Annotated in this window: 57 protein-coding genes and 1 riboswitch (1 of these 58 running past the window's edge); of the genes, 24 read left to right on the plus strand and 33 right to left on the minus strand. The window is 38.5% G+C overall.

The annotated features are described in order from the left end of the window. Window positions 1–325: 325 nt before the first annotated feature. The 4 genes from ACHWSC_RS01975 to ACHWSC_RS01990 all read right to left on the minus strand — a co-directional run bounded on the left by ACHWSC_RS01975 (window position 326) and on the right by ACHWSC_RS01990 (window position 2059). Window positions 326–823, minus strand: a complete 498-nt coding sequence (locus ACHWSC_RS01975) for a hypothetical protein (protein WP_394675615.1) — start codon at window positions 821–823, stop codon at window positions 326–328. A gap of 67 nt (window positions 824–890) precedes the next feature. Continuing rightward, complete coding sequence (locus ACHWSC_RS01980) at window positions 891–1262, minus strand: hypothetical protein (protein ID WP_394675616.1); 372 nt, start codon at window positions 1260–1262, stop codon at window positions 891–893. 257 nt (window positions 1263–1519) lie between these two features. After that, window positions 1520–1882, minus strand: coding sequence for a hypothetical protein (locus ACHWSC_RS01985; RefSeq protein ID WP_394675617.1), 363 nt, complete (start codon window positions 1880–1882; stop codon window positions 1520–1522). A 15-nt stretch (window positions 1883–1897) separates the two neighbouring features. After that, window positions 1898–2059 carry a hypothetical protein gene (locus ACHWSC_RS01990; RefSeq protein ID WP_394675618.1) on the minus strand — a complete coding sequence of 54 codons (162 nt, stop codon included), beginning with the start codon at window positions 2057–2059 and terminating at the stop codon, window positions 1898–1900. Between the two features lie 753 nt (window positions 2060–2812). Between ACHWSC_RS01990 and ACHWSC_RS01995 the strand changes: the two genes are divergently transcribed. Beyond that, entirely contained in the window at window positions 2813–3271 is a 459-nt protein-coding gene (locus ACHWSC_RS01995) for an energy transducer TonB (RefSeq protein ID WP_394675619.1), read from the plus strand. Between the two features lie 390 nt (window positions 3272–3661). Here ACHWSC_RS01995 and ACHWSC_RS02000 read toward each other — a convergent pair whose 3' ends face one another. Continuing rightward, window positions 3662–4666 (minus strand): alpha/beta hydrolase, encoded by a 1005-nt coding sequence (locus ACHWSC_RS02000; RefSeq protein ID WP_394675620.1) that lies wholly within the window; start codon window positions 4664–4666, stop codon window positions 3662–3664. Window positions 4667–5059: 393 nt separating this feature from the next. Between ACHWSC_RS02000 and ACHWSC_RS02005 the strand changes: the two genes are divergently transcribed. The 3 genes from ACHWSC_RS02005 (at window position 5060) to ACHWSC_RS02015 (ending at window position 9891) form a co-directional block, all read left to right on the plus strand. Then, window positions 5060–5404 (plus strand): TfoX/Sxy family protein, encoded by a 345-nt coding sequence (locus ACHWSC_RS02005; protein ID WP_394675621.1) that lies wholly within the window; start codon window positions 5060–5062, stop codon window positions 5402–5404. Window positions 5405–5803: 399 nt separating this feature from the next. Further along, window positions 5804–6745 carry a hypothetical protein gene (locus ACHWSC_RS02010; protein ID WP_394675622.1) on the plus strand — a complete coding sequence of 314 codons (942 nt, stop codon included), beginning with the start codon at window positions 5804–5806 and terminating at the stop codon, window positions 6743–6745. A gap of 284 nt (window positions 6746–7029) precedes the next feature. Beyond that, entirely contained in the window at window positions 7030–9891 is a 2862-nt protein-coding gene (locus ACHWSC_RS02015; RefSeq protein WP_394675623.1) for a response regulator, read from the plus strand. Window positions 9892–9905: 14 nt separating this feature from the next. Here ACHWSC_RS02015 and ACHWSC_RS02020 read toward each other — a convergent pair whose 3' ends face one another. From ACHWSC_RS02020 to ACHWSC_RS02035, 4 genes are all read right to left on the minus strand, one after another. Further along, on the minus strand, window positions 9906–10214 hold the full coding sequence (locus tag ACHWSC_RS02020) for a hypothetical protein (protein WP_394675624.1): 309 nt from the start codon (window positions 10212–10214) through the stop codon (window positions 9906–9908). A gap of 195 nt (window positions 10215–10409) precedes the next feature. Beyond that, the gene (locus ACHWSC_RS02025; RefSeq protein WP_394675625.1) at window positions 10410–11075 is read right to left on the minus strand and encodes a DUF4844 domain-containing protein; all 666 of its coding nucleotides are present in this window, start codon (window positions 11073–11075) and stop codon (window positions 10410–10412) included. Between the two features lie 353 nt (window positions 11076–11428). After that, entirely contained in the window at window positions 11429–12250 is an 822-nt protein-coding gene (locus ACHWSC_RS02030) for a helix-turn-helix domain-containing protein (protein WP_394675626.1), read from the minus strand. 419 nt (window positions 12251–12669) lie between these two features. Beyond that, entirely contained in the window at window positions 12670–13569 is a 900-nt protein-coding gene (locus ACHWSC_RS02035) for a helix-turn-helix domain-containing protein (RefSeq protein ID WP_394675627.1), read from the minus strand. A gap of 157 nt (window positions 13570–13726) precedes the next feature. Here ACHWSC_RS02035 and ACHWSC_RS02040 point away from each other — a divergent pair, with 157 nt between their 5' ends. From ACHWSC_RS02040 to ACHWSC_RS02075, 8 genes are all read left to right on the plus strand, one after another. After that, complete coding sequence (locus ACHWSC_RS02040) at window positions 13727–14581, plus strand: aldo/keto reductase (RefSeq protein ID WP_394675628.1); 855 nt, start codon at window positions 13727–13729, stop codon at window positions 14579–14581. Window positions 14582–14601: 20 nt separating this feature from the next. After that, the gene (locus ACHWSC_RS02045) at window positions 14602–15585 is read left to right on the plus strand and encodes an aldo/keto reductase (RefSeq protein ID WP_394675629.1); all 984 of its coding nucleotides are present in this window, start codon (window positions 14602–14604) and stop codon (window positions 15583–15585) included. Window positions 15586–15595: 10 nt separating this feature from the next. Next, a complete protein-coding gene (locus ACHWSC_RS02050; protein WP_394675630.1) occupies window positions 15596–16684 on the plus strand; it encodes an alpha/beta fold hydrolase in 1089 nt (362 codons plus the stop codon). An 81-nt stretch (window positions 16685–16765) separates the two neighbouring features. Then, window positions 16766–17413 (plus strand): flavodoxin, encoded by a 648-nt coding sequence (locus ACHWSC_RS02055; protein WP_394675631.1) that lies wholly within the window; start codon window positions 16766–16768, stop codon window positions 17411–17413. A 30-nt stretch (window positions 17414–17443) separates the two neighbouring features. Next, entirely contained in the window at window positions 17444–18493 is a 1050-nt protein-coding gene (locus ACHWSC_RS02060) for an alpha/beta hydrolase (RefSeq protein ID WP_394675632.1), read from the plus strand. Window positions 18494–18513: 20 nt separating this feature from the next. After that, complete coding sequence (locus ACHWSC_RS02065; RefSeq protein WP_394675633.1) at window positions 18514–18960, plus strand: nuclear transport factor 2 family protein; 447 nt, start codon at window positions 18514–18516, stop codon at window positions 18958–18960. Window positions 18961–19059: 99 nt separating this feature from the next. Continuing rightward, complete coding sequence (locus ACHWSC_RS02070) at window positions 19060–19788, plus strand: carboxymuconolactone decarboxylase family protein (RefSeq protein WP_394675634.1); 729 nt, start codon at window positions 19060–19062, stop codon at window positions 19786–19788. A 108-nt stretch (window positions 19789–19896) separates the two neighbouring features. Beyond that, a complete protein-coding gene (locus tag ACHWSC_RS02075) occupies window positions 19897–20379 on the plus strand; it encodes a cupin domain-containing protein (RefSeq protein ID WP_394675635.1) in 483 nt (160 codons plus the stop codon). Between the two features lie 40 nt (window positions 20380–20419). Here the strand turns inward: ACHWSC_RS02075 and ACHWSC_RS02080 are convergent, their stop codons facing one another. Both ACHWSC_RS02080 and ACHWSC_RS02085 read right to left on the minus strand, forming a co-directional pair. Then, window positions 20420–21190: an alpha/beta fold hydrolase gene (locus ACHWSC_RS02080; protein ID WP_394675636.1), complete on the minus strand. Its 771-nt coding sequence runs from the start codon at window positions 21188–21190 to the stop codon at window positions 20420–20422. Between the two features lie 11 nt (window positions 21191–21201). After that, a complete protein-coding gene (locus ACHWSC_RS02085; protein ID WP_394675637.1) occupies window positions 21202–22080 on the minus strand; it encodes an EamA family transporter in 879 nt (292 codons plus the stop codon). A 152-nt stretch (window positions 22081–22232) separates the two neighbouring features. On the opposite strand from ACHWSC_RS02085, the gene ACHWSC_RS02090 reads away from it, so the two are divergent. Next, the gene (locus tag ACHWSC_RS02090) at window positions 22233–22694 is read left to right on the plus strand and encodes an Lrp/AsnC family transcriptional regulator (RefSeq protein ID WP_394675638.1); all 462 of its coding nucleotides are present in this window, start codon (window positions 22233–22235) and stop codon (window positions 22692–22694) included. Between the two features lie 200 nt (window positions 22695–22894). Here the strand turns inward: ACHWSC_RS02090 and ACHWSC_RS02095 are convergent, their stop codons facing one another. The 3 genes from ACHWSC_RS02095 to ACHWSC_RS02105 all read right to left on the minus strand — a co-directional run bounded on the left by ACHWSC_RS02095 (window position 22895) and on the right by ACHWSC_RS02105 (window position 25041). Beyond that, window positions 22895–23845, minus strand: a complete 951-nt coding sequence (locus tag ACHWSC_RS02095) for a hypothetical protein (RefSeq protein ID WP_394675639.1) — start codon at window positions 23843–23845, stop codon at window positions 22895–22897. A gap of 24 nt (window positions 23846–23869) precedes the next feature. Beyond that, window positions 23870–24028, minus strand: coding sequence for a hypothetical protein (locus ACHWSC_RS02100; protein WP_394675640.1), 159 nt, complete (start codon window positions 24026–24028; stop codon window positions 23870–23872). 440 nt (window positions 24029–24468) lie between these two features. After that, entirely contained in the window at window positions 24469–25041 is a 573-nt protein-coding gene (locus ACHWSC_RS02105) for an SMI1/KNR4 family protein (RefSeq protein WP_394675641.1), read from the minus strand. Between the two features lie 454 nt (window positions 25042–25495). Here ACHWSC_RS02105 and ACHWSC_RS02110 point away from each other — a divergent pair, with 454 nt between their 5' ends. Then, window positions 25496–25915 (plus strand): hypothetical protein, encoded by a 420-nt coding sequence (locus ACHWSC_RS02110; RefSeq protein ID WP_201667948.1) that lies wholly within the window; start codon window positions 25496–25498, stop codon window positions 25913–25915. Between the two features lie 269 nt (window positions 25916–26184). On the opposite strand, the gene ACHWSC_RS02115 is transcribed toward ACHWSC_RS02110, so the two are convergent. From ACHWSC_RS02115 to ACHWSC_RS02150, 8 genes are all read right to left on the minus strand, one after another. Beyond that, window positions 26185–26796, minus strand: coding sequence for a hypothetical protein (locus tag ACHWSC_RS02115; RefSeq protein WP_394675642.1), 612 nt, complete (start codon window positions 26794–26796; stop codon window positions 26185–26187). Window positions 26797–26927: 131 nt separating this feature from the next. Beyond that, on the minus strand, window positions 26928–28043 hold the full coding sequence (locus ACHWSC_RS02120; protein ID WP_394675643.1) for a redoxin domain-containing protein: 1116 nt from the start codon (window positions 28041–28043) through the stop codon (window positions 26928–26930). A gap of 1142 nt (window positions 28044–29185) precedes the next feature. After that, on the minus strand, window positions 29186–30025 hold the full coding sequence (locus ACHWSC_RS02125) for a helix-turn-helix domain-containing protein (RefSeq protein ID WP_120332825.1): 840 nt from the start codon (window positions 30023–30025) through the stop codon (window positions 29186–29188). A gap of 81 nt (window positions 30026–30106) precedes the next feature. Beyond that, complete coding sequence (locus tag ACHWSC_RS02130; protein ID WP_394675644.1) at window positions 30107–30808, minus strand: peroxiredoxin-like family protein; 702 nt, start codon at window positions 30806–30808, stop codon at window positions 30107–30109. 164 nt (window positions 30809–30972) lie between these two features. Beyond that, the gene (locus ACHWSC_RS02135) at window positions 30973–32271 is read right to left on the minus strand and encodes a spondin domain-containing protein (protein WP_394675645.1); all 1299 of its coding nucleotides are present in this window, start codon (window positions 32269–32271) and stop codon (window positions 30973–30975) included. Between the two features lie 102 nt (window positions 32272–32373). Beyond that, on the minus strand, window positions 32374–32937 hold the full coding sequence (locus ACHWSC_RS02140; RefSeq protein WP_394675646.1) for a dihydrofolate reductase family protein: 564 nt from the start codon (window positions 32935–32937) through the stop codon (window positions 32374–32376). A gap of 273 nt (window positions 32938–33210) precedes the next feature. Continuing rightward, window positions 33211–33423, minus strand: coding sequence for a PepSY-like domain-containing protein (locus ACHWSC_RS02145; RefSeq protein ID WP_075993143.1), 213 nt, complete (start codon window positions 33421–33423; stop codon window positions 33211–33213). 74 nt (window positions 33424–33497) lie between these two features. Continuing rightward, window positions 33498–34079 carry a hypothetical protein gene (locus ACHWSC_RS02150; protein ID WP_394675647.1) on the minus strand — a complete coding sequence of 194 codons (582 nt, stop codon included), beginning with the start codon at window positions 34077–34079 and terminating at the stop codon, window positions 33498–33500. A gap of 347 nt (window positions 34080–34426) precedes the next feature. Here ACHWSC_RS02150 and ACHWSC_RS02155 point away from each other — a divergent pair, with 347 nt between their 5' ends. Further along, window positions 34427–35536: a serine hydrolase domain-containing protein gene (locus ACHWSC_RS02155; RefSeq protein WP_394675648.1), complete on the plus strand. Its 1110-nt coding sequence runs from the start codon at window positions 34427–34429 to the stop codon at window positions 35534–35536. Window positions 35537–35604: 68 nt separating this feature from the next. Here ACHWSC_RS02155 and ACHWSC_RS02160 read toward each other — a convergent pair whose 3' ends face one another. From ACHWSC_RS02160 to ACHWSC_RS02185, 6 genes are all read right to left on the minus strand, one after another. Continuing rightward, window positions 35605–36375 (minus strand): hypothetical protein, encoded by a 771-nt coding sequence (locus tag ACHWSC_RS02160; RefSeq protein ID WP_394675649.1) that lies wholly within the window; start codon window positions 36373–36375, stop codon window positions 35605–35607. 80 nt (window positions 36376–36455) lie between these two features. Beyond that, window positions 36456–36923, minus strand: a complete 468-nt coding sequence (locus tag ACHWSC_RS02165) for an SRPBCC family protein (protein WP_120332818.1) — start codon at window positions 36921–36923, stop codon at window positions 36456–36458. 180 nt (window positions 36924–37103) lie between these two features. After that, complete coding sequence (locus ACHWSC_RS02170; protein ID WP_394675650.1) at window positions 37104–37742, minus strand: hypothetical protein; 639 nt, start codon at window positions 37740–37742, stop codon at window positions 37104–37106. A 252-nt stretch (window positions 37743–37994) separates the two neighbouring features. Next, window positions 37995–38423: a hypothetical protein gene (locus ACHWSC_RS02175; RefSeq protein ID WP_394675651.1), complete on the minus strand. Its 429-nt coding sequence runs from the start codon at window positions 38421–38423 to the stop codon at window positions 37995–37997. An 84-nt stretch (window positions 38424–38507) separates the two neighbouring features. Next, window positions 38508–39116: a GrpB family protein gene (locus ACHWSC_RS02180; protein ID WP_394675652.1), complete on the minus strand. Its 609-nt coding sequence runs from the start codon at window positions 39114–39116 to the stop codon at window positions 38508–38510. Between the two features lie 138 nt (window positions 39117–39254). Continuing rightward, entirely contained in the window at window positions 39255–40145 is an 891-nt protein-coding gene (locus ACHWSC_RS02185; RefSeq protein ID WP_120332814.1) for a DMT family transporter, read from the minus strand. 111 nt (window positions 40146–40256) lie between these two features. On the opposite strand from ACHWSC_RS02185, the gene ACHWSC_RS02190 reads away from it, so the two are divergent. Next, a complete protein-coding gene (locus ACHWSC_RS02190) occupies window positions 40257–41672 on the plus strand; it encodes a PLP-dependent aminotransferase family protein (protein WP_394675653.1) in 1416 nt (471 codons plus the stop codon). A 63-nt stretch (window positions 41673–41735) separates the two neighbouring features. Here ACHWSC_RS02190 and ACHWSC_RS02195 read toward each other — a convergent pair whose 3' ends face one another. After that, complete coding sequence (locus ACHWSC_RS02195) at window positions 41736–44372, minus strand: family 78 glycoside hydrolase catalytic domain (RefSeq protein WP_394675654.1); 2637 nt, start codon at window positions 44370–44372, stop codon at window positions 41736–41738. Between the two features lie 160 nt (window positions 44373–44532). Continuing rightward, window positions 44533–44628: riboswitch (TPP riboswitch) on the plus strand. Window positions 44629–44687: 59 nt separating this feature from the next. Here ACHWSC_RS02195 and thiS point away from each other — a divergent pair. From thiS to ACHWSC_RS02235, 8 genes are all read left to right on the plus strand, one after another. Then, entirely contained in the window at window positions 44688–44894 is a 207-nt protein-coding gene (gene thiS / locus ACHWSC_RS02200; RefSeq protein WP_394675655.1) for a sulfur carrier protein ThiS, read from the plus strand. Between the two features lie 46 nt (window positions 44895–44940). Continuing rightward, the gene (gene thiC / locus ACHWSC_RS02205; RefSeq protein ID WP_394675656.1) at window positions 44941–46755 is read left to right on the plus strand and encodes a phosphomethylpyrimidine synthase ThiC; all 1815 of its coding nucleotides are present in this window, start codon (window positions 44941–44943) and stop codon (window positions 46753–46755) included. Further along, a complete protein-coding gene (locus ACHWSC_RS02210; RefSeq protein WP_394675657.1) occupies window positions 46752–47369 on the plus strand; it encodes a thiamine phosphate synthase in 618 nt (205 codons plus the stop codon). Before thiC ends, ACHWSC_RS02210 begins: the two co-directional genes overlap by 4 nt. After that, window positions 47315–47947, plus strand: a complete 633-nt coding sequence (locus tag ACHWSC_RS02215; protein ID WP_394675658.1) for a thiamine phosphate synthase — start codon at window positions 47315–47317, stop codon at window positions 47945–47947. The genes ACHWSC_RS02210 and ACHWSC_RS02215 overlap by 55 nt, the downstream gene beginning before the upstream one ends. Then, the gene (locus ACHWSC_RS02220; RefSeq protein ID WP_394675659.1) at window positions 47944–48714 is read left to right on the plus strand and encodes a thiazole synthase; all 771 of its coding nucleotides are present in this window, start codon (window positions 47944–47946) and stop codon (window positions 48712–48714) included. Before ACHWSC_RS02215 ends, ACHWSC_RS02220 begins: the two co-directional genes overlap by 4 nt. Window positions 48715–48724: 10 nt before the next feature. Next, the gene (gene thiH / locus ACHWSC_RS02225; protein WP_394675660.1) at window positions 48725–49849 is read left to right on the plus strand and encodes a 2-iminoacetate synthase ThiH; all 1125 of its coding nucleotides are present in this window, start codon (window positions 48725–48727) and stop codon (window positions 49847–49849) included. A 4-nt stretch (window positions 49850–49853) separates the two neighbouring features. Further along, entirely contained in the window at window positions 49854–50564 is a 711-nt protein-coding gene (locus ACHWSC_RS02230; protein WP_394675661.1) for a HesA/MoeB/ThiF family protein, read from the plus strand. A 146-nt stretch (window positions 50565–50710) separates the two neighbouring features. After that, the gene (locus ACHWSC_RS02235; protein ID WP_394675662.1) at window positions 50711–51952 is read left to right on the plus strand and encodes a YaiO family outer membrane beta-barrel protein; all 1242 of its coding nucleotides are present in this window, start codon (window positions 50711–50713) and stop codon (window positions 51950–51952) included. On the opposite strand, the gene ACHWSC_RS02240 is transcribed toward ACHWSC_RS02235, so the two are convergent. The 4 genes in view from ACHWSC_RS02240 to ACHWSC_RS02255 are tightly spaced (at most 9 nt apart) and all read right to left on the minus strand, a layout consistent with a single transcriptional unit that may run on beyond the window. Beyond that, window positions 51949–55371, minus strand: a complete 3423-nt coding sequence (locus tag ACHWSC_RS02240; protein ID WP_394675663.1) for a sulfatase-like hydrolase/transferase — start codon at window positions 55369–55371, stop codon at window positions 51949–51951. The genes ACHWSC_RS02235 and ACHWSC_RS02240 overlap by 4 nt on opposite strands. Continuing rightward, complete coding sequence (locus ACHWSC_RS02245; RefSeq protein ID WP_394675664.1) at window positions 55365–56432, minus strand: hypothetical protein; 1068 nt, start codon at window positions 56430–56432, stop codon at window positions 55365–55367. The genes ACHWSC_RS02240 and ACHWSC_RS02245 overlap by 7 nt, the downstream gene beginning before the upstream one ends. Window positions 56433–56441: 9 nt before the next feature. Continuing rightward, window positions 56442–56798, minus strand: coding sequence for a response regulator transcription factor (locus ACHWSC_RS02250; RefSeq protein WP_120332802.1), 357 nt, complete (start codon window positions 56796–56798; stop codon window positions 56442–56444). A gap of 4 nt (window positions 56799–56802) precedes the next feature. Next, window positions 56803–57671, minus strand: the 3' portion of a protein-coding gene (locus ACHWSC_RS02255; RefSeq protein WP_394675665.1) for a response regulator. 3052 nt of this gene lie beyond the right edge of the window; the window shows 869 of its 3921 coding nt (coding positions 3053–3921); its start codon lies beyond the right edge, outside the window; its stop codon occupies window positions 56803–56805.

Consider the following 57671-nt stretch of genomic DNA (forward strand, 5'->3'; position numbering starts at 1 on the left):
GGACGATGCCAATGCATAACTGGGGCTTGACCATATCCCAACTTTATATTAGATTTGGGGATAGACTCAAATTAGAAAGAGGTTTTTAAGATGCTAATCCAATGACACAGTTTGAGTTACACTCCCCTAACTTAATCTAAAATGAAAATCCACATCTTCATTAAGATTTCCACTCTTGAAACAATATAAATAGCAAGAAGTCAAATGGATGACAACGGCCTTATATAGTATCTCCCTTATCCAACTGTCGCCGATCGTCTGATAGTTTGAAAAAACCGTAAACCCTTCATTTTTATAATAAAAACAATCACTGGAAAATAATTATTTAATATATGGTACCCGTTAAACAATAATCTACCACCTCATTTGTCTTTTTGTCAAATCGAACAGCAAAGGTCCAATTCCCCTGATTTTTATTGAATAGGAATAACTGGACATAATAATAACCACGATACTCAATTCCGTTGAACACATAAAGTGTAAATATATCTCTATCAAAATTGCTAAAAATATTTTTTGTAAAAATTGAACACTTCGCTTTAATTTTAATTCTATGTTGTGGCACTAAATCATTATTTTTTTTCAAGCTATCCAATTCTAACTTGTTTGGAATACTATCTTTAATTAACTTGATATCACCCAAGCAATCTGCAATTTCATATACATTACTTGCCTTTGCTAACGTAAATCCTGAAAATCGTATTGGCTTAGTCGTTACCTTCTCTTTTATTAGCCCAATATTATCGCAGAAATAGTGAATTGCCTTTGTCTCTAACGCCTTTCCCGCTTGATATTGCGCGTGACTATCTCTTAAAGATAACATAAGTATTAGCGATAATATCAAACATTTAAAATTCCTGCGACTCATTTTTTTACTCTTTTAATTTCTCCTATTTGAAAATTTTCACAAAACTCAATTTATCGGTTTTTGAAGTAGATCCTCTATATCTGTCAGCGATATTTGGATCAGCTTTCAAAGCTAATAATGTTTTTGCACTCAGAAAGTCACTATGATTAATCGCAAGCATTAATAAAGTTTGGCCAAATTTCGACTCTTGGTAATTGACCGGCGGCTTATCTTCGTTAACTAATTTTTTTATTAAATTAACATTCCCATCTTCTACTGCCTTTGCCAAATCCCAAACTGGGGCCCCTTGAAAAAGTCGATAATCATTTCCGACAAGTTTCTCTTTGTCCACCTCATGATCCCTATTATAACAGCCAGAAAGCGTAAAAATTAATAATATTACAAATATTCTCATAAACTAAAATCTAAATCCGAAATTGAGGAAGAGTAATGGCATTTCTCAATCCGCTATTTATCTGTTGATCAATCGGAGGAGTTTTAGTTGCAAAACATCATGTTTAGCGTCTTTAAAATCGTTCATCTCCGCTCCGGCTGTAGCATAACGTATTCTATTTTCCCATCCACGGTTCTCTCGTATACATTAGATTTTCAGCTTGAGTCTTAACTTTATCTCGAAGCTGTCAGATCTAATCTCAACTTTTACAGTTAAGATCATGGAAATATTTGCTCTATCTTATTTAGTTGGTTTAAAACTGTTATATCACATGGTATTATTCCTATTAAATCTTCCCCAAAATAAAGCCCATAAGGATCAAATATCACAATTAGGTTGAGCAGTTTCAAATCATTTTCTATTAAATACAGCTCAATATTATCTTCTCTTACATCATAATTTTGTTCAGACAGAATTGAGTTTAATTTCCCTTGATAAATAGCATTTTTTACTATTTCATACCCATTGGATATATACTTAAAACCACCTAAATAAAAAGCCCGCTCAACCTTAATAAGAAAAGATTTTCTTCTATTTATCGCTTTTAATTTCTCATAAAAGGGATTTTTTTGCCTAAACATAATCAAATATTACAACTATTTCTTTATAAACTCTTGAATTGCATCATAAGGCTTATATGCAACTGTAAGAGTGTTTGTTCTTGCTTCAATTTTGGTTTGTGTTCTTCCTTTCGAATCTCCAACATCCAATTTAGAAACATTATTTTTATACTCCTCTCTAACAATTTCTGATTTCACTAGGGTTGCTAATACAGGTGTCTAAAAACTGGCCAATGCCTTCCTCTAATTATCTATTCGATAAATAATTGGGGCCTTATCAAACCCCTCATTAAAAATATGTAATCTGCCACAGTTTGGACACTTCACAACTATTTTCATTTCCATGTATAATTGTTCAATATCTACTTTTCCCACATAATTATCCATTTCTATATCTGAAATAATTAAATATTGATTAGGACTCGGTATTTCACTCAAGCTAATTATACATTCACAAACACATTTTATCTTCGGCATAACGACAACCATTTAGGCATTATATTATTCATAGCTAATAAACTACGTTATTAAGAAATTTGAAATATTTAGGATCACGATAATCTAACCAACCGTATTCAATATTCTTTCCATTAGACAATTCAATATAGTAATATTGCTCATATCGCCCAGCGCAAATTTAAAAACTGTATTAAAAAATTTTAAACGCGTTTTTCTGCCAATATGTATCAGTTTCATTTTATTAGAATATAAAGGAAAGTAACTTAAATATACCTCATTTTATCGCATAATATATTTTCCTGTATAGGACTCATATCGGCCTGAAAGGTCTAAATCAAAATATTTCTGTCCGTAAATCATGCATGAAAAGCAAGACAGACTAATAATCAGTATCATCAAAAAAATAGTATTTATTGATTTTTTCATAAGGAACTGTTGCATCAAGATACAAATTAGTTATGTAAATTAGCTACTTAGTTATATAGAAACACAATGGAAATTTCCTGGGTTCGTAAGCTATTATTTATGTGTATTGTATCGATAAGCATGTTAGCGCAGGCTGTCGGTCAGTCCCTTGTTTCGGATGACTCTGTTGCGGATATTCCTCCTCACATGAATGAAGTATTTCCCGAGCCGCCATATGGTACGAACGGTTTTAAAGATTGGATTATTAAGAATTATCAGATACCAACCGCAGCTAAGAAAGCAAAAGTAAACGGCAAACTGATTATCAATTTTACGATTGAGAAAGATGGAAGGCTCAGTAATTTTCAAATAACCAAGAACATTGGTTATCATACTGGTGAAGCTTTAATTAAATTGATTAGAAAATCTAGTCCATGGAAACCGGGATATCAAAATGGATATGCTGTAAAATGCGGCTATACATATCCCCTATCATTTAGTGATGGTGACTTGAAATTAAAAAGTGACACAAAAAGACAAAGATGAAAATCCATATTGATGAACCATATAAAGGATTTAATAATAATCTTTCTATTGATAGATGAATCTACTTCCTAAATCGTAACATCTTGTGCTCTCCAGCCGGATTTTGTAAATTCAGAGCATAAGCCACAGCATGAAACAAATCATTGTGTTCTTTTACATATTAGCATTTAATAGCCTTCTAGGTCAAAGCATCCGAAAGGATACCGATCTAGACTTTTCTTTGGCAAGCGATACCGGTTGGAGGTGGTTTAATGGCCATAGATAGCAACGATCGAACGGAGTAACCTGAGAAAAGATAAAAACTCCTATCTCGGCATAACAGCTAAAAAACCAAAATCCTACACAACCCAATATATATGCATATTTCTTCGTATCCAATTAGCTGATGTTTTACTTTAAATTCTCTCTTGCAAATGCTGCGATCTCCAAAACAGCCTCTCTGGTTTCTTTTAAAACAGCTCCCATATGCATAAAGCCATGAACCATCTCTTTGTAATGAGTAATTTTGACCCGAATTTCAGAAACTTTCATATTCTGTGCCAGTTGTTTTCCTTCGTCCCGCAAAGGATCGTGTTCAGCCAATAATATGAACGTTGGAGGTGTATCTTTAAATTCTTTAATCAATAAAGGGATTGCCATTGGTTTCTGTTGATCCCTTGGATCGTTTAGATACCAATTCCAGGCTTTTATTCCTTCATCTTTATTAATAATCGGACCATCTTCATAGTCTTTCCATGATTGTGTATTTAATTGATTATCAACTGCCGGATAAATTAATACCTGAAATCTCAATTGCTGACCAAGCCGTGTCGAAATTCCAACCGCTAAGGCTGCTCCAGCACTGTCGCCAATAATTCCGACCTTATTTTTATCAATGTTTAAAGCATCCGAATTATTGAGTATCCATTCAGTGGCCCACTGAGCATCATCGAAACCAGCTGGGAAAGGATGCTCTGGAGCCAGTCGATAATCAACAAAAACAATAACAGAGCCTGTAACATTGGCCAATTGACGAACAATAGTATCGTGCGTCTCAAAACTTCCTGAAATAAACCAACCGCCATGAAGATAAATGATAGCCGGTGATTTCTCTTTTACAATTCCATTGGGTCGGTATATTCTCACAGGAATTTCGTGATTCTTATTACGAATATTAAATTCTTCTATAATTTTCACCGCTTCTTTCTTCCCACCGAGCTGAATGGCCATTGTCTCATATCCTTTGCGGCTTATGTCTAATGAATTTAAACCGTCAAACACATGAAGCTTGTTCAGGTTTTCAATTATTTTAGTTATTTCAGGAGTCAATTTAATTGTATTCATTTCTTTATTATGATTTATGTTTCCATAGAAAATCAATCCCGGTATCACGCGTATTCCGAGAATCTTTTCCATATGCTATCAAAATTATATAGAAGTCATAAATTTACCACAGTACACAGCTGAATGTATGTTACTAACAAATTTGTAAGTAATGGGAAAAAGAAAGGAAAATTTTACAAACAGTATTAATGAGAAATACATAACTGAATGTGATCTATAAGAATCCGAAGTACAACCATTGATCCATAATTGTCTTGAGTTCTTCCGGCTGTTTATTAAATAATGGAATCGAAATCATTATAATCCTATGGTTAAGTGTTTCTAGACGGCCAACTGGAAAATCTATCGGAGCAACAATCCTCGTCGACAAACTTATCTTAGTATAGTTGTTTAAATTAAAAAAAGAGGAAATCTGGTGACAATCGTGGTTTTTAAGTAATTTTAGATAATAGACAAACTGAAGTGATGGCTTATAACAATGAACTTGCCGACCGCGTCCGTGAAAGACTTGCAATGGAAGAAGATATTGAAGTTGCAGAAAAGAAAATGTTTAGTGGCTTATCTTTTCTTGTGAATGGGAAAATGTGTATCAATATCAGCCATGACAATCTAATGTGTCGCTATAGTGCAGAACTGGAAGATGAGGTCTCGGAAAAAAAAGGCTTCTTGCCGATGATTATGAAAGGAAAGCAACTAAAAGGCTATTGCTATGTAGAGCCTGTTGGTTTTCAAAAATTTGATGATTTTGAATATTGGATAAAAATCTGTCTTGATTATAACCCAACGGCGAAGGCTTCGAATAAGAAATGAAAAATGAACTCAATTTTGATCAGACCGTTATCAAACCAATTGTTCAAACGTTAAAAAATATTATTTCCAAATATCCTGTTGTCGTTTATTAAGAATGGAACAATTAAATCTTCATTGCAAAACAACTAAACAAGAATAAAGACAATTTTAAAAGATCACATCAAGGGGTTATAAATTAGAACTCCTTTATTTTACAACAACATATGAAATTGAATAACATCCTTTTTAACGAATTTTAAACGATAGTCAGCGAATTGTAAACGGTTTACACTGCAAAAATTGATATTTTTACATTTGACAATTACCAATACTTCTTAAGCTATACGGCTAGTATATCGGAAAGCTGTCTAATAGCGTTGGCCGAAATATTAAACCAACGCGCTCCAACAGAATTGACTTATGAAAAAATATATGTTATCAATTATTGTTTTACTGACTTTAGCCTCTTGCAAAGGACAAGAAAGTAAGACAGAAATTTTGGATAAACTAAAGTATAATGCGGACAAGAGCAACTATGGTATCCAACCGACGTTTTATTATCCTACTGAAATCTCAATAAATGATTATCCTGTAGTCAAAGGGCTTGAATTCTTTGGAAACACAATTCCAAACTTTATTGACATTGCGATCAACAAAAATGGTGAACAAGAGTTAAAAATACTAATTGACTTATCCAATTATAAAAAGCAAGGAAATCCGATTTTAAAAATTCTATTAGTTAGGTCAGCCAAAGGAATATCAATCATCTCCAATGAATCTGATTTTCCCGAAGAAAACATTTTAGTAAATTATGAATTATCGAATGATGATATAACTCAAGAAAACATTAAAAGTGGTTACTTCTTGAAAACGCTAAAGTTTAATGCTAAAATCCCTGTCGAACTATCTTCCTTAAATAAATCAGTTCAATTAAAGAACTCAACAGAACTACTTGACAAACTGTATAGCGCTCTTACCAACCTGACGAAAGATTTAAATGATAAAAATAGCAACAACGTTTTGGAAATTATCCAGAACGCAGAATTTGAGGTGGCACAATTACGGGGGATGAAAAAAGAATGGATGTTAAAAGAAAGAGAAGCTCTTCTATCAAATACTTTTACATTGCTACCAAAGGATAGTTGCGACGTCAAAATTTATGGAAACGGAACAATGGCAACTCTTGTGAAAAAGAATTCAGAAATAATCAAGCAATCGGCAATAACTTCAAAATTTACCAAAGGTTTCCCTAGAGGTAAAGTTGTTCAATTTTATAACTTTTATTACAACATACCGAAAGGAAAGGAAGAATTAGAATTAATAAGATTTGACGGTTATGCAATAACAAAATACAAAAAATAATAAACGCTATCTGCAGAAAAGCTGTTGTGCCTGGCTAGCTAAAGTGGAATCGCATGATCTCAATAGTTGAAATCTCCAATATAAGCTATCTAGTAGAAACATGATGAAAGCCATCAAATATTACTGACTGATTAGAGATACAATTCTATTTTTTTAGTATCTTAACAGTAAACTACCGACCAATGCCAAAAAAAATTATAAGAAATCTCCAGATAGGTGTAATGCTGTCTTTGATACTACTGATTTCGGGTTCTATAGCATCTTATGTTAGCATACATAACCAGATGGAGAGCAGGAAAAGCCTCTTAAAAACGAAGGAGTCTATCAGTTTAATAAAAGATATTTTAAACACGCTGTTAAATGCCGAAACTGGCAATCGGGGATATCAGCTTACCGGCCGTGAAAATTTTCTTGAACCTTTCAATAAAAGCAGGAATGAATATCCGCTGCTTGTTGCTAACAAAGATAGGTTTAATCTTAATGATAAACTCCAGATTAATATCCTTCATGAACTGCTGCATACCTCAGACAGGCTGATGAAAGAATATGTCTTGTTGATTGATAATCGTACAAAGGGAATATTAATGACTCCAGAAGAACTTGTTCAAAACAAGATGGCCATGGATAAATGCCGAATGCTCGTTCAGGAGTTTGTGAAACACGAGGAAGTTCAGCTTGCCCTAAAAAATGAAGATCTGAACAACTCCACCAAACGGACCGTTTTATTCATTATCTTTTCAGCGGTTGCGGCCATTGGCGTCACCATTTTCGTCTATATTCAACTAAAATCGGACATTATGCGCCGGGATAAATTGGAAAAAGATCTGTTTTATACGAAGGAAATGCTCGAGGAAACAAGCGCGGTTGCCCAAGTGGGAGGCTGGGAAGTCAATATGAAGAGCGGAAAGCTCACCTGGTCTCAAAGTGTACGAGAAATTCATAAAACTAACATTAATTTCCAACCAACTTTTGAAAATGCCCTTGGATTTTACGAAGGAAAAAACAGAGAGAGAATAGAATATCTATTCAACAGAGCAGTACAACAAGGGATTTCTTTTGATGAGGAGCTACAACTTCTGCGTAATGACGGTGTCACCATTTGGGTAAGAGTAAAAGGTATTCCCGAATTTGAAAATGAAGTTTGCCACAGGGTTTTTGGAATTATTCAGAACATTGATGCCTTCAAAAAAATGTTTCTGGAAGTTGCTCAGAAGGAAGCTATGATGCAGTCCTGTGCTACAGATGTTCCTATTCCTTTGGCAATGCTTGATAAAGCCCTTAACTACGTTGCTGTAAGCAGCAGATGGCGAGATGAATTCAGTATGAATAATGTCGACCTTATCGGCAATAACCTGTTTACAATATCGCCCAATATTCCCGAAGAAAGAAAAAAGATTTACAGGAATGCGCTTTTGGGAGAAACGTATATCGACGGGGATTTTGCACTAAAGGTGGAAGGAAAAGAAGAAATTCAACATTACGATCTTAAAGTCGGACCCTGGTATCTTACAAAAGATGAGGTTGGAGGTATAATTATTTCTATACAGAATATTACAAATGCCGTAAAAATAAACGAGGAACTGAAAAATGCCAAGAAAACTGCAGATATAGCCAGCAGGGCAAAATCTGAATTTCTGGCCAATATGAGTCATGAGATCCGTACTCCTTTGAACGGAGTTATTGGTTTTTCAGACCTCCTCCTCCGGACACCGCTGAATGAAGCACAGACGCAATATCTGCATTACATCAATGAATCAGGGGAAAACCTCCTTAGCATCATCAATGATATACTGGATTTTTCTAAAATAGAATCCGGAAAAATGGAGCTTTTGATTGAAAAAAGTGATGTGTATGATATGTTAAGCCAAGTCATCAATGTTATTCTTTATCAATCTCAGAAAAAAAACATCGAACTTCTTCTCAACGTTGAGCCGGGCCTCCCAAAAATACTTTTCATTGATGAAGTCAGGTTAAAACAGATCTTGATCAATCTGTTAGGAAATGCTGTAAAATTCACAGAAAAGGGCGAGATCGAACTAAAAGTAGAGAAATTGCGCATGGATGATCATACGATTGCCTTGCGCTTCTCAGTAAGAGATACAGGAATCGGCATTCCTATAGAGAAACAGAAATATATTTTTGATGCCTTTACCCAGGAAAACAGTTCAATCAGTAAACGATTTGGCGGCACAGGATTGGGACTAACCATCTCGAACAATATTTTGGGATATATGGGAAGTCATTTGTCGCTGACCAGCGAAGTGGACAGCGGTTCTGTATTTTTCTTCGATCTTGAGGTTCCTTACGAAATGTCTGAATGGAAAGAAGAGGATGAAACGACAATTAAAACGGCCTTAGTGGTGGATGATAATGAAAGCAACAGGATTATTCTTGAACACATGCTTACCTATAAAAATATCAAATCTACGTTAGCTTCTAATGGAATGGAAGCCTTGGATATCATGTTGAAAGGTGAGCGGTTCGATGTCATTCTGATGGATTATCATATGCCTATCATGTCCGGATTGGAAACAATAGAAAAAATAAAAGGCTTATTAAATCAGCGAAAAGAGGTTGCTCCATTTATAGTACTTTCTTCTTCTTCGGAAGAACTGGATATACTTACATCGGTTAGGAAAATAGAAAATACACATTTGCTATTGAAGCCTATAAAATCACATGATCTATACAAAACCCTTAAAAAGGTAGACCGAAGTTCAGTAATAGAAATTATTCAGGATCAGGCTGAGAAAGATTCGCATGCATTTGTGCGAGAATTAGACGTGCTTTTGGTTGACGATAACCCCGTGAATATGGTACTGAACAATAGGATAATGAAGTCTCTTGCTCCCAATATACTTCTGACGGAAGCAGCTAATGGTTTACAGGCTTTGGAAGAAAGCAAGAAAAAGCAGTTTTCTCTTATTATTATGGATGTACAAATGCCGATCATGAGTGGTATTGAGGCAACACAACATATTAGAATGCTGCCAGCATATCAACATATACCTATCATAGGCGTTACAGCTGGAAATGTGTTGGGGGAAAAAGAAAAATGCCTTGAATCCGGAATGAATGACTTTCTTCCCAAACCAATACGCCGGGCAGACCTTCTTGAAGTACTCAAAAAATATATTAGTGTTTAGTAATTATTGTTGTTCTAAGAAAAAAGATGATCTGACACAAACAATGATGTATCGGCAGCTAAGGCATACCCAGCATTAGTGAGATCAAGTTTACCTCCATCTTGAATGTGTGAAAATTCAGAATCAAATAATAAGTCTAACATCTTATAGCATAAATCATCAATATTATTTATTTCAACAGAAAGATCTTCCAAATAATCATCCAATCTATTATCTTTTATAAAATTAAACCATTTAAAATACTTCTTTGCTTCTTTTACAGACCATTCAGAATTCTTAGTTACCCAAAACTGTTTTGGAAGTATGTATAGCGGATAACTCACATATAATTAACAATATTTGAAAACTATAAAACTGGCATCTTTCAATAAGTTTCTAGAAGGCTTCATAGCGGATTTTCCTTTAAAAATGCTAGTCGAGATTCTTCACCGTACTGGGATTCCAGGCATTGAGACCCCATGCGATTTCAAAACGAAGAGAATACTCACACTTATTATTTACAACCGTTCATCGCTCGGTTATTTTTTTCTGAAGAATTTTATTTGTTCAAGTCTTACATTGGCTTGCTCCTCGGAGTATGTTGTTTTTTGCAATTGTTCGATTGCTTTATAATTACCATAACGCTTTTCTTTAATATTTGGTCCTGTCGAAAGCAAATTAAATTCATTACAGTTGTTACATTGAATTATTTGCCAACTATAGTCGGGAATACCTTCTTCTTTTTTTAAAATGAATGTCTCAAGTTTTGAACCACATTGAGTGCAGTCTTGAGATAAAGTTTCAACTATTTTATCTTGTCCTTTGAAAAATGAAGTTAATTTGAATAGCGTATTGAGCACTTTGCCATACAACCACCCATTTAGATTGTCTTTAAAATCAACTGAAACAATTTTTGAAAGTCGGTCAAAATAGTCGCAAATAAATTCACGCTCTTCTGTATCATAATCAGACCGATGGACTTTATCCAGCGATTTTTCTAAAATGCTTTTAAGCTGTCTTGGTTTATAATCAGAATTTATAGCTTCAATCAAATTGTTCGCACAATCGTTGAATAAACTCTGAAGTCTGTTGCAAATTTCCATGTTAGATGGACTTAGTCCCCGTTCTTCCCAAGCAGAATTAGAAAACTTGTCCTGTATTACAAAGGCATTTAATTTATTTAATGTTGTCTGTTTGTTAATCATTAAAATTGTCAGTTTGGTATTCAATCTTTTGGCCTGTTAGGATTACTTTAGGCCAATACTTTTCCATGACACCAAATTACATAAAAAAGTGGAGCGGAAGCGGAAATAGCAAAAAAGATTATTGCCTGGAAGAATGCGACCTGCGGCACAGTTAAAAGAGGTAGTTTGATCACTCAAAAATATCGTGGTTTTGAACTTCTATTAGAGAATTTTAATTTTCCGAATTTCAATATTTTGTTTTAATTTATTGCGTATAGTGATAAAACTATTGTCATTCCAGTTATAACCTAAATAATAAAATATTTCTTCATCCCTATTGTCGATCCCTAAATGGAATAGATTAATTCATCAAACTAGATTTCAGAAGGTGTTATACCATATTGTTTTTTAAATGCAGTTGAAAAATGGGACTGGTTTTTAAAGCCTACTTCAACGTACACATTCTGCACCTTTTTACCTTCTTCTTTTAATTTGACATATGCCGATTCCAACCGCTTTTTTATCAACCATTTTTGAGGACTTAGCGTACTAATTTTTGCAAAGTCACGTTTAAATGTTGCCAGGCTTCGACCGGTATAGGCCGCAATTTGCTCCATTGTAAGATCATCCATATAGTGATCATTCATAAATTCCAACATATCTATCTTCCAAGGATCAGCGAAATCAAATAATATCGGGAAGAAAACATCAGCATTATTGAGAAGAGCATAAATACCTTCGAGCAGTTTCAAATGTGTCACTTCTTCCGTCGGTTTTACATTTTCTTCAAAATATGGAGTAAGCGAATTAAACAAACTCGCAATATCTGGCTTTGGTTCTATCTTAAATACATTTTTATCTGAAAATGCTTCTTGTTTAGGAAGCTTAGATTTATTCAATCGGCTGTAAAACTCCCTTAGAACACTTCGGTTGAATGTTAATGAAATCCCCTTATACAGATCATTCCCCTTGCTATTTTTATACATCAACAAACGATGGTTACGCCGAATAAACGCACATTCTCCAGCTTTTATCTTAATTTTCTTGTTTCGATCTTCAATAATCTGTTCACCTGAATATACATACACCAATACATGTTCAGGCGCAGCATGAATACATTTTTCCCTAAAGTCTGAAAAGCAAGAAAGGAAGATACCCCAGTAACTTATCGTTTTTAATTTATCAGCGTGTTCCATCGAATAATATGCTATTTTTTTCACAAAAGTAGTAAATAAGCAAAGTAAGTTCTTTACGCTGAAGATCAATTAACATTTCTGAAAAGCTCATTTATTGCTATCCTCACGCTTCAGGCTCTATGGTTTAGGCTATAAACAGGACACTATTGAACAAATTTCAATAGTGGATGCCATTGCTCTCTGGGGACCAATAATGGCACATTTTGGATTAGGTTCAAATATCCTTGTCAATTCTGACCGAGCCAGAAAAGAATTGGGATGGCGCCCTAAATATGATAACCTGTTGCAAGAAATAGCTTCTAATTGAACAGACGTTGGCTCCTCCTCACTTTTGGTGGTCAAGACGAAGGATATACCATAGCCTCTGCTATTCTTGTAATTTTTAAATGAGCAGAATATCAAGGCTTCTCATTTTAAAACTAATTCAGATTGACATTCCGGTACTCATTTGGGCTATAACCGACACGGTTTTTAAATAAGCGACTAAAATGCTGCGGATATTTAAAACCAAGTTCAAATGCAATTTCGTTAATGGTCTTATTCGAATCGAATATTTTTTCCTTGGCAATCTCGATTAACTTATTCTGAATATATTCCTGCGCAGTCTTCCCTGTTTCTTTCTTAACGAGGTCACCAAAATAGTTGGCAGAAAGAAATAATTGTTCAGCAAAGTAGGCCACAGTTGGCAGACCGTATTGTTGTGGTTCATCTGACTGAAAATAAGCATTCAAAATCTCTTCGAATTTTTCTATAATACCCTTATTAACATTTTCGCGCGTTATAAATTGTCTGTCATAAAACCGTTGACAATAATCTAGGAAAAGCTCGATGTTGGAGACAATGAGCTTTTTGGTATGCTTGTCGATACTATGAACCAGTTCATGCTTTATTTTGTTGAGGCAATCCATAATGACCCTCCTCTCCTGCTCGGAAAGATGAAGCGCCTCGCTAGCTGAATAGGAAAAGAACGTATAGTTGGCAATCTCCTTTGCCAACGAAGTACCATAAAGCAGCTCTGGATGAAATACCAATGCTGTCCCCTGAGGCTGGTAGAATTCGGTGCCATTCTCCCCAATGACCTGCCCCGGAGCCAAAAATATCAATGTTCCCTCTTCATAATCATAATTCTTAAGTCCATACCGGAGATCTCCACATTTTATTTCTTTAAAAAACACGGTATAGAACTCATACCTGAGCTTTGACAGTTTACGAGGATCAGCTCTGCTCAAATCGACTACACTGATCAAAGGATGCAATGTTTCATTGTTATTGAAATTATTGTATTCGCTAATACTCTTAAAACTGATGATCTCTTCCATTTGCCTTAATGCTATGAAACAAATTTACAAAACTGAAATCCAATAATGTATTGAATCGGTAATATTGGTAGAACTATCCGTAATCCGTCTACCAAAACCTTAGCCTGCAAAACCGAACTTTGTTATCATTGGATTGTATACTACATAAACGATTTTCATGATGTATAAAGTAAAACTAAATAACGGAATTGAAATGCCTATCCTTGGTTTCGGTGTTTTCCAAATAAAAGATGCCTTAGAATGCGAACGCGCTGTTATTGATGCTGTCGAAACTGGATACCGGCTAATTGATACCGCGGCCTCTTATTTGAATGAAGAAGCAGTAGGAAAAGCGATAAAAAATTGCGCTATCCAACGTGAAGAATTATTTATCACGACCAAACTGTGGGTTCAGGATACGGGATATGAGAAAACCAAGACCGCTTTTCACCGCTCATTGGAAAGACTACAATTGGACTATCTCGATCTATATCTGATCCACCAACCTTATGGCGATATCTTTGGATCGTGGAAAGCGATGCAGGAACTTTATGAAGCCGGTAAAATAAGGGCTATCGGGACTGCTAATTTCCAGCCGGACAGGGTGATGGATCTCATTGTCAATAGTGGTTTCACTCCGGCTGTCAACCAGATCGAAACACATCCTTTTCAACAGCAAATTCAAAATCAAGCTTTCCTGAACGAAAATAATATCCAGACCCAATCCTGGGGTCCTTTTGCAGAGGGGAAAAACGATATTTTCCATAATGGGGTCCTTAAGTCAATAGGAGAAAATTACAATAAAACTGTTGCACAAGTCATCCTCCGATGGCTTGTGCAACGGGACATCATTGCTATCCCCAAATCTGTTCGTAAAGAAAGAATAGCCGAAAATTTCCAGCTATTCGATTTCGAACTGACAGAGAAGGAAATGGATGCCATAAGATCCTTAGACACTGGAGAAAGTCTATTTTTTGATCACCGGGACCCTAAGATGGTCAGATCGCTGAGTGAAAGAAAACTTGATATCTAAAACGTTAAATTGATACTAAAATGGAAAAAAGAAAACTGGGAAATAGTGGACTTGAAGTGTCCGCACTTGGATTAGGCTGCATGGGTTTGAGTTTTGGCTATGGCCCGGCGACAGACGAAAAAGAGGCAATTCAATTAATCCGCTCTGCTTTCGAATCTGGAATTACCTTTTTCGATACGGCTGAATGTTATGGCCCTTTTACCAATGAAACCCTACTTGGACAAGCATTGGAGCCATTCAGAGATCATGTGGTGATCGCGACTAAGTTTGGTTTCGAAGATGGCGATTCAAAAAAAGGTTTGGACAGCAGTCCCGCCAGAATCAGAAAAGTTGCTGAAGCTTCCCTCCAACGTCTGCGTACGGACCGAATCGACCTATTCTATCAACACCGCACCGACCCCAATATCCCTATTGAAGAGGTGGCCGGAACCATCCGCGATCTGATTGCTGAAGGTAAAGTAAAACATTGGGGACTCTCTGAAGCGGGAACTGAAACGATCCGTCGGGCACATGCAGAGCAGCGCCTAGCGGCATTGCAGAGCGAATACTCGCTCTTTTTCCGTGAACCTGAAAATGAGATCATCCCTACACTGGAGGAGCTTGGGATCGGTTTTGTGCCCTTTAGCCCCTTGGGAAAAGGCTTCTTAACCGGCGCAATCAACGAAACGACAAAATTTGACCCTACGGATTTCCGTAACATCGTACCACGTTTCTCGGAAGAAAATCGCAAAGCGAATCAGGTTCTTGTAGATCTCCTAAAAACGATAGCAAGTGCCAAAGATGCCACTCCAGCGCAGATTGCATTGGCATGGCTGCTTGCTCAGAAACCATGGATTGCCCCAATCCCGGGAACGACAAAACTACATCGCCTGAAGGAAAATATTGACGCCATTGCTGTTCAGCTAGATACAAAGGAAATACGGGAGATCAACCAGGCTGCTTCAGCGATAACCATCCAAGGCGAACGATATCCTGCTGCTTTACAGAACAGAGTCGGTAAATAAAAAATAAGCTATGCGATTGAACAGAATAATACGAAATATTACAGCCTCTGCTGCCCTATTCATTTTATCGATGACCGTACATGCCCAGAAAAAGCAAAAGCCTTTGCTCATTGATGATCAAGGTAGCTTTGCAGTTGGTGGTACTATCAAGACCGAAGCTGGGCACTTTAACGTAAATGATGCCCTGAATCCTCAAGGACAAACTTTCCATGGTGATCATGCCTACGTTTTCTATCAAAAACCGGTAAAAGCCCACAAGTATCCTTTGGTATTTCTGCATGGTGCAGGCCAATCAAAAAAAACATGGGAAACAACAGCAGATGGTAGAGAAGGCTTTCAGAACATTTTCCTCCGCCGGAAATTCTCAGTGTACCTCATCGACCAACCCCGACGTGGGGAAGCCGGAAAAAGCATGGCAGAAGCAACGATCAAGCCTATGGCAGATGAGCAGTTCTGGTTTACACAATTTCGTATAGGCAATTACCCCAACTATTTCCCGAATGTTCAGTTTCCAAAGGATAGTTTAGCATTAGAACAGTTCTATAGACAGATGACACCCAATACGGGTGCTTTCGATGCAACCGTTATTACCGCAGCGGTATCCAGTCTATTTGATAAGATTAACGCCGGAATCTTGGTCACCCACTCCCAGGGCGGAGGCCCAGGTTGGCTGACCGCGATCAAAAATGATAAAGTCAAAGCGGTCGTCGCATTCGAACCATACAGTGGATTTGTATTTCCAGAGGGTGAACTTCCGGCTCCCATAAAATCCGCGGGGTTATTTGGTGAACTCACAGGGGTTACAATCCCCCTCTCTGATTTTAAAAAGCTGACCCAAATCCCCATTGTCATTTACTATGGGGATAATATTGCCAAAGAGCCGACCAATGTATGGAACAAAGACCACTGGCGTTCGGGGCTGGAAATGGCCAGACTATGGGCCGCGGCAATTAATAAACATGGCGGAAATGCAACGGTAATCCATCTTCCTGAAGTTGGAATCACGGGAAATACTCATTTTCCTTTTTCGGATCTCAACAATTTGCAAGTTGCGGATGAACTATCCAAATGGTTAAAACAAAAAGGACTGGATAAGTAATAATGGTAGTACTATCCGTAATCCGTCTACCTAAAAAGAAAGTTGATTTAGGGAACTTTGTATAAATCAAAAACGATGCAAATGAAAACTAGATATTTATATTGCCTACTACTTTGCCTGTTGTTTGCGGTAACTTCCCGTTCGGGAGCAAATGAAGCCACATTTGAAAACAAAGGTTTCCCGATGGTCCCCTGTGATTCGCTAAATAATCAGGAAGTTTTGGTCGTTTACCTATCGCGGACGAAAAATACCAAAGCTGTAGCAGAGATTATCCATCGGCAGGTAGGCGGTGATCTAGTTGGTCTTGAGCTCGAAAATCCTTATCCCACTCACTATCAAACCACCGTCGACCAGGTTGCCGAAGAAAATAAAACGGGTTATCTGCCGCCACTAAAAACGAAAATAGACAACATAGGAAAATACGACTTCATCTTTGTGGGGTTTCCAACTTGGGGGATGCAGCTCCCTCCCCCTGTTAAGAGTTTTCTAAAACAGTATGATCTAGCAGGAAAGACGATTGTCCCTTTTAATACAAATGCCGGATATGGCGTTGGGAGCAGCTTTGACACGATCAAACAACTTTGTTCCAAAAGCAATATATTGGAAGGGTTTACAACAAAAGCAGGGAAAGAACGGGACGGAATCCTCTTTGTGATATCAGGTGAAAAAGAAAAACAGCTTACCGTTCAACTTGCCCAATGGCTTGAAAAACTTGGATGCACAAAATAATAAGAAGTGGAAAGCATAAAATTACAATCAATGAAACAAATCAAGTATATCATCGTAGCCATGTTTATGGCGACGGGGCTCATTACAGAAGCACAGGACAAATCAAAAAATCCATTTGGCCTTGTGTATGGTGATGCTATAAAGGAAAATGTAAAGGGAAAAGTAAATATACATCCTGTGAGCTATAAATTAAACGGAATAGCTATCGCTGCTAATGTATATACTCCGACGAATTATGACCCTTCAAAAAGATATCCTGCCATTATAGTCGCACATCCCAATGGCGGGGTCAAAGAACAAACTGCCGGTCTTTATGCACAGCGACTTGCAGAAGCGGGTTACATTACAATAGCCGCAGACGCCGCCTATCAGGGAGCCAGCGGTGGCGAACCCCGCCATACCGACAAACCCCAGTTCAGAACAGAGGATATCCATGGCATGGCAGACTATATCGCTGGTTACGCTGGTGTCGACCCGGATCGTGTCGGTGCACTCGGGATCTGCGGCGGCGGTGGTTATACCCTCAAAGCAGCACAGTCTGATAAACGGCTAAAAGCTGTTGCTACACTGAGCATGTTCAACTCTGGTGAAGTGAGACGCAACGGTTTTCAAAATTCCCAACAAAATACAATTGAGCAACGATTGAAACAGGCATCAGATGCCCGGGCACAGTTGGCAGCAGGCGGAGAAATCAAGTATTCCGGCGTAGCTAGTGTAACCGACGAAGAGATCGCCAAAACTACAACAGATCTCTATCGGCAAGGATTTGAATATTATTATCGGACGCACGCCCATCCGAATTCAACGTTTTTATATACAACCAGCAGCTTGATGGATCTGATGACATGGGATGCGACCGATGGTATCGAACTGATCGATCAGCCCTTGTTGATGATCGCTGGAAGCAAGGCAGATACCAAGTATTTGACCGATGAGGCTTTTTCAAAGGCTAAAAACGCAAAAAACAAAGCCCTCTTTTTACTAGAAGGAGCTACACACATTGAAACTTACTGGAAAAAGGAATACGTCACAAAAGCTGTAAATAAATTGGTTGAGTTTTATCACCAGAACCTTCAATAAAAAATACACTATACTTTATTATGATTACGAAAAAATTATTACTCGGCCTCTGTTTGGCCCTCTCCGGAATTCAGATCTCATTTGCACAGTCGCCTGCTGATCAGGAAATCATCAAACTTTCAAAAGATAAATGGCAATGGATGTCCGACAAAAATGTCGGTACATTGGACAGCCTTTTTCATGAAAATTCAATGTTTGTCCACATGGGGGGATCCTGGGGAAAACAAAGGGAACTTGATGTCATAAAAAGTGGCGGAATCTGGTATAAAAAGGCTGATATCCATGAAGTATCAGTCAATATCATTGACAATACAGCTATCCTACTCAATAGAATCGACCTACTTGCTGTCGTTGGTGGTAACGAGGTAACCAATCCCTTTATGGTTACGGAAGTCTACGTAAAACAAAATGGCACTTGGAAACTAGGATCACTATCGTTCACCAAACTACTTACTCCTGGGAACTAATAACGATTCAACCAGTGATATCTTCGTAAAGAATACGATCGCTAGTCTTTCTACTCCAAAAAGAGATGAAATAGAAAGAATCACTAATAGAGAATGATCATGAAGAAACAAAAGTATATTATTGCGTTATTATTCACTTTATTTTGCTTTTATTCCGTGTTATACGCAAGTCAGAATCGCGAAAATCCGCCATTAAATAACAAAAAACGTTGTCTTATTACCATTGCGGCCACCGCGGCCAAAGGTGACCTGTCAACATTAAAAGATGCACTCAACAAAGGACTCGATGCCGGACTGACAAGTAATCAGATTAAGGAAAGCATCATACAGCTCTATGCTTATGCCGGCTTTCCTCGTAGTATACGTGGATTGCAAACCCTGATGGCCGTACTTGAGGAGCGCAAGACAAAGGCCATCAATGATCCAACAGGCCCTGAAGCATCACCTATTCAAAATGACCAGCCAAAATATGATCGTGGCAAAGCGATTTTGGAACAGCTTACAGGAGTAACCGAAAAAGATCCAAAAACTGGTTATGCTGCTTTTGCTCCAACTATTGAACTATTTTTAAAGGAACATCTATTTGCTGATATTTTTGAACGGGATATTCTTACCTACGCTGAAAGAGAACTGGTAACAATCTCTGTACTAGCCAGCATAGGCGGCGTGGAACCGATGCTGAAATCGCATTTGGCAATTTGTTTAAATGTAGGTTTATCGGAAGAACAATTACAGCAGTTTATAATTATTATTAAATCTACTGTGGGCAAAAAAGAGGCTATAGTTGCACAAAAAATATTCGATGAAGTATTAGCGAATAGAAAGTAATCTAACTGCTACTATAAAATTTGCGGTCATTAAAGCGACTATAACAAAAAAATAAACGAGCCTAAAATGGGTTACTTTGGGATAAACTTTATTTAAAAATTTAAAATCATGAATTTAAACAATACAACGATACTATTTCTGACGGGAATCTTGGCAATTTCATGTACTCAACAGATCAAACCACAAAAAACTGAACAGGACAGAACGCATGATCCTATTTTTTCAAAAGGTGAAAGGATTACAAATGACAATTTCACAGGAACAGTGTGGTTAAATAATCTAGTAACCGCAGATCGGATCAATCAGAATGCTGTTGGAAGTGTGACCTTTGAGCCTGGTGCCAGGACCAAGTGGCATTCTCATCCGGCGGGACAGATTATTCTGGCATTGGATGGTGTCGGCTTCTATCAGGAAGAAGGTAAGGAAAAAATAATCGTCCGTAAAGGAGAAGTTGTAAAATGCCCAATAGATGTTCCTCATTGGCATGGCGCGAGCGCTGATTCTGCTTTTGTACAGATTGCCATTACAGGCAGGGAAAAGGGAGAAACAGTATGGCTTAAACCTGTGACAGATCAAGAGTATAACAATTAACCTAAATAACATCTCTTTTCTCGATAGTAATGTTTGGGCTCTAAAATAATGATGTCATCAATTGATGGATAAATTGACCAGTCTTATTTAAGACTAAATCTGGAACGGCTTTATGCGGTGTATGCCCCACTCCACTTAGAATTAGTTCTTCTGCATATCCCGAAACCTGATCTACAGTCTTTCGCAGTTGAGCTAATGTACCATATTCATCCTCTTCGCCCTGAATAAACAAAAGTGGACATTCAATACTTGTTAGAAAATGTTCCATATTCCAGACACGATAAGTTGATGCAGTCCATGTTTCAGTCCAGGCTTTAAATATCGTATCGACCTTTTCGCCATGGTATTTTGCCAACCGTTGTGGTAAATCAGTATGTTGATAGGCTACGATGCTGTCATGGATGCCATTTAATGTTAATTCCTCCACAAAGATATGGGCAGCTTCGGCAATCACGGCTTGAATAACCATAGGATATTTACTGGCCACAAGTAATGCGATGGATCCGCCATCACTATGTCCAAATAAGATAACATCTTTTAGGCCCAATGCACATAGCAAATCAAAACAAATATCAGCTTCGACTTCCAAATAATCTAAGCCTCTCCCGGAAGTAACCATAGCGGTTGATTCGCCATAACCAAGGCGATCGTACACCAAAATATTGCAACCTGTTTGCTCACCCAATTTTTCAGGAAAATCTCGCCATAACCGTATACAACCAAGGCTATCATGGAGAAACACAATGGTGGGACGGCCGGGGTAATATTCGGAATAAAAAAAGGCCATCCCTTTATAACAACTTCTTAACATAGGCTTTGAAATCATTTTTGATACCGTTTGGCTAAATTAAGATATATAATTGCCAATATCATGATTAAGATACCTAATATTTGGGGTAATGTCACTTTCTCACCCAAAATCAAATAGGCACTGAGAACTACTGCTGGCAGCTCCATCGTCAGGAGAATGGCACTTAAGCCTGGTCCGATCTTTGGCATCCCAATAGTAAAACAGAGCGGAGGAATTACTGTACCAAAGAGCGCTAAAAATGTTCCCCATTTCAAAAGACCTAAATCAAAATGTGTACTACCAATGATCGATGGAAAATTAATTCCCAAGATCATTATTGCCGAACCTGTAGTCATTAACGCACTTTTTTCAAGCATCGGAAGTTTATTACCCAGCTTACTTGTAGCTAGAACATATATTGTATAAAGCACAGCTGCAGCTGATGCGAGTGCAATACCTTTTAATGAATAACAAGTATTATTGACATTAAGTAGGTTACTTGCCAAAATAGTTCCCAAGATAATAATAACGGTACAAAGCAGCTCTAATTTTGAAAATTTCTTTTTAAAAAGTATGCATTCGCCAATATTGCTGATCCAAGAAACCTGCATTAAAAGTACAATAGCTAGTGCAATGGGTATAAATTTAACAGAAAGATAGAAACAATAGGCCGAAATCCCCATACTTGCACCCGCCAAAATTAATTTCCACTCAAATAAAATTCGAGGCCGCCGCTTTCTTTTAATACGACCGAACATCGCGCCTGTCCATAGCACAAGAGAACCCATTCCAGCTTGAGCAAATGTAATCTCTCCGGCCGTGTAACCTTGACCATAAGCTATTTTAGCAAAGGAAGTCAATGTACCATAACTGATAGCTCCCAACACCACGATAAGAATATATTTTAGCATACAAATTGTAATTAATACGCATAAATCTATATCCATTAAAAATATAATCGGATATTTATTTTAAAATAAGAATAATGTACGAATATTTAATATATATTCGTATTTTATACATTTAAAATTTATTTTTAAACATTATACCGGAATAAATCCAGATGGAAAAATTAACTAAGCAGGATCTTGAGCTATTACGTATCTTACAGCTTAATGCCAAATTTGAAATAAGCGAATTGGTTGATAAACTGAACATGTCAAGGACAACAGTTTATGAACGTATTCGGAGACTAGAACAGGATGGTTATATCAAAAATTACGTCGCTGTTATTGATGCAAAAAGTGTTGGGCTTAATTTTACTGTGATCGTAGATATTTCTCTTCATACTCAACAGATTGATTATGTAGAGGAATTTCTGACAAAAGTTCGTGAGCTAGACGAAGTTGTTGAGGCTTATGTGACGGGAGGTATTTATGATGTAATCCTGAAGATTGTGGTACAAAACCCTGAAAGGTATAATGATTTTATTATGCACAAGCTTTCTGCAATACCACATATCAGCAAAATTCAAAGTTCTTTTGTCATGCGAACGATCAAAGAATCAAATGTCTTGGCGTTTTAGTAATTCGAATATTGTAGGAAAGACGCTACCCTAGAAAAGTACGGTATTCCTCTACTCTGCTTTTCGCCTACGGAGCCAAATTTGCGAAAGATGTAGTTATACTTAACAAGCATTTCGATTTATAGACAAAATTGGAAGGATCTATATGAATCAAACAAATAAGCCGGCTATGTTATAAAAAGCCGGCTTACGAAAAGGATTTAATGATCCTGTTTACCTCTTTTGGGTGTTTTGGTAATATTGGGGATGAAAACCAAATAGTCGTAACCTTTTATAATTCTTTCCAACTCCAAATCCTCTACCTTAAGCTTCTGTTTAGAGATTGCTTGTTGCAAAGGTCTCAAATTATAAGCATACCAATTGTCATCTTTTACAACGGTTAAAAACGATTTATATTGATCCAAATCAGCCAATGTTTCACCCTCCCCCTTTCCGATGAGCATAATATGTAATGACTTCCGGTAATTTGCCTCTTCAATATTGGCAACCAAGTTACCAACATCGAATACTTCCATTAAACTCTCTCCTTTAGGCATGTGATTAGCGCCATATTTGAAAAGATTCTTCTTGTCTTTCCATTCGGGAAGCTTCTCAAAAACCAGATGTTTGATATATTGAATCCTTAAACGATGAATTCGATTTAAATATAGATCTCTGCTTAATTTTAGCGCTTCAAGCTGTTCTTTCTCAATGGCGGATAAATTGAGAGCGGTCAATGCATTTATTTTTTCTAAGCAATCATCAGAGAACAAATAGAATCTGGTGTTATTTTTTGTGTCAAAAGCAGCAGAATTAGCAATCATCTGTGTATAAATTTCTTTTGCTTTAGCACTTCTGGATTGCTTACTTAATTCCGAAAAAAGCAAGCGATCTGAAAATAAACTAATTTGTTCAGCGCCATAGGTTTTGACATTCTGATCTACTATGTTTTTGAATAAGTCAAACTCAGCCTCACCTTGTAAAAAAGATAAAGCAGACCCCGACTCATTGCGAAATTTGTCCAGTTCAGAAGGAGTTAAGGATTTAATTTTCTTTGATATTGTATTGACTGTATAGGGATCAATTTCCAGAATATAGTTATCGAACTTAATATTATTGACGACCGCGTTTGTGAAATAAGGAATTTCGCTGGTGAAATGCTGCTCGCCCAATAATACGGAGTTGTTTTTGCTGATTTAATCGAGCAAAGTAGTCCATCCTTTGCCGTCAAAAGCGTTCTTATTGTTTTTTTTAAAGGTCGAATAGTTATTTTGAATTAAACTATCCATTAATGAGGTTTGTGCATGACCGAAATTGGCAATAAATAGGGTTAAAATTAGGAGTTTGGTTTTCATTATATATTTTTTTGAAAGATACTCATTTAGCCAGGACAATGCTAGTCATTTTTTATATTCTAAATAGTGTATAAAATCCGACAATAATTAGTGCGTCTTCAATAAAATATAAGCCAGCTTTCCTATAATGAAAACCTAAATTCTTCTGTCCAATAGTAAAATTAGCACATTCAATATCGAATTTCTCTAAGCTTATTTTACTTTTCATTCTTATTAGTTTTTGCATCTCCTTTCGAACAATTTTATGCGAATGTGATCGATCAACGTAAATTATAATGAAAAAAATAGAGAAAGTAAAAGTAACAACATAATTCATTTTTCAAAATAGGATTCCAGTCTTTCACTCAGACTCGAAGGCCTTGACTATATGTGAAATGCCCTCATTCAAATGCATATTTATAAACTAGATTTGTCGATAGCAGATTGTCATGCTCTAAATTTCAACTTGTCGAATTTGCATTTTTATTCATAATCAATTCATCAATTTCCTGCTTCCAAAATTCCGAATTTGCTAGCAAATCAGCGTTTATTTTTGAGAATTTTTGCTTGAGCATTTCAATATCTTCTTCGCGATACAGGTTATGAAATAAAGCTTCCGCACCATATTTTGATCGTATAACGTTTATAAATATTCTGTAAGCAAATATTGAATCCAAAAAATCATTTATGTTTTTGTTAGTTGAGACAATCTTCTCGTCATCAAAATCTAAAAGTACAATTTGGTTATTGTTTATTTTATTAATACAAAAAGGATTCCCTGCTCCGTCTGATCCAAAAACAATATATTCTAAACCATTTTCAAAATTCTCATCGTAATAATCATTTAGTGTTTGAAAACATATAAAACCTTCTTTGCTATTAAAACTAGAAAACGGAGCAAATGACTCTGGAACACCACCGTTTAAAGCTTTTACTATTTTGTCATCGGAGATTAAACTACCAATCAAATCAAGGTCTAATTCGAGCCATTCTTCATATTCATCAGGCTTCCAATTTTCTTTGCTAAATTCCATATATGACCGTTTTAGTACGCATGCCTGTAATTCTCAAACTTTTTAAAACTAAATATAATCTATTCTCAACTCTGTATATGTTTAATTTTCGGCAGTCTTTACATATTTATATATATTTCTAGCTTATAATTTCGGATTTTATACGAAATTCATACAATGAATTAGCGAGCAACACAGCATCCTCTTCTTCCATACTATCCTTATAACTAGATTAATCATGTTGTAATCAAGATACAAAATAGATATAGAAATTATAGCAACAGAGTGATATATTTTGTCTTTCTAAATACTCTTTTGTAAATTCAATAAATAAAAAACCTCATTTCATGTGAACTTAAAAGATAACCTATAAAAAAATCTTATATCGCTATATCAGCAGAGCTGATTTAAAAAAATGAGCCCCTGTGATCTAGGAATAAGATAGATAGCAAACAACTAAATATTGACTATAAGTATGGAACAGATCAAAGTCCTGTGGCTTGGACAAGCTCAACAATTTCCATACAGGATTTATGCAACCACAACGAAAAACAACCTTGAAGCGTTGACAAGTTTTGAAGAACTCAGTTTGATGACCCGTCATCAAGACGGGTACATACGTGAAATAGCTATCGTGAAATTAATGAGACTTTTTCCATTGGAAAGCATTCCGTATCTGGTGCAGTTATTAGGTGAATATGTTGTAGAAATTCATTTCGCCATCATCGCACAGATTACACCGCAACAACGGTTTTGGGTCAATAACTTCTTTACTGAAAACGTAACGTTCGAAAAAACAATTCGAAGTAGAATAGCAAGCTATTGGAACTGTTACTATCGATCTAATTACTTAAAATTGAATGACTATCCTGCTTTTCAGCTTCTATCAGAGTGACGATTTCATAAATTTGACAACTATTAATCAGAAGTTGAACTCACCAATATCTCCCGAACGATTCCTACTGCTCTTTTGTACAAATTCTTACATATTTAGAGAACACTGATATTTGAAGTCATTTATAAAAACGACATAATGCATTATTGGACCTGAGCATCGAATTTGATTTTGACTGGTCGAAATCCTGTATTGGAGAACATGTTGGAAAGTTTCTGGATAGTAACCAGGAAAATTACTCAGGGTCTGAGTTTAGTCTAGATAACACCTTAATTTTCATGTTTACAATATCCAATGTAAAACATTGGATAGGGATATTTCTTTCTGTCAAACTCTTTTCCGATAGGCTTTAGATAGCCTTCCGCCATTAAAATCTCTCTGCCAAGTTGTTCAACTTCTTCCCCTTTATAGTTGAGTGTTAAAACATTACCTTTTCTTTTCCATTTTCCAGTCCACCATTCGTTATATCCAAAAGATCCCGTCCAATGTAGTTCAAATATTTTGTCTTTTCTAAAAAGGATATAAGCTTGATTTTGAGTCCCTTCATAACAGGCTCTAAATTCAACTTCGCTTTCGAGTTTTTCTGAATCAAGTCTGTAAGGGCTGAATAGCGTGTACAAAATTGTGATTGAGCAAATTATTGTTGGTAAGCAAAGTTTTAAAGTCAAGTTTTTTTTGTGACGAATAATTTTTGTAATTCCCTGAATTTCAGAAATAAGTATTGCGATAAAAGTAATTGGAATTAAAGCTGTTAGAATCCAGTAAATAGTACCGGAAAGATACTTATCAATATGATAGTAGAATATTGTCAGAAAAAGATAAACACTACAAATAATTGCCTTTAAAATCAACGACCGCTTTGTCTTTGTAGTTTGTTCCATAGAATTGCTACTTTCTATTATATAATTTACAAAAATCTGCAGCTTCGAAAAAGAAAAAATGAACTTGAGTCAAGGTAATACAGCCCCATCTATCTCATTTTGAGAATAAGAAGGTTTGCTTCTTCCCATAACTAATTGTCAGAAATCAATTTATCTAATGCTATTTTTAATTCACTACCCCGAAGATTTCGTGCTACAATCTTTCCTTCTTTGTCTAAAAGAAAGTTGTCAGGAATTCCTTTTAAACCAAAAATTTGATAAAGCTCAGCACTGAAGCCCCCTTTATCCCAAAGATTAGTCCATGATAACTTTTCATTATTTATCGCCGTAAGCCAGTCCATGCGTGATTTGTCTATCGATACGGCCAGTATCTCAAAGTTTTTTGATTTGTATTCGTTATACAACGATTTCAAATGGGGAAATTCCTTGCGGCATGGCCCACACCAACTTGCCCAAAAATCCACCAGAACATATTTATCTCTGAAATCTTCAAGACTAACGAGATCGCCGTTATCATTTGCAAGCTCAAATATGGGAAGACTTTTACCGATTTCAAGATGAGGCTGAGCTTTTATTTTTTTGTTCAAAAGTATGCCTGTGTAGCTATTCTTTTGCTCCGTTGACAGTGCATTATACAAAGTAGTTACCAAGTCGGGGGCTCTCTTCTGTGACGAAAAAGATTTGCTCAAAAGGTACAGACTATAGAAACTGTTAGGGTTATTTTGGATAAATTTGCTTATTATGCTATCCTCCAATCCGGCTTCTTTTTCTCGGTCTTTATTTGATACAGACATAGCTCTTCGGCTTTCAGTATAGGTAATTGCAATCTTATCCAATGTGGAACCCGTTAATATATATTTGCTATCATCTATTCTCAAATTACTTTTAGGGCCCACAAGCCAACCAGTGAGACCATGAAAGTTTACCCTATCCCCTGGCGAAACCCAAAATGAGTAAACAATTTGATCTTTTACAAGTCGTGGATTGAAATCATTATCAATAATAAAATTAACACGTGTCGGTTCACCAATACTACCATGAAAAGTAAAAGTTCGATCTGCGGATAATTGTAGCGAATCAACAATTTCCTTTTCATTATTTCTATACATGATTCTATATTTCGCATTCGGAACAGTGTCGATCTTTCCTTGAATAATAAAGCTATTATTACTCTGTCCTAACGTGACCAAAGGAACTGATAATACGCATGAAACTATCGCCAATAATGCCGTTGACCGTTTTCCCATAACTATTAATTTAGGTTTATACTAATCAAATTACCACTTATAGATCACAAATACAATTCATCCGCAAAAAAACTAATCCTTTGGTTAGAAATTTACCGTTTCAGTATCAAGAAAAGATGAACAACAAAAAAACACCCTATAAAATACAACTGAAATTGAAATCAGCTTGCGTAATTTGTAAATACAGAGGAATCACATAGTCTCATTGAACGAAATCTATGTTGTCATAAACATGAAGAAAAAGTTGCCCTCTTTGATGATCAAAGGAAGCTTTATTAATTTCCCCCTTTCTTAAAGGGTCATTTACCTAGTTCCATTCAAAACTATAATATGTAAGGTACCAATGTCCGGACACAGATTGAAATCTAAAAAATAAAACAATGTCGTCTAACTTTGACCGATAGGTTATCTCATAATAATTATCGCCTTTTTTCTTGAAAAAGGAATAATCTTCGACATTACTAAGGTTCGCGGAATGAATAACGGTCCAATTCATTTTAGTCCAATAAAATTTTCTGTCCTTAATGAAAAAAGAATTACCAACTGAATCTCTTGCTTCTTCATTAAAAACAAATTCAGTTGACATGCCTCTGAGCGGGAAATCGATTCTACTTATTTGGAATATTGAGTCACAAAAGAAATGGGCCAAAAAGTCATCAAACTTCTCAACATACTCTGCGCTCTTTTTTTCAGTAAATGCGAACTTGTTATCTTTATTAAAATTAGAATTTCTATTTCCTTTTTGGTGACAATTTGTAAAAAATCCAAAAATCAGGGTAGCTAATATTAGATTATTTATTCCTTTTTTCATTCTTTTGCTGTGCTCCGTTTCGGTTTGTTAATTATTTAAATTCTCTTATTTTCGCTTCTATGATAAATAAAATTTCATGATCACTAGCTAAAACAAAACCGTCGTATTACTTTGATTCAATCCTGATACTGGCTATAGAAAGTTTAAACATATGAAGCTTTTGACCAATGAATCGATTCCTATTTTTGAAAATTTTATAGGTCATAAGTTAGCACACAAATTATTGAAAACAAAGAAAATTATAGGGCAGTATTTGCCGTTTTTTTAACATTATTTGTAGTACTTCTTATTCATGGTCAACATGACCGTCTGTATTTAAACGCAATAATGATCAAAGGTTCTTAAACGCAGAAATATTTGTTCCGGAGTACATTTTGAAAAACCGGCTAAAATGAGCAGGACTTTCAAAACCAAGTTCGTAAGCGATCTCTTTCGCTGACTTCTCGGTATAATGGAGATACCTTTTAGCCTCAAGAATTATTCTGTTGCGGATTAGAACGGATGGCGCAGACTGTTTCAACAGCGCAAATACATTGCTTAGCGTTTTTGGTGATTTGTTGAGTGCAGCGGCATAGAACCTGACTTCATGTTCCTCTTTAAAGTTACATTCCAGTAGCAACGCAAATTTTCTCACAATATCCATTCTTTCGTCGGGGAATAGCTGATAACTTTCACTTTGGAGCTTTGCTATCCTTGTGGTATTGATGATCACTCTCTTAAGAAGGGTGCGCAGCATTTCACCCTGGAAATTATCTTTTACCATCATCTCATTTGAAAACACATTCTCCAGATGAGACATTTCTTCCACAGCAGTTTCATTTAATACAATGAACATTGGATGTCGAATACCATAGAACAGAAAACCAACACAACCGACCTCAGCATCGTGATCAACGATACAATAGAACTCCCTATTAAACTGCCAGGCAGTCAGCACATCGGGCTGTTCAAATACAAAATGTTGATTGGAAACCAAAGGAAGTATACACCTTGATGGCATCGTATAGCTGATCTCATCGATCGTCACTTTTTGTTCGCCGCCCTTGTTATAAATAAATGTATTGATTGGCAGGGAATTCGCATTACGAAGTCCCCTGCCTGAAAACTGGTTGTTGTCACTGTGCATCACAAACAGTGCTGCTGTTGCGTTATCGCTATACTCCCTAATCATGTTGTCATTTACTTACGGCATTTCAATACGCTTAAATTTAATCATTTTCTTGTAAGAGCCTAACGCCCACAAGCTAGAAATTTACAGATCTTCTTTAATGCTGCTTGCAGCAGCAAGCAGCAGATTGGAGGATAATCTTTGTTTAAAATCGGGATTGATAAATTCAAAATGAATTGTTCCCTTTTGATCAAGTATAAATACTGATGGAACTGGAAGCAGCAAGTCGGTGTCTTCGCCTCCAGTTGTTTTCGGTAGCATCTCCCAGTAGTCTTTCGGAGCTTTATACGCAATCCCCATTTGTTTCGACAGTGAAAGATCTGCGTCCGATAAAAGTGTATAACTTAATTTTTCTTTCGCTACAGCTTTCATTAATCCCTCGGATTCGTCTGTACTTATGGCAATCAACTGATACCCCATTTCTTCCAAGCCGGGAAAGGCCTCTTGTAAGCCCGAAAGTTGTCTGGTACAATAAGGACACCAGCCACCGCGGTAGAAAACCAAAATGGTCGGCTTTCGTGAAATCGCTCTATTGAGATCAAACCTTTTACCTGAAACGTCTACCAATACTGCCATCGGTATTTTTTCTCCACACAATAACGGACTGATGTCTTCCGGATTTTGCGGAATTCGATAAGGGATTTGCTTCATATCCATTTTATCTATCCTGCTGTCAGCTCTCCGCATGCTGGACCGCGCCTGCGCATTGGCTATGCTTGCGATGCAGGTCGTGAACAACAGCAGCGCAACAAACGCAGCTAATTTTGTTTTTATAGGATTTTTCATTTTATAACACGTTTATTACTTAATAAATATTGAATCGATACTTTTTGCCCGTGGAAACTCAATCGATACTTTAGCCACTGCATGTAATAGGTTGCTGATCGTCCTGTCTCTAATAAGGACAATAATAGCCATAAGATTTTCGTTCGTATAACCGACCTCAAAAATTAGTTGATTGTTACTTTAATAATGCTAGAAATTGATGGCAGTGTGGTGAACCCATTTGGATTAGGCACTTCTCCAATTGGTTTACTTTCGGTCACAGGAGTGCCGCCTAATCCTGCCTGCTCATTGCCAGCTCCGGGAAACTGATTAATCGCTGTCCCATTGTCAAACAATCCGATTGAATAGGATACATCTCCTTTTACTGTTGCATCAATTCCACTATCTTTTGTTGCAAAGAACCAATCGTTGGAAAGGCCATACATGCTTGCAATGGCAATTCGATCTCCACTTGCTATACTTAACTGCTGTGAAACGCTACTTCCTGCCTGCGCTCCGATTTTAGGAAGTAATACTGTTGAACTAGCCGCCGGAAGGATATAAACCGCTTTTACACCGGAGAGTGTTTTAAGATAAGCCGCCAGGCCCGATGCATCACCTTTTTGCGCTAAATCTTTCAGTCCTTTACCACGGTCATTTTCACCGATTTTATATATTGGGTTTTCGATGCCTTTATATAGCACCACCAAAACTGGAGATAATGGTGTAAAAATACCTGTTTGTGTATTAATGTAATTACCCAACACGCTATTGTCTCCCATCTCCGCAATATTTGTCAAGCCATTTACACTTGGTTTTCCTACTTCAAATAATGGATTAGGATTTAACAGGTTCCCTCCCACGCTATATGAAATTGCCCAAACTCCGGGACTGAAGGGGGTCGGATTGGTCGTACCGCCCGAGACATTAGTGATTATAAGTGTAAAATTGGAATTACCTTCATAATGAAGTGTTGCTTTCATTAAAGTAGAAGCTGGAGCATAAGTATTGCCCTGTGCATCGGTTCCGTTTACTTCCGTAATAGCTCTTGGAGCAGTTTCTGTTGTTCCCGGGTGAATTACAGCTGCACCTGGCATCTGATTGATACGAGTACCATTATCCCATAATTTAATCTGTGCCGAAACATCGCCCTCAACCGGAGTTCCATTGTCCTGATACAGCTTTATGCCAGGATTTTCGGGAGCAAAAAACAAGTCATTCGACCAACCATACATCGTTGCAAAGCTCAGCGCTTGTCCTTTGGCTGCAGAAAACTTAATGGAAATTGCTTCGCCAGGCATAACCACTGGCGAAGCACCAGTGTTTTTAAAGCTACCGGACTCGACCAATGGTTTTGAATCCAATACATTTTCTATCGTAATAGTCGTCGCCGACGTTGATGGCATAGCATCATTTTTATTGCAAGCGATAATTAGCAAAGGGATTGCTGCCATAGCCCACAAAATTGAATGTTTATGTTTCATAATGAATTCTTTTTAAATTACATTACAAATGTAAATTTCATGGAAGGAGCTGTAGGTATCTGAATTTCCCGCTGTGTTACCGATATTTCCCGAGGGAATAATTTATGACGAAGTAGATGTTGGACTGTACTGATAGTACAGGAGGACTGAACCACTAGAGAAACACCTTGTTTTTAATAGTTTAAAAACTATTCTATCGCTTATATGTTCAAATAGTGAAAGCCCCTGTCCTACCACAAGGGGATAAATGCACAATTGAAGTTCGTCGATCAAATTGAGATTCATCAGCTGGACAATTAAGCTTCGACTCCCAACCAAAATATCTCTACCGGGTTGCTGTTTCAATTTCAATATTTCATCTTTTAGCATCCCTTCGGCCAATTTTGAACTCGCCCAGTCTACATTTTTTAGGCTGTTTGAAAAAACAACTTTTGGAATTTTATCGATAGCCAATGCAAAGTCATCCATTGATTTTTCACCTGAGGGATTTTTCACAAAAGGCCGCCAGTATTCCATAAGCTGATAGGTAATCCTACCATATAAAATGACATCAGCGCTATTTAATAGATGCGTATAATGAAGATGTATTTCCTCGTCGGGAATTCCTGCTGAATGATCACAAAACCCGTCAAGGGTCATATTGAATGCTGCAATTACTTTTCTCATGTCCTTCCAATAAGCTTCTTTTACACCGTAAATCTAACATTTTACACATTGAATAGGCTTTGCATAAGACAAGAAATAAACCGGGGTAATGATAGAAAAGAAAGCTAACGTTTCAAAGAATAAATAATAGCCCCCGAATAAAATTCTAGGTGGAAGGAATTAAGACAAAAAAGTCAAACCACTAAAGATAATTACCGTTGAAGGGGGGAGCACAAAGCTGAGCTCCTGCCCCTTTTTTAAAATATGAAGTCTATTTCAGATCATCGAAGCAGGCTAGTCACGATCTGTTCTCACAAATTGTCCATTGAAATCGAAAATAAGAGCATCTCCACCCCTGATATCTATTCGATATGAACTGCGTTTTTTTTCGATAAACTCAACCTGATTCCCAGGATGATTTTTTATGATAAAAGTTAAAATACTCCTTCTGACATCCTGGGAAGAAAGTTTTTCACCCTTGCCTGTTACTAAATTCCAATTGACCATATGATTTAAGATTTAAAATGTTATAATAATCTAAACCTATACATCAATTTGGGAAAGAAATGGGAATTATTTATCTATTTTCCCAATCTAAATCCAACCGTTATACCGCCAACAGGTGTAAATTCGCTTTGGCTGTCATAAAAACTCACGCCTGGCCCGATTCCTACATTCATCATGAAACGCTCACCATAAGTGCGCTGTATACCCCACATTGCGCCTAAAGTTAGGGTGAAATCAGCAACATACATATTATCACTTTTCAATATGGACGGACCAGCGGCTCCAAGCACCCCAGCAATATAATTGCCGGAATTGTGTGCTATTTTTTTTCCTTTCTGAAGCCTTTTATTTAAATTATAATAATGCCGCACTTGCATATCGACCGCTGGACGAAATGCATATCCCCACTCAGAATCTTCACGATGATAATCGTTAATCGTTATCGATGTTTTACTGTATAATAAACTTCCTGATAAAGGTCCTGAAAAGCGCAATGTTGTTTTATTTCCGATCCCCATTTCGTAAGACATATTGGTCAGGATATTGTAGGCAAACTGGTGATCCTCAACTTTGGCTTCAACTGCTGTATTCGTTTGTGCAAAAGACATCGAGGCAAAAGCCACCGTCATAAAGAGTGTAAAATAATTTCTTTTCATTAATAATTAATAATTTGACAACGCAAAGATATTAAAATAAATAATGTGTAAAAATCAAACTCCTATTGTCAAATCGAAGGCATTTCGCATCAAAAACAGAACATCAATAAATACAGACTCAGTTTATTAGATAAGCTCGATGTGCTATTTCACATATTTAACCATCAAGATTATTATTTTAATTCTTATTTTCACAAGCGCAACAGGCAACGAAATCCGTTAGCCCTACTGCGGCGTCGATGCATTCGCAGCTGCAGAGGCGATTGCTAGTGAAGTAGCAAAGAAATATACTTAGCAAATGCTCAGAGAGTTTTTGAGTCTGAGGCACAATGTTTAGAAAAGAACATATGAAAAAAATAGTGTTATTAAATACCTTGTTTACTCCGTTGATCGGATTTGCTCAATTACAGACCGTTTTTAAACAAAAAGTAGATTCTATTTATGATAAAAATAAGGATGCTGTGGGGATTATTGTTCATGTAGAAGCACCGAAACATAATATTTCCTGGAGCTATGCAAAAGGTGTAGCAGACACCAGCACGAACCAAGCGCTAGAAGACCAACAGCCTGTTTTGATTGCAAGCAACACGAAACCCTATGTCGCTGCAGCAATCCTAAAATTGGTAGAAAAAGGTGAACTTTCTATTGATCAACCAATTGCAAATTTATTATCAAAAAAAACACGTCATTTATTTGAAAGCGATGGTTATAATCTAGCGGTAATTACGATAAAGAATTTGCTCTCACACACTTCGGGAATTCAAGATTATGTAGATGAAGCTTATTTTGAATTCGTCAATCAGCATCCTAAATATAAGTGGAAAAAAGACGAGCAGATCAAAAGATCCATCGATATCGGAAACCCTCAGCCTGTCGGTGAAAAATTTAGTTACGCTGATATTAATTATTTACTTCTTACCGAAATTATTGAGCAAAAAACACAGCAGCCATTCTATGCAGCCATCCGAAACTTACTTAGATACAAAGAATTAAACCTAACAAAGACATGGTTTATAAACGTAGAACAATATCCTGAAAACACCCTGCCTCTCGCCCATCAGTACGCAAGCAAGTACAACTGGGACTCGTATGCCATTGATCCTTCATGGGATCTGTACGGAGGCGGTGGAATAGCAGCGACAGCCAAAGAGGCAGCCCTATTTTTCCAATATGTATTTGACGGAAAAATCATTCAGGATAAACAACTTCTTGAAGCGATGCATACCTACGTCTTACCACCAGATAAATCTAAATACTGTTTAGGAATTTATCATTTTGACATGGGGTTCAACGCTTACTATCATGGCGGTTGGTGGGGAACAGATGTCATCTATTCACCGGAGTCTGATGCGACTATCACTGTCTTTACGCTGCAAAAAGGATTTCAGCATGTCATCAATCCATTTATCGGAAAAGAATTTCAAAAGCTATTGATTGCTGAATCAGCAATAAAATAGCAGCTGGCTACAATACTATGGAAAGCTTAAACTTTGATTGCTAAACCACTATAATTTACCAGTAAGCACTAGACAGGCAGTCGCTTACGATATTGGATATAGTATACAATTACATTTAGCAAAACAATAAGAGCCGCTATTATAGCCGCTATATATACAGTGCTATTAACTAATTTATTAGCAACTGAAATTGCTATTAAAGCCCATACAGCTACAAGTCCAAATAAGGGCATATGACGTTGCCATATCATCAATAAGTGAATGATTAATGCAATTGCAAACATGATAATAACCCATGTTGTAGCTGATAATCCAAAACCGTTCCAGCCTATCTTCGTGAGATAGGCTGCAATGTCGGCAATCAAAGCCACTGAAATCCAGCCTGCATAAAGTTGAAAAGGGAACTTAAGAAATATATGTTTGCTGCGTGCAGCATGAAACGCAATAGATTGAGTATGGTGAATTATCTTTAATAGCGACACAAAAAGTAAGATCATTAATAAAATAGTCAAAAAGGTATAGTCATACAACCAGGTAATGACCCATAGACTATTTGCTAGACAAGAAATCAAGAACCACCATCCGACTTTTAAAACTACTTTTTCCTTTTCGTTTGTCTGTCTGACAAAAGGACCAAAATAAATTACAAATCCAAACAACCCCAAATAAATGAGGCCCCATATGGTAAAGGCATATCCCGCGGGTGTAAATAGATTTTGATATTTAGCAGAAACCGTTGCCATGGTCTCCCCATTAAAAATTCCCGTATTGGATAGGTAATTAATAATCACCGTGATGACCAAAGCAACTCCATTGGTTATTTGATAGATTTTCTTCATTGTATACAGCATAAAATATGTTTAAAAGCTCATCTGACCTCCTTCTCACCGGTCACGTGAACTGCAATAACCCGTTATCACTAATTCTTAGTTTGATTAAATAATTTTTCTAAAACCTGATAACGGTAATCGAAGATCTCCTCTAACTTGTTTTTAACAAAAATTCCATGCGCAATTGTGCCTAGAATTCCCAAAGGCAATTCATAGTCTACCCTGTCTTTCACGAGCACTCCTTTTTCATTCGGAATAAACTCATGAAAATGATTCCAATAGGCATAAGGTCCCTTTAGTTGAAAATCAGTAAAACTTTTATTCTTTTCCACTTGCGTTATTTTGGTCTTCCACTTCAGCGGAAACCGAAGGATCGGAGATACCAAATAATCAATGATCATTCCCTCAGAAATTTCTTGCCGACGAAAGTCTGAGACGACAACAAACCCCATATCTTTTGGTGTAATTTCTGAAAGATTCATGGGTGAAGAAAAAAAAGACCAAGCGGTATCCAAATCGCAGGCCAATTGTTGTTCTCTATATAATTTGTACCTCATTACCTCATCTTATTTGAACTAACTTTATTGCTTGTCAATATAACAACATTACCACAAATTAGTTTACAACTATACTATAAAAAACATTTAACGAGGCTACATCGTTAGCATAAAGAATAATTATACACCAATACAACTATTTAATTTAAAGCTAGCTTTTAAATATACTTTTATCGATGGTTATTTAGCGGACATATCCTTTTCTAGAGCCTTAACAAGGGCTTTCGTATAACTTTTAGAAAAATCAGCTAAGCTGGAAGGGTTGATTGTTTCAGACTGCACACTCCAAATCAGTTGTTCGGAACTAACGTCATATAGATTGCTTTCCAGATAGTACATTTTATCCGTGGTATAATACCCCGGATCGTATGCAATCGGGTACCAATGGGAGTAATAGCTCCAAAAATTACCATACCATCCAAACCTCGGATAAGGCATATAAGGTCCACTTCCCGGTACATATCGGGTTTCGCTGGTTTTGTCGATCAGGGTAACAGTAAAAATAGCATCCGCATTCAGACTGTGTACTGCTTTCATCACTAAATCTCTATTTTGACTTTCATCTTTGGTGAACGTGCGTTTAAAAACATCAGTACTTTTAATAGCCTTGTAGCCATGCATGGAAGCCGCTTCAGCCAAATTGGATTCAATGACCTCCTGTGCTTTAGCATGGTTTGTCATCGCAATAATGAATATTGTTTGGTATTGTTTTGGAGTCAGATCTCTATTTTTATAGACATCTGTTATCCTTGTGGAGGTACTACAAGCCAACAATAAGAAGCTTGAGACAATTGCGGTTAAAAATGACTTCGATTTCATATGTTTTAAAAATTAGTGTCCTTTTGAAGTGTAGCAGAGAGTCTCTTCGTATTTCCGTGGGATATGTCAGTACATCGATCTATTTTGGGTAGTCTTAGCGTAAAAACTATAGAACCACCTATTAGACAACAAGTTTACACTGACAATTGTTTTGCAGTTATTAATTATAAAAGAAATACTTTAATTCTTAATTGATATTATCAAAAAGGTCATTGAGAAGTAAGGACACCGCTCATCAAGGATTAAATTTCATCATTCAGGCAAAATCTGATTTCTGTGATACTTCAAATGCATCACATAGTCAAGCATTAAAAATTCGAGGCTATGGTCATTACAAGTCCTTTGTGTCAGTTTATTCGCAATTATATGCTGAAACAAAAACAACAATTGCTCGTTTACCGATCGCCATAAATTGCATAATTTAACGGTCTCAGCATGTTGATAGTCAGCAGATGAACAGTAGGCTACCTGATCATAGTATATTTTTGGATTTTCTTCAAATTGAGCTCTTATAAACCGTCCGTAATTTACAAAAGCGCTATCGACTAAATGAGCTAGAATTTCTTTTTTACTCCACTTATTTGGTCCCAATTTCATATTAAAATCGTCCTCGTTTAATTCTATAATTTGCCGGGTAAAATCATGGATAATATCCTCAGATTCAGCCAAAAATGTATTCATACCTAAATCTATCTCTTATTGCACTAATTTCTTAACAATGTAATCCCTTGCCTCCACGCTATTGTGCAACGTTCCATTGTTCTACTATTTTATTGTTCCGTAAACTTTTTTGTACCATTCCACAGCTTTTGCTTCGTGCTCTTTCAAAAATTCATCTTTGGCGTCATTATAGTCGTTCCCATCTTTCCATTGCTGGAGTACCAACTTTTCTTTGATCGCCTGATACTGATCTCTTACTTCTTCATGTACACGCAGATAATCGCGAAACGCTATATGGCGCAACCAGTGCACTGATGACGTCGGTATGCTGTGAATATGCGCTATCCGTAGCGAATGATCATGCAATCGTACTGGAATTTCATCGTTGGGTGCAATGTGCTCTGGTAACCCCAATGCTTCAGGCCGATCAATCAGGGCGACAAAAAAACGTCTGTAAGGCATATCCTCATTATATTTTTCATAATATACATAGCATTTACCCTGCAACAGGAACGGAATGCGATCAAGGTCATTTTCTTCCTCAAGACCGATCAATATATCAATGATTGGTTTGGCAGACAATCCCTCAACGGCCGTACTGCCTATGTGATCTACCCTCGACCTTATAGGTTTCAACAATGCAAGAAGTTCATTTTGAATGCTGTCGAAATTCGCTTTCCATATCGGATTATAAGGTTCAAACGGTAAAATCATACGATGTTCTCTTTGTCAATACAAGATAATAGACATCATTCGATCAAATACACCTCGAACGATGCCCTAAAAGTTAAAGTTAATAAATTTATGGTTTTCCGAGAGAACCTATAAACCAGTTCTCTTTTTCTAATGCATTTATTGGGCAAATTTCTTCGTCGCTACGACACAGAGGATAACACCAACTGTTACAGCAAGCATGCCAACACTGACTTGTTCATGAAGAAGCCAGGCGGCTAAAGCCAAACCAAAGAATGGCTGTAATAACTGTAACTGTCCGATGGTCGCCGTGCCACCTTGGGCAAGTCCTTTATACCAAAAAACAAAGCCAATAAACATACTGAACAAGGAAACATAGGCTAAACTAGCCCAGGCGCCCATAGGTACAGCATCAAAAGTGGATGGAAGATAGATAAAAGTAAGTGGCAACATCAGCGGCAGCGACAAAACCAGGGCCCAGGAAATGACCTGCCAACCACCCAGCGTCTTGGTCAATTTAGCGCCTTCAGCATAGCCCAAACCACAGAGAATGACCGATAAAATCATTAAAACGTCACCTAAAGGTGAGGCTGTTAGTCCTTGTGCCAGCGCATAGCCGATCACCAGTAGGCTCCCTAAAGCAGAGAACAGCCAAAAGATTGGCTTCGGACGCTCGCCACCGCGTATAATACCAAATACGGCTGTCGATACGGGCAAAATACCGATAAAAACTATGGAGTGCGCAGACGTGATGTGCTGCAGGGCTAAAGCGCTCAGTAAGGGAAATCCAACGACACATCCTATTGCAACGATGCATAGCGAACCCAATTGTTTTCTTTCTGGGCGTTTTTCCTTAAAAACCATCAATGTTACAAGTGCCAATATACCTGCAATCGAAGCTCTGGCTAGCGTCACAAATACGGGGTCAAATGCTAAAACCGCCATTCGTGTTGCCGGCAACGAACCACTAAATAATACCACCCCAATAAAACCGTTTAACCAACCGCTGGCGGTATTTTCTTGTAATTTACTTATACTTAATTCTGCCATGTTTCAACCTTTTACACAAAGTTCGTCCATTACAAGAACTAAGCACAGTCACAGTTTTTGATAATTCAATGGACACAGTTACCTTTGAAGACAGATATTAATCCTTATTTTATGAAAAAAGATTATTTGTATAATGAAATAGCAGACAATATTGCCAATAAGATTAATTCAGGTGTCTTAAAAGCCGGCGAGAAACTACCTTCAGTGAGAAATCTAAGTGCTGAACACGGTATCAGTATAAATACAGCAAAAAGGATATTTCTAGAGCTGGAAGGACGTTCACTTATACGCTCCAAACCTCAGTCCGGCTACTTCGTTAGTCCTCCAAACTATATGCAGCTTCCTTTGGCCGCAGCCAGTCAACCTATTCCAATCGCCAATAACCGAGAACCAGATCAATTAATGAATAAGGTGTATTCAACCATGGGGCGCCGGGATTTAACCTTATTTTCGATCGGTGTTCCTTCGGGAAGTCTCCTGCCTACCGCAAAATTGAAAAAAGAAATCGTCCTCGCTACACAGGAGCTCAGCGATGGTGGCACAGCATATGAGCCCTTGCAGGGTAATATAAAATTACGTCGTATGGTAGCTGTACGTTCATTGGCCTGGGGTGGAAATCTAAACGAAGATGAGGTCGTTACCACCAACGGCTGTATGAATGCTTTGGTTTTATGTCTGATAGCCTTAACCAAACCTGGAGATACACTGGCTCTTGAAAGCCCCTGCTATCCGGGTATCCTCCAACTTGCCGTTAGCCTGGGACTTAAGGTGCTGGAAATAGCCACGGACCCCATCACAGGAATAGACATTGAAGCCCTCAAAAAGCTATTGCCCGAAATCAAAGTCTGCTTACTGGTTCCCAATTTTAACACCCCTCTGGGCTATTGTATGCCGGATGAGAACAAGCGGAAAATTGTATCACTGCTAGCAAAACATCATATCCCGCTGATCGAAGATGACACCTACGGCGACCTCCATTTTGGCACCCAACGCCCCAAATGTTGCAAATCTTTTGACCTAGAGGGCAATGTACTCTGGTGCGGGTCAGTTTCAAAGACCTTGGCTCCGGGCTTTCGTGTCGGATGGGTCGCTCCTGGAAAATACAAGGAACAGATTATCAAACTAAAACTGATCCATTCCCTATCATCTACAGCGATCATCAACGAGGCAGTGGGAAATTTTCTATTAACAGGAAAGTATGAAAACCACCTACGTAAACTCCGTAGATCATTAACAGAAAACTACCAGCAGTATGCCGCTATCATCGCAGACCATTTTCCGGAAGGTACTAAAATAAGCCGCCCACAGGGCGGACTCGCCCTATGGGTTGAATTTCCAAAACACATCGATACAGGCAAACTATACAACTATGCGCTTAAACTACAGATTAGCATTTCACCGGGAAGGATCTTCACCTTGCAGGATCAATTTCACCATTGCATGCGTCTCTGTATTGGCTTACCCTGGAGCAATGAACTCGCCTTAAAGTTAAAACAGCTTGGTAAACTCGCAAAAGCCCTCCAATAGATTACAACATTGATGAATAAAACCCACAGTCAAGACAACGAAACAACAAGTCGGAGCCTATGTTTACTTGAGTTCCAGCTCCAGCCTGTGTTTACCAGCCTCCAATTGGACGATATCGCTGCTTCTAACATTATCCGGTGGATAAAATGTTGCCGTCGCATTAGCAGGTATTTGGATATTATATACGATCATTTTATCCGTTAACTTCCATTCGGAAACAATTTTACCGTAGGGTGAATCGTAAGAAATAGAAGATTCTTTCAATTCCTGGGGGAAGATAGGTTTTAAGAGCACATGTTTAAATCCAGGTTGTTTAGGATCTGGCAGAATCCCGCCGATAGATTTAAAAAACCAACCACCGATTTCGCCAAACATCATGTGGTTGTCTGAAATATCCCGTGTTGCTTTTAAATCCCAGTTCTCCAACAATGTTGTCGCTCCATTTACAATCCACCATCCCCAAGACGGGTAGGTATCTTGTACCGCGACCTTATAGGCTGTCGTTGCATAACCGTTATCTTTTAACGCATTCAATAATGCTTTAGCACCCAATACGCCTACATCCAAATGAAAGTTGGTCTCTTCCACTTTCTTATTCAGATTGGCTGCAACACGGGCTTTCATTTCATTGGGTACAACACCCCAATAGAGTGGTACACTCAGTTCGGTCTGTGTTCCATTGCTATAAACACCCTTGGAAGCATCTAAAAATTTAGCGTTGATGGCCGTCTTAATTTTTTCGCTTAGCAGTTCATATTTTTGTTGATCTGCTGTGTGTCCAAACAATTTGGCCGCAGCAGCCAAGATGGTCGCATCCACATAAAAATAAACAGATGAGGTCAACTCCAGATTGGACTGTGACTTCACCGGCACCCAGTCTCCACGCCCAAACGTTGTCAACCCAGACGGGCTGATTCCGTCTACATAATCGACATAGCGTTTGATATTTAGGTAGCATTCTTCTAATGCACGTGGGTCTCCATAAAACTGATAGATCTGCCATGGAATGATGGCAATGGTGCTTGTCCAATCCAAACCATTTGCGGTACCGTAGCCCCATCCGCCAGTTGGAATAATATCGGGTAAGACACCATTCTCCTGTTGTTCATCACGATGATCCGCCATCCATTTTTCATAAACTGTTATCCCGTCAAAATTGTATAGAGCTGTTTCAATCGCAAGGTGCCCATCCCCTGTCCAGCCGTTCTTTTCCCGTTGCGGACAGTCTGTAGGATAGCCCATCAAATTGGATAAGTAGGCATTGTTGGTCGCTGTCCATAGTTTGTTGACCAACGCTGATGATGTCTTGAGCTGTCCAATAGCAGGCACATCACTATGCATAAAATAGGCGGTCACAGCCGAACTATCCAATGCAATTGCGGCACTGCTGCTAACCTCGACATAACGAAACCCTTTGTAACCGAACTTTGCCATAAACTCATCATCGCGGCCACTTAAGGTCAATATATCGGTCTGAAAGGGCTCCTTTTCCTTATCGCCCCGATAATAAACATCAATATTGGACTGATCAAGATGCCCATCGGCCTGCAATCGCTCACCATGCTTGATACGCAGCATAGTACCCGCAGCTCCTTTCACTTTAATTTTTGTAATCCCGGCCATATTCTGGCCCATATCGAACACATAGGTACGCTGGTCTATCTTTGTCACTGATTTTGGCTTATAGGACTTCACGAGCCGAATCGGTACCATCTGTTGGGAAACGATATGCGCTGATGGCGCATTTCTATACTGAACAGCCTGCCAAGCCGAATCATCGTATTTTGGTTTATCCCAGTTAGGTATTTCCAGTCTTGCATCGTAATGCTCACCAGTGTAAATATTATTATAGGTGATTGGCCCCGAAGCAGTCTTCCACTGCTTATCCGAAACAATGGTTTCCGTCGTTCCATCTGTATAAACAATTTTCAGTTCTAAACAGAATGTTGGCCGGGCCCGCCATGGTGCTTTATCAAAGTTCCAAACGGCCATTGGTTGATGATTATACCAGCCATTCCCCAAAACAACGCCAATAGCGTTCTCTCCTTTTTGAAGCTGCTGGGTTACGTCCGTCACGACATACAACGTGCGGCGGTCAAATCGTGTATACATTGGATCCAGACGATGGTCGCCAACGCGCTGGCCATTAATGGAAAGTTCATATAATCCCGCTGTGGCAATATACGCGCGGGCAGATTTTATCTGCTTATTTGCCTTAAATTCTCTTCTAAAATAAGGCGTTTCCCGCGCATGAATATCCTTATTGTCGCTGATCCATTTTCCTTTCCAAAGGTTTTGTCCCATCATTCCTGTTTCGAAAGATGCTATTTCAGAACGTGTTGATACACCATCCTTATCCCATATTTTAACCTTCCAGTAGTACTTAGTCTGTGGCTTTAACTGTGCGCCGTTATAGGGCACTAACATAGCCGAGCTGAACTGTTTGCCACTATCCCAGCTATCTTTTGTCTCTTTCAGCAATGCCAGCGAATCTTGCCCTAAAAGGATCTGATAAGCTTGTTGTACCGCACCTTTACGTTGGTCCTGAAGTCGCCAGCTAAGTCTCGGGTGAATTGCATCAATCCCCAATGGATTGACCAGATGTTCGCATGTCAACTGCACGGCGCTGCAGTTGTTTTTAGGTTGGGCATAAGTGTTGCTAGCGATACACAACAGTGTTGTCAATAAAATCCTACGCATTAAAAGATACTATTCTTGGTCGTTGTTAAATTGTTTTAGCTGATTCAAAAAACTAATATATCAAATATTTCCCACATACTGACCTGTACTTTCCTGCACAATATGCCTAAGTCTGCAAAATAAATTTCTTGCAACTTTCATAAAAATAACCTTATCTTAGTCGCAACTTTAGGGGTGTCTGCTCGTGCAGGCTGAGATTTTACCCTTAGAACCTGATCCGGATCATACTGGCGTAGGGAAAAGTGAGCTGTCTACAAGGTGCATTGCTGTGCCTTTGTGTAGCCATTCCTAAAGTTTTACCAAAAAAATTAAGGAATGGAACTTACAATAAACCATCAGATTCGATTTTTCGACCCCACACTTGCTTCACTTGAAGGCTTGTTGCTTTTGGAATTATCTGGCAAAACTCAGGGTGTGGCTGTAGCCATCAACAACAAAGTCATCCCCAAAAAGGACTGGACTACGACAAGACTTAAACCTTACGATCAGATTATCTTAATTACCGCATCTCAGGGCGGATAGCCATTCCAAAAAAATCAACCGAGTAATTCACCCAATACAGAAAAAAATGACAGCTGAAACAATTACGCAATCACCCTTTCCAAATGCAAAGAAAATTTTCGTATCCGGAAAACTATTTCCTATTCAAGTCGCTATGCGTCAAATCTCCTTGAGTCCAACCAAATTAACGAATGGAGAGGTAGAAATTAATCCGCCGGTAACAATTTATGATACTTCTGGACCTTATACGGATGATACGGTCCATATCGATATCCGAAAAGGCCTCCCGCGCCTTCGCGAACAGTGGATCTTGGGTCGTCAGGATGTCATACAGCTGGCTGGCATAAGCTCTGAATATGGACAAAAACGTCTTTCTGATCCAACGTTGGATGAACTCCGATTTGCCTATAGTCATAAACCAAAAGTAGCCTCTGCCGGCAGGAATGTCACCCAATTACATTATGCAAAGCAAGGCATCATTACGCCAGAAATGGAGTACGTTGCTATCCGGGAAAACCAACGTATCGAGCAGCTCACAGCCAGCACCCCCGGAATGGATCATCAGCATAAAGGGCAAAACTTTGGTGCTAGAACACATAATAAAGCTATTACACCAGAATTTGTCCGTGAGGAAATCGCTGCCGGAAGAGCGATCATCCCTAATAATATCAATCATCCTGAAAGTGAACCCATGATTATCGGGCGCAACTTTCTTGTTAAAATTAATGCCAATATTGGCAATAGCGCCGTAAGTTCAAGTATAGAGGAAGAAGTTGAAAAAGCGGTATGGGCCTGTCGTTGGGGAGCCGATACCATCATGGACCTATCCACTGGCAAAAATATTCACGAAACCCGCGAATGGATTATCCGTAACTCGCCCGTTCCAATCGGTACAGTACCGATCTATCAGGCGCTCGAAAAAGTGAAGGGAGTGGCCGAGGACCTTACCTGGGAAATATTCAAAGATACCTTGATTGAACAGGCCGAACAGGGTGTTTCGTACTTTACCATACACGCCGGCGTACTGCTTCGTTATATCCATCTCACCGCTTCTCGAGTAACGGGCATTGTCTCCAGAGGTGGGTCTATCATGGCCAAATGGTGTCTTTTCCACCACAAAGAGAACTTTCTCTATACCCATTTTGAGGAGATCTGTGAGATCATGAAGCGATATGATGTTGCTTTTTCACTTGGCGATGGTCTCCGTCCAGGAGCCATTGCGGACGCCAACGATGCGGCTCAATTTGCTGAGCTCGAAACACTGGGCGAACTCACCAAAATAGCCTGGAAGCACGATGTTCAGGTGATGATCGAAGGTCCAGGGCATGTTCCTATGCAATTGATCAAAGAGAATATGGACAAGCAATTGGCTTGTTGTGACGAAGCTCCATTTTATACCTTAGGTCCCTTAACAACTGATATTGCTCCAGGTTATGACCATATCACATCAGCCATTGGAGCTGCTATGATCGGTTGGTATGGATGTGCGATGCTTTGCTATGTGACCCCAAAAGAACATCTGGGCTTACCAAATAAAAAAGACGTTAAAGACGGTGTAATCACCTATAAACTAGCTGCCCATGCGGCCGATTTGGCCAAAGGACATCCGGGTGCACAATACCGTGATAATGCCTTGAGTAAAGCGAGATTTGAATTTAGATGGGAAGATCAATTCAACCTTTCCCTGGATCCAGATACCGCACGTGAATATCACGACGAAACGTTGCCTGCAGATGCGGCCAAAGTGGCTCACTTCTGCTCCATGTGCGGTCCCAAATTTTGCTCGATGAAAATTACGCAGGAAATCAGAGATAGTGCCGCACAAGGGATGCAGGAGAAATCGCAGGAATTCATCGCACAAGGAAAAGAGATCTATTTATGATCATCGCTTTGACAGCAGCAGAAACGATCCCTTCTGAAATAGGGATTATAAATGCTTTGTTCAAAGAAGGACTTGATATCCTGCATTTGCGCAAGTATCATTTTACGGACCTACAAATGTTCAGGTACGTTGAATCTATAGATTCAACGTACCTGAACAGATTGGTCCTACATTCCCACCCTCACCTATCGGCTGAGCTCGGAATCGCACGTATTCATATGAACGAAAAGAATAGAAAGGATAGATCAACAAATCAAATGCTGTCTACAGCAATCTGTTCGACATCTGTGCATGATATCGATCAATTCAATAACCTTGATGGATGTTGGGCCTATGCTTTTCTAAGTCCATTATTTCCGAGCATCTCAAAAGTGGGGTATGGAGTGCATAATGCAAGGTTGGATCAGCTCCCGTCACGCTCCAACTTTACTGTTGGTCTCATCGGTCTTGGAGGGATAAACCAAGGCAACTGCCTTATTCCGATGCAGCAAGGTGCAGATGGAATTGCCTTATATGGTACTTTATGGAAGCATCCTGATCCAGTTCAAAATTTTATAGCATGCAAACAAAAACTATGGAAAAACTCCAATATATATCGCAGGGACAAACATTAACTGAACAAAAAAATAACGTACTGAAAGCGCTGGATGCGGGAGCCAAATGGATACAGATCAGATGGAAGGACGCCGATGAAAAAAGCCGATACACGCTTGCAGAACAGATCAAGCAAACCTGTTCCGAATTTGGTGCCAGCTGTATTATCAATGACCATCCTTTGCTTGCAGCGGCTGTAGATGCTGATGGAGTGCACTTGGGACTGGATGACTGCAGCGTCGCAGCTGCCCGGGACATATTGGGTGCAGGAAAAATAATCGGCGGTACTGCCAATAGCTTTTCGGATGTAAAACAAAGAATAAGTGAACATTGTGACTATATCGGACTCGGACCATTCAACTATACCACAACAAAACAAAAACTAAGTCCCCTATTGGGAATTGCAGGATATGAAAATATTATCCAACAAGTCCGCCTAGAAGGCTTGCCCCCTATTCCAATATTCGCAATTGGGGGTATAAGCCAACTTGAAGATATCCAACAGCTATTAGAAATTGGAGTTTACGGTGTAGCACTCTCCGGAATCGTAACCAAGACTCCAAACATTGTTTCATCCATCAATAAAATTTTATTATGAGCAACCTACATATAGCCGATCGCGTATTTGAATCCAGATTATTTCTGGGTACTGGCAAATTCGGTAATCTCACAGAAATGAGCGATGCCATTGTGGCTTCGGCCTCCCAATTGGTCACCGTTGCCCTCAAACGAATCGACCAGACCAGCACAGACGACAGTCTCATCAGTGCTCTCGACCTGACGGCAATCGATTTGCTTCCCAATACTTCGGGAGCACGAACTGCTGAAGAAGCTGTGCTCGCAGCCCAACTTGCACGGGAGGCCCTGGAAACCAACTGGGTAAAGCTGGAAATTCATCCCGACCCTCGTTATTTACTGCCCGATCCTATTGAAACCCTGCGTGCAACTGAATCGCTAGCCAAACTGGGTTTCGTTGTCATGCCCTATATTCACGCAGATCCAGTACTTTGTAAAAGATTGGAAAATGCAGGTACAGCAGTTGTTATGCCTTTAGGTGCTCCTATTGGTAGTAATAAAGGGCTTCGCACACTGGACTTTCTCGAAATTATTATTGAGGAGAGTAATGTCCCAGTGGTTGTAGATGCTGGGATCGGAGCTCCATCCGATGCTGCCAAAGCTATGGAAATCGGAGCGGATGCAGTCTTGGTCAATACGGCAATTGCAGTCTCAAATAATCCGATACGTATGGCCGAAGCATTTAAAGAGGCTGTTATCGCTGGACGAAAGGCTTATGAGGCCGGTTTAGGAAAGATACGCTCCCATGCAATCGGTTCGAGCCCCTTAACTTCATTTTTATTTGATTGATGATTCACTTATGACAGATTTCAAAACGATACTCGATGAATACTCCTGGAATGACGTCCACACACAGATTTATGACGCTACCAATCGGGATGTACAGCATGCGTTAGAAAAAGACCATTTAACGCTCGCTGATTTTAGGGCGCTCATCTCACCGGCTGCAGCTCCGTATCTGGAACAAATGGCACAAAAAACACAACAAATCACGCAACGTCGCTTCGGTAAAACCATACAGCTCTATGCCCCTCTTTACCTGAGCAATGAGTGCCAAAACATCTGTACATATTGCGGTTTTAGCATGGACAATAAAATTAAACGCAAAACCCTCAGCAACACTGAACTACTACTGGAGGCAATGGCACTTAAATCCATGGGAATCAACCACATTTTACTCGTCAGTGGAGAAGCCAACAAAACGGTCGAGATCAATTATTTCCTAAACGCCATTCACCTTTTAAAACCTCATTTTTCACAGATATCCATTGAGGTACAGCCACTGGAAGAATCCGAATACCGACTACTACAGGCCGCAGGGGTTTATGCAATTTTGGTCTATCAGGAAACCTACCATCGAGAAGTTTACAAACAATATCATCCGAAAGGAAAGAAGTCCAATTTTGACTATCGTTTAGATACGCCTGACCGTATAGGCCGGGCCGGAATCCATAAAATCGGACTGGGGGTATTACTTGGGCTAGAGGACTGGCGGGTGGACAGCTTTTTCACCGCGGCACACATTGCCTACTTGCAAAAACAATATTGGCAGACACGCTATTCCATTTCCTTTCCACGCTTACGACCAGCCGCGGGCTCTGTTGAGCCAAATTTTCATTTAGCAGATCGTGATCTACTGCAGTTGATCTGCGCATATCGTCTGTGGAATGAAAATTTGGAAATCTCCATTTCAACCAGAGAAAACCAAACCTTCAGGGATCATATCATACCCATTGGCGTAACCACGATGAGTGCAGCTTCAAAAACCAATCCTGGAGGCTATGTTGTCGATCCCCAAGCTTTGGAACAATTTGAAGTAAGTGATGAAAGAGATATGGAAACAATAAAAAATCAAATCCGAAAAATGGGCTATTCTCCAGTGATGAAAGACTGGGAAAGCAATTACGCGGGTATTGTACGTTAAATACATGAAAAAAGATAACATTTTTGATCGCTATAGCAGACAGATTTTTATCGAAGAGATTGGCGTTTCCGGACAACGGAAGATTATGGATGCCAAGGTATTGGTCGTTGGTGCAGGCGGACTCGGGAGTCCTGTCGTTCAATATTTAGCCGCGGCCGGTATAGGCAAACTTGGCCTGATTGATTTTGACCAGGTTGAAATCCACAATCTAAATAGACAGATCATTCATTCCGAAGATAATATAAACCAAGCAAAAACAGAAAGTGCCGCAGCCTATATACGACAGCACAATAGCACAATTGATTTTGAACCCTTTCAGGTAAAAATAGATGCTGACAACGCGCTAGCAATGCTCGCTCCCTATCATATTATTGTCGATTGCTGTGATAACTTTACGACGCGCTACCTACTTAATCAGACCTGCTTACAACTCAATAAACCTTTGGTATACGGCAGCATCTATGGTTTTGAGGGCCAGCTGGCTGTCTTTAACTTTCAGGGTAGTAAAAACCTATTGGATATCTTTCCAACCCCCCCCGATCCAGAGCAGGTTCCAAATTGTGATAAAAATGGGGTGCTAGGCCCCTTGCCCGGTATTATCGGTAGCATGATGGCCATGCAGGTACTTAAAATAGTAACCGGATTACCCGTAGATAGCAACCAGTTAACGGTTGTTGACACATTCCATTGGCGTTTTTCAAAACTTTCATTCTAAGGATCATTTCGGAAGTCATTCCGCAAAATGAGGTAGAACGCTTTAAAAGAGCTCAAAAATTTATTTTAAAACAACTAGCGACAAACAAAATTTCCTAATTTTAGTTTATATATTAGCAAGCTTAAATGTCAAATTTACGATCTGGAATGAAAAAAGTAATTTATCCATTACTCTCCCTCTCTTTATTACCCTTATTTTCTATCGCGCAAGAGACGAAACTCACCGCTGATGATCTATTTGTAAAAGCGCGAAAGGTAGCTTTTGATTCAAAAGATTATCTGCAAGCCATTCAATTATCTAAACAGGCCCTACTTCAAGCACCAGATTACACGGATATTAGCATTTTTCTTGGACGTCTTTATACCTGGTCAGATAAAATTGATTCAGCACGAACCATCTTTACAGAACTAGATAAAAAGAATACAAGTGATGAAGATTTCTTTTTGGCCTATGCCTCATTGGAATATTGGAATGATCAGACAGACAAAGCGATTGCAATTACGGACAAAGGGCTTAGTATACATCCGCAGTCCCAGGATCTACTGCTGTTAAAAGGCAAAATAAGTTATGGCAATGATCATTATGAGGCCGCCGAAAAGGCAATTAATAGTTTATTGGCAATTAATCCCAAAAATACGGAAGCAAGAGCACTGGCAAAAAATATTGAAGAATATACGGCTAAAAATGCAATCGGTCTGACGTACAATTTCGTCTATTTTGACAAACAGTTTGATCATAATTGGCACATTGTTGGATTAAGTTATAAACGGGCAACACCAATAGGATCAGTTATTTTCAGAACGAACTATGCAAATAAATTTGCAGAAAATGGCGTCCAATTTGAGATGGAGGCTTATCCGCGGCTTTCAAAGATATTCTACCTATATGTCGGTGCTGGATACTCCAATAATGTGGGCATTTTTGCAAAATATAGAACTGGTGTATCCCTCTATGCCAATCTTCCAAACAGCTTTGAGGGGGAAATCGGATATCGTCAGCTTTATTTTAGTGACAACATCTGGATGTACACGGCTTCAGTCGGAAAATATTACCAAAACTTTTGGTTCAATCTGAGGACTTATCTTACACCGGGCGAAAAGAATATTTCCCAATCCTATACCGGAACAGTCCGCTATTACACAAAGGGAGCAAACGATTACTTCGGATTTAGCGCCGGAACGGGTCTGAGCCCCGAGGAAAACCGAAATAATCTATTGGATAACGCTTCTTATAAATTAAAGACATTCAAAGTAGGTGCCGAGTATAATTGCTCCGTTAAGCAAAGTAACCTATTTTCAATTTCGGGTACCTATTATAACCAAGAATTCAGACCAAAAGAGCGAGGAAATCAAGTGGACATCATCCTTGGTTATATTCGAAAATTCTAGTTCTTCTTTGTTCGACTAAAGTAATTTGTATAAACACTATCCGGAAGAAGTCGCTTTTGCGTATAAAAAAGTTTGTTCTTGCGCTTAAATAATTCAAAGCGCTTGGACAATTCTTCTTTCGCATTATCCGCCGCAGCATCTTCATTAAGCACACCATCCAGTTTATACAGCTGTCCATCGGAAAGATGGTAACTGCCTTTCACAAAATCAATCAATTGATTTTTACTCTGCATCATGGCTATACCATCACCCTGTGCCGAAGCGCCCTTATCGAGCCCCTGACCGATCCATGTAACTTGTGTAGGCGTTTTAAGTCCAAAATTCTCGCGATAGTAGGCCAATATAGAAGGCGCGACATCAAAATGGCTAACAAAATTATGAAAAGTCTTTGGCCCTTTTAAAAGTGGTGAATAAATCAACAAGGGAACATGATAACGATCGATTTTGCTTTGCAATGGTATCTCAGGCATCGCGTGGTCGCCAGTTATGACAAAAATAGTATTTGCAAAATCTGGTCTCTTTTTATATTCTTTAAAGAACTGCTCCATCGCATCGTCCAAATTTAGTACCGAAACAAGCTGGGTACGGTTTTCCAAAGCCCACTTTTTTTGTTCCGGTGTAAGGTTCAATGTTGCTATACGTTGATCAAACAGTTGTTCATAATGAGCCGCATTATTGATCAAAAACGGATTATGGGTTGATAGCGTCAAAAGCACATGGAAATAAGGGTGTTCCTGTATTTTCTGTACTTCAAGGAGTTTGCTAAAGACAGCCTGATCTTCATATCCCCAGCTCTCCCCTCCCTTTTCGGGCAATTTTTTATAAGGAGGTCCGAATGCCGCTTGGTCCATGAGCATATCTATTTTATTATAATCCATGAACTTTTTCATGAAATCAAAATTAGAATGACCACCATAGAAAAATCCAGTATTGAATCCATTACTCTTCAGAATATTAAATAGATTGAAGTTATCTGGCAAGGTGTCTTGTTCCAGGAATCCATGTGTCGCAAAAGGCAATGAACCTGTTATGGTCGGTAAAACGGAAAATGTCCGACCCGAGGAACTCATATTATTATCCCAATACAAAGACTGTTGCTTCAATGTACCTATAAAGGGTGTAAAGTTGCCAATATAGCCATTTTCAGCACTATAGGCATGTCCTAAACCCTCGATAACAAGAATGACCAAATTGGGTACTTTCGCCGTTTTTTGCATGTATGTCCCCAGGAAATCTTTCGTATCCTCTTTTTTCAAAAAAGGAAATTTAGTATCCAACACTTTTGCATCATCATCGTCTTTATTGAACATAGCGAACATCCCGGGGTGATCATCCACGTAATTGGATAAATTAGAATCAAAAAAATAACGCCATTTACTCCGGCTTGCATTGGCTACGAATTCATCTTTTTCAGCGCTACTCCCCAAAAACGAAGCCGAGGAGATGAAAAACGATATAATCCCCAAAAATAACAATGCAATACTAGCATAGGGCTTTTTGAATGTCTGTTTATTGGCAATCCAAAGGGGAACCCAAGAAATTACGATCAATAATAAAAGTAAAGCAATATTGGTAAAACTCAACATACCGCTAGCCTCCAAAATTTGCTTCATCTCTTCCGAACTGTAATAGAACATATCAGCTCCAAGCAAATTTCTCGATTCGCCAAAATACAGAAACAAGATGAATTGCATAACGACAATAAACGAGAACGATATCACCATAAGAAGTCTCGCCCAAAAACTGCTTATGAACTGAAGCAATAAATAGCCGATTCCCAAACAGGCCAAGGCTTGAAAGATGAACAGGATGTTATCCAAAAACAGGTCCTTCCCGGCATGTGACTCCGAAAGCTGAACAAATCGACGACCGTACCACCACCATTCTACACCAACGGACAACATATACAGGGCAAAGACAACCAACATAACAGGTCCTAAGCTCTGTAACGACATATTTAATCGCTGACCGAGGTATTTCCAAACCGACTCATTCGCCTCTTTTTGTTGGAAGCCTTGTCGTGTCATTTCTCCCCAGCCATGCTGTTTCCGAAAGTAATCAACAACCCCCTGTACCCCAGCTTTAACAACAATGGGGTGAAAGTATAAAGGTTCTAGTATCGCCGTAGTTATTAGGGTGGAAAGATCTCGTTTCTTAGAATAAACCTGATGACTAACAAGATCAACCAAGATTGCATAGATCGAATACAAAATTCCGGAAGCAATCACCAATGCAAATAGCGCAAAGAAAAATGGCCAGTTGATGATTCCCAGAATAAAAAAGATGATAAAAACAATATAGCCTGTAAATTCGACAATGGGCCCCAAGAACTCAAAGAAAAACCAATAAGGCATACTGAGCATACCAAAACGGCCATATTTCGGGTTGAACATGAGTTTCCGATGTTTCCATAAGGTCTCCATCGTGCCCCGCATCCAACGATTACGCTGTTTACGTAATACTTCTTTTGACTCGGGTACCTCAGTCCAGCACAATGGATCAGGAATGTTAACCACTTCGTAGGCTTGCTTTTGCTCCTCCATATAACGGCGCATACGAACAACAAGCTCCATATCTTCTCCCACCGTATTTCGATCATACCCCCCACAAGCCAATACGATTTCCCGGTCAAAAGCGCCAAATGCCCCGGAAATAAGAATTAATCCCGAAGCCCTTGACCAAGCCATTCGACCTAAAATAAAAGCACGGATATACTCTAAAGCCTGTGTACGCCCCAACCATGATTTTGGAAGATTAACATCCACGACAGAACCATTCACGACATTACAGTTATTGGCCAAACGTATAACTCCGCCGCAAGCAATAACGCGTTTGTCGGTCTGTTCCAAAAATGGTTTTGCTAATTTTAGAATAGCATCCTGTTCCAAAATACAATCTACATCAATACAAACGATATAATCTCCAGAAGAAATATTAACGCCGACGTTGAGCGCATCAGCCTTACCGCCATTTTCCTTGTCAACCACAATCAGCTTCTTAAACGCCGGATTTTTGCTCTTATAGATCCCCCTTATATCCTTGGTCTCAATATTTCCCTGAACAAAAAAAGATGTTGGTTCGAGTTCATAAGAGGCTATCAATTTCAAAATTGAGTCGTCTTTACTACCATCATTAACGATGATAATTTCCAGATTATGATAATATAGCGACAATAAAGAACGTACATTTTCAACGATGGTCATCCCCTCGTTGTAGGCTGGAGCAATCAAACTAAATGTAGGCGCGTTGGGGTTGGTAGCAATAATACTATAGTCCGTAAACGTATTATTATGTTTGTAACGAAACACCGCTCCATAAGCGTATAGCCCGATCCAAGTATAGATAATGAATACTGCTGCCGAATAAAGCAAAAATAACCAAACTATAATTTCGTATACGATATGGGAAAACTCTAACATTTTTTCTCTTGCAATGCGTGTTTAATAATTTGTGTAAGTTCGTCGTATGTATCTTCACGTTGTGAAATTTCACGCAGATACTGTTCTTCTCCTAGCACAACGAGTACTTCTGCGGCAGAAATTTTAATTGACACTTGACTATGATTCCAAAGTTGATCCTTCAGAAAATGCTCACTTTCTCTACTTTTGGCAATTTTCATCGCTTTAAGGATTTCAATCTGAACTTCGATTGGTTGCAGATCAAAATTTTGTATAAATTGCTGAATTGTACCACTGTTCTCAATGGCCTGCAATGTTCGTATGGCTTGTATACGAACCTTCGTAGATGGATGATCCAATAGGTTAAAAACTTCCGTATAAAAAGTCATCAATCTAAATTTTCGAATCAAGCGCAATGTAAATATGACAACAGAATCATTTGAACTCTTAAGCCAGGTATCAACGTGTAACTCTGAAAGTTCCGGTATTTCATGAATAGAAAACAATAAACGTAATTGTTGCCAGTCTGATAAGGGACGATCGAAATGATCCAAAAAACCAAGTCCTTCATACCCTTTAAAAGTTACGATTGCATATTGTGCTTCTTGATATACTGCGGTGCGGGAATCATTAAGCTTGGCTGTTATCTCAGGGATTGCTGGTTCGACATTCATCGCAGCAAGCTCCTGAACCCCACCGGCAACCAAATAAGCCTTTCTATGCCGAAGCTTTCGCCAAGCTTCATCCTCCAATTTAAAATCATGAAACAACCTATTGATCGATTGTTTAGCTCCGCCAGAAAATTTTCTATCAGAATCAACTAATACATCTAAAAAAAGAGCTCGAAAAGAAGGTTCTTTCAAATACTCCGCAAACTCCAGGTCCCGATCGCCATGCTCATCGCCACCAACAATAGTCTCCATAATTTTATACTCGATGATCTGTCGCCACGATTGCCTATTATGAAGGATTCTATAGCTATAAAAGCTATATCCCAGTACCGTGATAATCAACAATAGTACTAAAATCAATACGATAACAATCGCCAGAATAAGCTCATGTAGCTCGATATGGTGATGCATAATTTAATTTTATTTATTTATTAGGCGCTTTATTCTAAGAATCAGTTCATTTGGACTAAATGGCTTAACCATAAAATCAGATGCGCCTAGATCAAATGCATCGACCACAACCTCCTCTTGGCCCATGCTTGATAATACGATGACCGGGATTTTCTTTCCGATACTCTTTATCGCCGAAAGAATTTCAATACCAGAAGCAAAAGGCATCATAATATCCGTTACAACCAAATCCAAATCCAGCTCATTAATTTTCTCGATGGCTTCACGGCCATTTCTGGTCAGCACCACTTCGTGTCCTTCTTTCACTAATTTGTGTTCAACAGTACGCAGTATCAATTCGTCGTCTTCCGCTATTAAAATCAACATATCATTATTTATTTAAGATTTTTGTAATTAATTCCAATCCTATATCCATTTCCTGTTCGATTGCCACAAAAACGATCGCAAGGTCTGTTTCAATTGTTGGGCTGGTCTCCAAGTCTTTGGTCATTTGGGCCAACTTGATCAGTCCGGCTGTCGATGAAGTACCCCGCAACTTATGAAGGAGTTCTTTGATGCGTACAATATCGTTTGTATCAATTGCCTCCTTTAACTGCTTTCTAGACCCCGTTATTTCCCGGACGACCAAATCCAGAAAAAAAGTTAAAAATGCGGGGTCATCACCGGCCTGTTCTTCCAGGCGCTGCATATCCAAATGCTCATCCAAATCCTCCAGATCTGAAGCTTCGGCAGCACTAGGTTTTACCGATAACATCGCCTTTTCCAAGGCCTTGAACAAATCCTGTTGTCGAATAGGTTTAGCTAGAAAGTCCGACATCCCCGCTTCAAGACAGCGTTCCTTTTCACCTGAAATATTACCTGCAGTAACACCGATAATAGGTGTTTCAGCATAAGCTGCCATTTGCCTGATCTGTTTGGTTGCTTCGATCCCATCGACCTCGGGCATCTGAACATCCATCAAAATAAAATCAAATTGTTTTTCTTTGCAAGCATGAATGGCTTGCGCTCCGTCAGAAACTTCCGTTAAGAGTGCCCCTGGCATTATGCTTGCCATCATGCGTAAATTAAGGGCCATATTAACGGCATTGTCGTCTGCCAACAACACCTGAACGTCTTGACCGTACGAATCCGATGATAACGATAAGTTTGCATTCGCCTTTAATTGCACAGCATCTTCCCTATTTTGTTGTATCGCCCTTCTTAGAGTCGAATACAGTTCCTCAGATTTAATCGGCTTAA

Source organism: uncultured Sphingobacterium sp. (genome assembly GCF_964277905.1).
In the GTDB taxonomy this organism is placed as follows: Bacteria; Bacteroidota; Bacteroidia; order Sphingobacteriales; family Sphingobacteriaceae; genus Sphingobacterium; species Sphingobacterium siyangense.

Excerpts from the sequence above, each read along its gene's own strand:
- ACHWSC_RS01975 (WP_394675615.1), bottom strand. The coding sequence starts at position 823 with ATGTTATCTTTAAGAGATAGTCACGCGCAATATCAAGCGGGAAAGGCG.
- ACHWSC_RS01980 (WP_394675616.1), bottom strand. The coding sequence starts at position 1,262 with ATGAGAATATTTGTAATATTATTAATTTTTACGCTTTCTGGCTGTTAT.
- ACHWSC_RS01985 (WP_394675617.1), bottom strand. The coding sequence starts at position 1,882 with ATGTTTAGGCAAAAAAATCCCTTTTATGAGAAATTAAAAGCGATAAAT.
- ACHWSC_RS01995 (WP_394675619.1), top strand. The coding sequence starts at position 2,813 with ATGGAAATTTCCTGGGTTCGTAAGCTATTATTTATGTGTATTGTATCG.
- ACHWSC_RS02000 (WP_394675620.1), bottom strand. The coding sequence starts at position 4,666 with ATGGAAAAGATTCTCGGAATACGCGTGATACCGGGATTGATTTTCTAT.
- ACHWSC_RS02005 (WP_394675621.1), top strand. The coding sequence starts at position 5,060 with ATGGCTTATAACAATGAACTTGCCGACCGCGTCCGTGAAAGACTTGCA.
- ACHWSC_RS02010 (WP_394675622.1), top strand. The coding sequence starts at position 5,804 with ATGAAAAAATATATGTTATCAATTATTGTTTTACTGACTTTAGCCTCT.
- ACHWSC_RS02015 (WP_394675623.1), top strand. The coding sequence starts at position 7,030 with ATGGAGAGCAGGAAAAGCCTCTTAAAAACGAAGGAGTCTATCAGTTTA.
- ACHWSC_RS02025 (WP_394675625.1), bottom strand. The coding sequence starts at position 11,075 with ATGATTAACAAACAGACAACATTAAATAAATTAAATGCCTTTGTAATA.
- ACHWSC_RS02030 (WP_394675626.1), bottom strand. The coding sequence starts at position 12,250 with ATGGAACACGCTGATAAATTAAAAACGATAAGTTACTGGGGTATCTTC.
- ACHWSC_RS02035 (WP_394675627.1), bottom strand. The coding sequence starts at position 13,569 with ATGGAAGAGATCATCAGTTTTAAGAGTATTAGCGAATACAATAATTTC.
- ACHWSC_RS02040 (WP_394675628.1), top strand. The coding sequence starts at position 13,727 with ATGATGTATAAAGTAAAACTAAATAACGGAATTGAAATGCCTATCCTT.
- ACHWSC_RS02045 (WP_394675629.1), top strand. The coding sequence starts at position 14,602 with ATGGAAAAAAGAAAACTGGGAAATAGTGGACTTGAAGTGTCCGCACTT.
- ACHWSC_RS02050 (WP_394675630.1), top strand. The coding sequence starts at position 15,596 with ATGCGATTGAACAGAATAATACGAAATATTACAGCCTCTGCTGCCCTA.
- ACHWSC_RS02055 (WP_394675631.1), top strand. The coding sequence starts at position 16,766 with ATGAAAACTAGATATTTATATTGCCTACTACTTTGCCTGTTGTTTGCG.
- ACHWSC_RS02060 (WP_394675632.1), top strand. The coding sequence starts at position 17,444 with ATGAAACAAATCAAGTATATCATCGTAGCCATGTTTATGGCGACGGGG.
- ACHWSC_RS02065 (WP_394675633.1), top strand. The coding sequence starts at position 18,514 with ATGATTACGAAAAAATTATTACTCGGCCTCTGTTTGGCCCTCTCCGGA.
- ACHWSC_RS02070 (WP_394675634.1), top strand. The coding sequence starts at position 19,060 with ATGAAGAAACAAAAGTATATTATTGCGTTATTATTCACTTTATTTTGC.
- ACHWSC_RS02075 (WP_394675635.1), top strand. The coding sequence starts at position 19,897 with ATGAATTTAAACAATACAACGATACTATTTCTGACGGGAATCTTGGCA.
- ACHWSC_RS02080 (WP_394675636.1), bottom strand. The coding sequence starts at position 21,190 with ATGTTAAGAAGTTGTTATAAAGGGATGGCCTTTTTTTATTCCGAATAT.
- ACHWSC_RS02085 (WP_394675637.1), bottom strand. The coding sequence starts at position 22,080 with ATGCTAAAATATATTCTTATCGTGGTGTTGGGAGCTATCAGTTATGGT.
- ACHWSC_RS02090 (WP_394675638.1), top strand. The coding sequence starts at position 22,233 with ATGGAAAAATTAACTAAGCAGGATCTTGAGCTATTACGTATCTTACAG.
- ACHWSC_RS02100 (WP_394675640.1), bottom strand. The coding sequence starts at position 24,028 with ATGAAAACCAAACTCCTAATTTTAACCCTATTTATTGCCAATTTCGGT.
- ACHWSC_RS02105 (WP_394675641.1), bottom strand. The coding sequence starts at position 25,041 with ATGGAATTTAGCAAAGAAAATTGGAAGCCTGATGAATATGAAGAATGG.
- ACHWSC_RS02110 (WP_201667948.1), top strand. The coding sequence starts at position 25,496 with ATGGAACAGATCAAAGTCCTGTGGCTTGGACAAGCTCAACAATTTCCA.
- ACHWSC_RS02115 (WP_394675642.1), bottom strand. The coding sequence starts at position 26,796 with ATGGAACAAACTACAAAGACAAAGCGGTCGTTGATTTTAAAGGCAATT.
- ACHWSC_RS02120 (WP_394675643.1), bottom strand. The coding sequence starts at position 28,043 with ATGGGAAAACGGTCAACGGCATTATTGGCGATAGTTTCATGCGTATTA.
- ACHWSC_RS02125 (WP_120332825.1), bottom strand. The coding sequence starts at position 30,025 with ATGATTAGGGAGTATAGCGATAACGCAACAGCAGCACTGTTTGTGATG.
- ACHWSC_RS02130 (WP_394675644.1), bottom strand. The coding sequence starts at position 30,808 with ATGAAAAATCCTATAAAAACAAAATTAGCTGCGTTTGTTGCGCTGCTG.
- ACHWSC_RS02135 (WP_394675645.1), bottom strand. The coding sequence starts at position 32,271 with ATGAAACATAAACATTCAATTTTGTGGGCTATGGCAGCAATCCCTTTG.
- ACHWSC_RS02140 (WP_394675646.1), bottom strand. The coding sequence starts at position 32,937 with ATGAGAAAAGTAATTGCAGCATTCAATATGACCCTTGACGGGTTTTGT.
- ACHWSC_RS02145 (WP_075993143.1), bottom strand. The coding sequence starts at position 33,423 with ATGGTCAATTGGAATTTAGTAACAGGCAAGGGTGAAAAACTTTCTTCC.
- ACHWSC_RS02150 (WP_394675647.1), bottom strand. The coding sequence starts at position 34,079 with ATGAAAAGAAATTATTTTACACTCTTTATGACGGTGGCTTTTGCCTCG.
- ACHWSC_RS02155 (WP_394675648.1), top strand. The coding sequence starts at position 34,427 with ATGAAAAAAATAGTGTTATTAAATACCTTGTTTACTCCGTTGATCGGA.
- ACHWSC_RS02160 (WP_394675649.1), bottom strand. The coding sequence starts at position 36,375 with ATGAAGAAAATCTATCAAATAACCAATGGAGTTGCTTTGGTCATCACG.
- ACHWSC_RS02165 (WP_120332818.1), bottom strand. The coding sequence starts at position 36,923 with ATGAGGTACAAATTATATAGAGAACAACAATTGGCCTGCGATTTGGAT.
- ACHWSC_RS02170 (WP_394675650.1), bottom strand. The coding sequence starts at position 37,742 with ATGAAATCGAAGTCATTTTTAACCGCAATTGTCTCAAGCTTCTTATTG.
- ACHWSC_RS02175 (WP_394675651.1), bottom strand. The coding sequence starts at position 38,423 with ATGAATACATTTTTGGCTGAATCTGAGGATATTATCCATGATTTTACC.
- ACHWSC_RS02180 (WP_394675652.1), bottom strand. The coding sequence starts at position 39,116 with ATGATTTTACCGTTTGAACCTTATAATCCGATATGGAAAGCGAATTTC.
- ACHWSC_RS02185 (WP_120332814.1), bottom strand. The coding sequence starts at position 40,145 with ATGGCAGAATTAAGTATAAGTAAATTACAAGAAAATACCGCCAGCGGT.
- ACHWSC_RS02190 (WP_394675653.1), top strand. The coding sequence starts at position 40,257 with ATGAAAAAAGATTATTTGTATAATGAAATAGCAGACAATATTGCCAAT.
- ACHWSC_RS02195 (WP_394675654.1), bottom strand. The coding sequence starts at position 44,372 with ATGCGTAGGATTTTATTGACAACACTGTTGTGTATCGCTAGCAACACT.
- thiS (WP_394675655.1), top strand. The coding sequence starts at position 44,688 with ATGGAACTTACAATAAACCATCAGATTCGATTTTTCGACCCCACACTT.
- thiC (WP_394675656.1), top strand. The coding sequence starts at position 44,941 with ATGACAGCTGAAACAATTACGCAATCACCCTTTCCAAATGCAAAGAAA.
- ACHWSC_RS02210 (WP_394675657.1), top strand. The coding sequence starts at position 46,752 with ATGATCATCGCTTTGACAGCAGCAGAAACGATCCCTTCTGAAATAGGG.
- ACHWSC_RS02215 (WP_394675658.1), top strand. The coding sequence starts at position 47,315 with ATGCAAACAAAAACTATGGAAAAACTCCAATATATATCGCAGGGACAA.
- ACHWSC_RS02220 (WP_394675659.1), top strand. The coding sequence starts at position 47,944 with ATGAGCAACCTACATATAGCCGATCGCGTATTTGAATCCAGATTATTT.
- thiH (WP_394675660.1), top strand. The coding sequence starts at position 48,725 with ATGACAGATTTCAAAACGATACTCGATGAATACTCCTGGAATGACGTC.
- ACHWSC_RS02230 (WP_394675661.1), top strand. The coding sequence starts at position 49,854 with ATGAAAAAAGATAACATTTTTGATCGCTATAGCAGACAGATTTTTATC.
- ACHWSC_RS02235 (WP_394675662.1), top strand. The coding sequence starts at position 50,711 with ATGAAAAAAGTAATTTATCCATTACTCTCCCTCTCTTTATTACCCTTA.
- ACHWSC_RS02240 (WP_394675663.1), bottom strand. The coding sequence starts at position 55,371 with ATGTTAGAGTTTTCCCATATCGTATACGAAATTATAGTTTGGTTATTT.
- ACHWSC_RS02245 (WP_394675664.1), bottom strand. The coding sequence starts at position 56,432 with ATGCATCACCATATCGAGCTACATGAGCTTATTCTGGCGATTGTTATC.
- ACHWSC_RS02250 (WP_120332802.1), bottom strand. The coding sequence starts at position 56,798 with ATGTTGATTTTAATAGCGGAAGACGACGAATTGATACTGCGTACTGTT.